Origin of the sequence: Riemerella columbipharyngis, assembly GCF_900101995.1 — a bacterium.
GTDB classification, from domain to species: domain Bacteria; phylum Bacteroidota; class Bacteroidia; order Flavobacteriales; family Weeksellaceae; genus Riemerella; species Riemerella columbipharyngis.
Window position 1 is genome coordinate 1 of the sequence record NZ_FNAS01000016.1, and the last position, 57,049, is coordinate 57,049.

The window sequence follows — 57,049 nt, forward strand, 5'->3', positions numbered from 1 at the left end:
CTACGAAAGTGGGAGAGTAGGTCGCCGCCAGTTTTTATTTTTGAAAAAGGTTGCATATATTTTGCAGCCTTTTTTTGTTTTTTATTTTTTGTATTTCTCAGGAAAGATGTATATTTACACCACTAAAATTTTATTGTTATGGATTATTCAAATAATTTAGTAGTAGCTTGTAATGATATTGAAAAAGGTATTTTCTATAGAAAAGTTTATTTTCATTTAGCTTTGGCTATTCTTGCTTTCATAGGGGTAGAATCTTTCTTATTGAATATTGTCCCTGATCAAATGATATTAGCAATGTTTCAGGGTAAGTTTATTTGGTTGTTTTTGATAGGGGCTTTTTGGTTAGGCTCTTTATTAGCAGATCGATGTACTTTTTCGGTGAATCGTTCAGTACAGTATTTAGGTCTCTTATTTTATGTCTTTTTAGAGGCTATCATCTTTTTGCCAATGATGTATATTGCCATGACATACTCAGATACTTCTGTTATTTATCAAGCGGCAATAATTACTTTAGCTCTTTTTGTAGGCCTTACAGGTGTGGCATTTACTTCTAAAGCAGATTTTTCCTTTTTAAGGAATATTCTTGTTATTGGTGGTTTTGTTGCTTTGGGAGTTATTGTAGCAGGGGCTTTATTTGGGTTTAATTTAGGCTTGTGGTTTTCTGTATTTATGATACTTTTAGCCGGAGGTTCTATTCTTTATCAAACACAAAAATTGAAATATACATTCACTAGTGGTCAGTATGTAGGGGCGTCTTTACAGTTATTTTCTTCGGTGATGCTATTGTATTGGTATGTATTAAAAATTTTACTTGATCGTAGAAAATAATTTTTGTATATTTATTAAACATAACCAAAATAAAAATGTTTCATTCTGAGGTATGACGATGTAACAAAATAGCCCATTAATTATTAGAAAACCTTGTTGTCACTATACTTTGAGTACAGAAGTTATGCAAATTTACGTATAATAAATAGAGATGAAAATTTGTATTTCTGTTTTCGTGTATAATTCGCAAAACGAAATGTGCAGTTTTTTAGAGGTATGGTTGTAATTTTTTTACACATTTAGTTCAAACTTTCTGCTATTTTTTTACAATACATAATATCTGTGTACTTTTGCTTATTTTCACATTCGGTAGGATTGCCTGTCATTTGTACAATTTGCCCTATGGAAAGGATTAACATTGCTTGCTATGCGTGTCTCCAGCCACTCACAAAGCTCCACGATATGTGACTTATTGCTTGTAAAATAATAAAACTTGAACCTTGTAGCATTTCCAACACTTCCAAATAATCCGTGAGCTTCCAATATTTATCGCTGGCATAAGTGGCATCGCTTGGAAAATCTTTCAAAGCCTCTCTAAAATGTTTCACAAAATTTCTCTTTTGTCCTTAAAATGGTAAGGGTGCTGTTTTAAATTCTATTCTTTTCATTGTTTATATTTAATTTTTCTTATCTTTGCGGAAAGCATTTTAGGTATGAAAAAATATATTTTTCTTATAGCTGTTTATTTAATTCTCTTATTTGTCTTTCCAGCTATAATAGGAGGAATTACCTTTGTCGCAATGGTCATTTTGATAGCTAATGTTTTCACTCGTTTCGTTACCAAACATTGTTTTTCTGACGATACAAATAACGATGAGAATTGGTATGATTTAGCTTCGGCTTACTTGCATTTCAAGAAAAAAGACTAACTCCCGAAGAGTTTTAAAAACATTTCGGCTTGGTTCTGCAAGCGCCAATGTTCCAACCATTGAGCTTGGGCATATAATTTATTCCACTCACTTACTTGCAGGCTCTCTGGGTTTATCCCAAAATTAGCCCTAATCAACGCATCGGCTTTCCACTTCTCTCTTTCCGTATATTGCGAGCCACAGAGCTCGCTTACAAGTTTTTTGCTTCGGCAGTGGTTTTCTGCATTCGCGCCATGAGCGCTTCCACCGCTTTGGCTTTGAGCATATCTCGTAGCTCTATTTCCTCGTCGGCTTTTACAATGTAATTGGCATAGGCAGACTGCACGGCTTTCATTTCGTTGGTCTTGCTAATTTTCGTTAGTGCTTCCAATTGCTGGGGTGTGTAATCGCCGAGCTTGGAGCCATCACAAAAGGCGGGCACATCCAATTCCAAAGCTTTCCACTCATCACCCGTTAAGGCTTTGTCGTAAGTGGTAGTTACTAAATTCTGACGCTCTACATAGGCCACGCTTTCGTGGACTTGGGCTTTGGATAACGCGCCCAAAATTGTCCCAATGCACGAGAGGGAGGGGTTGGTTTGGTGCAAAAAGTTTCCACGCCCTGCACCGTCTTGCCCAATGATAACGCTTACCTTGTCGCTTTCCATTGCGTGCAAATCTGGAAGAGAGGTCATCTCCGAAGTTTGAATTTTCAAGGAAAAAAGAATAGAAAGTGGCGTAATACGCTGGCTAAGTTCTTGGGCTATGGCTTGTAATTTCTTGACGCAAGTTTGCAGATTGGAGCTTGCCGTTTTAAAATCACAAACGGCCAATTGCCTAATTTTCCCTTGTGCGAAATTCTGTAATACTTTTACTTCGGTGTAGTTCTGGTCGGAAGTTGCTACCGCTTGCACATAAAGTTTTGCCCCTAAATTGATGCGAAAAAACTCGCTCACTTGATAGTGCAAAACAGGGTGCGAAGTGGCGGAAACCCCCAGTGCTTCCAATTCTTCCACCGATAAAATAAGGGCTTTTTCCACGGCTGTTTCGCCGTACACGATAAGTCCGGAGGTAGCGTCCTCACTGGCAAGGGTTCTGCCCAGCCCGCCGTTTTCTCTGATAAATTTAACGCCGTTCATTTATTTTTTCGTTTTGGTTTGTTTTTTATTAGGTTCTGCAACATCTTCGGTTGCTGTCTCCTCTACTTTTTCGGATTTATCCTCGCCACGCACTAATTTTTTAACCTTTTTATCCTCTAAATTTGAGGCGTAGTTTTTAGCGTCGTTTTCTGTATAAAAATATTTTCCGTCGGAAGTCTTATACACTACATCAAGCTGTGGGTTTTCTTTAAATATAGGTTCCATTTGATTGTTTTTAAATAATTGATAATTAAAGAAAAAGGGCTAAATAGGCTTAGCCCTTACATCCTTTTTAGATTAAAGCCGCACGCCATTTATCTTCCACAGGAGTAGCGATAAAATAATGACGATAACTGAGTAAATTGGCTTGGTTCTCCGGATCTTTCCCTGCCTCACTAAAATATTGTTTAGTGATACCGGTTTTCTTGGCAGTATTCTCCAATACAAAGGCTACCGATGCAGGTTTGTCGCCACTGCCAGCTACTTCGCCAAAGGCTTTTTTAGTCTTATCGGCTTTATAGTGTGGTGAGGCAATGTATTTTTTAATCTCAAAGCCTGCAATGACCGGAGAAACTTCTCCTGTTTTGTAATTGATAAGCTGGTCACCGAAGTTTTTGCGGTCCTTTAAAAGGGCGTTCCAGTGCTTGTTGCAAAGCACTAAACGGCGTCCCTCTTCTGGCCACTCGGCAGCATCGCATTTGTCTTTGAGGTTTACCAAATCCTCATAAGTACACCCCACAGAAGCATCGGCAATATCTAACACGATATTCCCTTTGGTAGGCTCGTCTTGTTGTGGTGCGATGGAGTGTAGGGCTTTTTTCATTTTCCTTGCTCCAATGGAGTTGGTTTGTGCTTTGGTAATGGCATCAATACGCTCGTAGCTCGCCCCTTGAATTTGGTCGTCGGTGAGTTTGGCGGGTTTGGTTTGGTATTTATCCAAGTTGATAACTACTTCGTCATCATCGTACTCTTGCACGGGAAGCGGATAAGTGTTGTTGTTAATCAACACCTCCGGTGCAAATTGTGTGGTGGGTACATGGATAATGTTTTTTTCACCCATTTGGGTAACATCGCCGTCAAGTTCTGCTACACCGTCAAGGAAATCGGCGTTGGCTCCTTTTTCGAGGGTTTGTCTTACTCGTCCCTCCCATATCTCTGGAAAATTCTTTGGCATAATTCTATTTTTTTTATTGGTTTTTAATTATTGTTTAAAGTGATTTTAAAATGGCTTTATAACCCTCTGGATTCGATTGTTTAAACGCCAATTGCTCCGTCAAACTCAATTTTTGAAACTCTTCCATGGTTTGGACCACTCCGCTTGGAGTTTTCACATCGGGCGAAAAGTTTTGTTTCGCTGGAATAGCCTCAAGCGCTGATTTGGCTAAATCAAAATTCTGATGAGCTAAGTCAATGAACGATTGCTGTTTGTCGGCGGTGATTTTGCCTTGTTTCACAGCAAGCGATACCATCTCGGTAATGGCTTTGTCTTTTTCTTCTTTTGCCTTTTTTTCATAGGCTTGTACTTTTTCCTCTGAAAGCTGGAGTTTTTGTTCTAAATCTTTCTTTTGCTTATCCAAGCTCAGCAATGCCTCATTGATTTGTTCGGCATCTAATTCCTGCGCTGTTGCAAATCCTAAGATGAGCAATGCAGCTGTGCTTAATTGTACTTTTTTCATATGTTCTGGTTTAAAATTTTCGTTATTTTCAATAGATAGGCACAGGTTCTGCACTTCATCGCCTGTTAAAAGTTTGTTGTCTACATATAAGCGCAAAGCATTGGCATTGCTGGGAATGGAAACGATACTTGCCTCTAAAAGCTCGCAAGCGGAGAGGATTAGCTCGCCATTTTCATAATGTAAATCCTGACGCTTAAAGGCAATACCCATACTTGCCCCTTTGATAACTCCACGCTCTACTTTGCCTGCAATTAAGGCGGCGTTTTGGTCCTCTGTATCAAAATCGGTATCGGCAGAGAGTTTGCCCTCTTCTGTCTGAATATCTTTCCATTTACCTATTACGGAAAGATTGGACGGATTATGCCCGTCGAGCATTACAGGATTTTGAGCAAAACGCTCCAAATTGATACCATCAGTTTTTATTTTAAAGCCGTACGAGTTGGCCTTTGTTTCATCGTTTAATATAAATCGTGGCATTTTCGTTGTTTTAATTTTGATTGAACACGGAGGTTGTCCGCTCTGTTTTACGGTGCAAATTTGGAATGTAAAAGACTGATATAAAAATAGTTGTTTGACTATTTGACAGGTTTGTATCAACATTCTACAATGTTGTCGCATGACGATACAATTCTTTTTTTTCAAGATATTTCTATTAGAATTTTGCCCATAAAAAGACAATGGCAAAGACTCAAACACGCCTCAAGGCAGAGGAATTTTATATTGAGAATTTAGAAATCACTTTAAAAGAAGTGGCCGGACATTTTAAGGTAACCGAAAAAACCATCGGCAACTGGGCAAAGGCGGACAACTGGGAACAAAAACGCCTCAATTTCCACGCATCGCCAACTGCTATAAAACAAAAGCTCCAGCAAGAGGCACTTCGTGTGGCCAATGGCGAACCCGCAACCTTTAACGCTGATGCTGTGAATAAACTCATGGCGGCCATTGATAGACTCAACAAACAAGCCGACCCCATTGTCATTCATAAAATTTTAAAGGAACTGGATTATTTCATTGCGGAGCAAGACCCGCAGTTTGCCAAAGAGTGCACCAAGTATCATAAACTTTTTTTACAATTAAAAATCAACAACATAGATAAGTAATGGGCAATAACAAATATTTAAAACTTTTACAGGATTACGACAAGCATTGCCAGCGTATTGCACAAGCAACTTCGGTTAAAGTAGGTGAAACCTCCAAAGAAAAAACCGAGCGTATAAGGCATTTAGAGGCGGATTATCTCCGCTGGTTTGCTTATTATTTTCCCAACTATGCCAAAAAACCCTCCGCGTGGTTCCACGCCAAGCTGGCGAGGCAAATTGTGAAACACAAGCGTTTAAGATTACTGGCAGAAATGTATCGCTCTGCCGGTAAATCCGTGCATATTGATATGGGTATTCCCTTGTATTTGTATTTGGCTAAAAATGATTTAAAGTTTATGCTTTTAGTGGGCGAGACCGAGCCTAAGGCAAAAAGGCTGCTTTCTTCTATACAGGCGCAATTGCAGTTTAATAATCGTATTAAAAACGATTACGGGCAGCGTTATTCTGCTGGGAATTGGGCGGATGGCGACTTTGCGACTTCCGACGGCGTGCGATTTATGTCGCTTGGCTTTGGGCAAAACCCACGAGGTGCCAGAGAGCAAGCCGAACGCCCCGATTACATTGTCGTTGATGATGTGGATAGTAAAAAATCCATCCACAACGACCGCATTATGCGCGAAGCAGTGGACTATATTACAGAGGATATTTGGGGCTGTTTTGACACCGACGAAGACGCTACCGAGCGTTTTGTTTTTGCCAATAACAACTTTCATAAAAACTCCATTACCAACCGCTTAAAAAGCTATTTCAAACAAGTAATTGCAGGGGAAGATAAAAAGGAAAAAAGCGCCCTGCATTTTGAAGTTTTAAGCGTTTGTGCCGTCAAGGATTTAATCAACTTTGAACCCGAATGGCCGGAGAAAACCAGTGCTGATTATTGGCGCAAAAAGTACGAAAAAACACCGCGCCGTTCTTTTATGCGTGAATATATGCACACCCACATTGAAGACGGTGCGATATTCAAGCACGAAAATATTTTGTATAAACCCGCCCTACCGCTTAAAAAATACGATGCGCTGTGCTTTTATGGCGCCCTTTCCTATAAGGCCAACGCTGATTACAAAGCGCTGGTTTTGGTAGGTATCACCGGCAAGGAATATCATATCATCACCGCCTATATGCAGCAAAAAAGCCGTGCCCATTGCGCCGAATGGCTTTATAATACCTACGAGGAGAACCATTTAGAAAAATTTAATATCCGCTATCTCATTGAGGGGCTTTTTGCAATGGACGATTTTGTTTCGGACTTTGACCGAGAGGGCGAAAAGCGTGGTTATTATATTCCAGTGGTAGCCGATAAGCGCCCCAAAACGGATAAGTTTGATAGGATAGAAAGTTTGTCGGGGTATTTTGAGCGTAAGAATGTGTTTTTTAACGCCAACTTAAAAGAAGACCCCGATATGCAAACACTCATTGACCAGTTCCTTGCTTTTGAGAAAGGAAGTGGGGCTCACGATGACGGGCCCGATGCTGTGCATGGTGCCTTTAACTACCTAAGCACGCGTACACGAAGAAATAAAAGCACCTACCGATTTGGCGCAAGAGTAAATAATAAATATTGAAAACTATGTTTCTACAAAAAGAAGATTTAAAAAACAACATTTACGGCTATCAAGTAGAGCAAATCACAGAGGGAGACGATAGCATTGTTTTACAGGCTATGGCAGCCGCAGAGCAAGAGCTAAAAAGTTACTTGCAAGGCAACAACAAACGCGAGTATCTGGACGGGCGCTTGCGTTATGATATAGATAAAATCTTTTCCGCACAAGGCGATGAGCGTAACGCGATGCTTTTAAACTGCGCTATCAATATTGCCAAGTGGAATATTATTGATTTATGTAATGCGGATATTCTTCACGAGCGAGCCAAAGAACGCTATGACCGCGCCACCCAATGGCTTAAACAACTCGCCAAAGGAGAGGTAAATTTACCAGACTTGCCCGTGCTTTCTGATGATGAAAACCAAAACCCAGACGGCACAGAAAAAATCGTTTTTGTATATGGCTCTCGACCTAAATTCAACCATAGTTTTGACCCTATAAATAAAATGAAAAATGAATGATATACAACTCACTGATGAGTACGATTTGGTGTTTAAAAAGGGGGATTTAGCCGTTTCTGAAAGCTCCGAGCGACACATAGAGCACTTGCTTATCGCCGCACAAGGAGAGTACAAAGAATCGCCCCTCACTGGCTCGGATATTCAAAAGGCAAAGCACGGCAAAATAGACCGAATGCTTGACCGCCATATACGCGTACAAATGGAAGCTGACGGCTTTCATTTGGAGCAATTGGCCATCACCGAAAAAGGAATACAAATCAAAGGCAAATACAATGAAAAAAACAAATAACAAAGCTACAAAACGAAGCAAAAATAACCCTGCACGCTATTTTAAAACCATTGAGCCAAAGGCTATGGCACAAACGCGCATTGATGTACAAATATGGAAACAAGCACAAGCACAAGCCTCTAATGTAGAACGCCCTAAAATGTTTCCATTCTACAATTTAATGCAAGAAATGATGCTTGATGCGCACGCTTATTCGCAACTGCAAAACCGCAAGCGCAAAACCCTTTCGGCTAACTTTTCACTCAAAAAACAAAACGGCGACACCCACGAGGAGCTTACGGATAAATTCCAGAAATCTAAACTCTCCAGCGATATTATTTCGGCAATTTTGGATGCGGAGTTTTACGGGCATTCTCTCATTGAATTTGCCTATAATACCGAAAGCCTCAACCTTGAAGCTCCGCTGGAAATGGCACTTATTCCACGCCAAAATGTAATTCCCCAAAAGGGCGAGCTTGTCAAAGACTACACCGACGATAGAGCGATAAAATACCGCGAGACGCCCGAGTTTGGCACTTGGCTGTTGGAGTTTTCTGGCAGTGAACCGCTGGGGCTTTTAAACAAGGCTGTGCCACATATTTTATTCTCTCGTTTCGCCCAATCCTGCTGGTCGGAACTGTGCGAGATTTACGGCATTCCACCGCGCGTGATGCACACCAATACGCAGGACCCGTATGCCTTGAAACGTGCCGAAAAAATGATGATGGATATGGGTGCCGCCGCGTGGTTTATCATTGACGACACCGAAAAATTTGAGTTCGCCAATACCGGCACACCCGCCAGTGGCGAAGTCTATAACGGACTCATTAAGCTCTGCCGTGATAATATTTCACTTTTGATTTCTGGGGCTATCATTGGGCAAGATACAAAATTTGGAAGCAAGGGCAAGGAGCAGAGCTCGCAGGAAATGTTGCAGGAGCTTATCAATGCCGACCAAACGATGGTAGAGTTTTATATGAACGATAGTGTTTTGCCCGCACTTGCACGCATTGGCTACTTGGAAGAGGGGCTAACCTTTGCCTTTGACCAAGTAGATGATTTGGCGGAGCTTTTCGACAGAACCATTAAACTTTTGCCCTATAAAAATATTCCAGATGATTGGATAAAAGAAAAATTTGGTGTGGAAGTCTCCGGTGAGCGGGTAGCACCGAACACAGGACAAAATTTAGCCTTAGATTTTTTCGACTAAGGGCTGAAAATACTCAACGCTATTTTTCAGCCCTGCACCAAAGTTTAGAGGAGCAATACCAGCCCTGCGATTGCCCCTCTTGCCAAGCGCAAAGGGAACACCTTAATTTAAATAAAAAGCCCGCCCATGCTATGGGCAAGTTTAAACAGGTTTTAAACTATGCTGAAAAGGCTTTTAAAACGCTTTACGAAAAGCAAGGTTACCACCCAGAGGATTTGGCACAGATTACCGAATATAAAGGCTTAATTAATAAAACGGCGGAGATTTTAAGCGAACAAATCCCCTATGAAACTCCTGCCGAAATGCGCCAATATCTGGAGCAGGATGTGTTTGTTTTCTCTGGATTAAAAACCCACGCCCAGCTAACAGAGGCACGCTCTTACCTCAAAGATGAACAGGGCAATTTAAGGGCTTACCACGATTTTGAACAAAAAGTTTTAAAACTCAATGAAAAATACAACCACCATTATTTGGAGGCAGAGTATGAATTTGCCGCGCATAGTGCTATAAGTGCCAGCCAATGGGCAAATTTAGAAAACGACACCGAGCGTTATTGGTTAGAATACCGCACCGCCGGCGATGAACGCGTAAGAGCCTCACACGATGCCTTGCGTGGGGTATGCTTGCCTAAAACCGACCCTTTTTGGGATAGTTTCTACCCACCCAATGGCTGGCGATGCCGTTGTGTAGCCGTAGAAGTTTTAGCAAGAGAAAAAACGCTTACCGATAGCCAAAAGGCACAAGAAATGGGAGAAAAAGCCACTACCCAAATAGGCAAAAATGGCAAAAATAAACTGGCAATGTTCCGTTTCAATGCAGGAAAAAATAAAAAGATTTTTCCGCCTGAAAATAGCTATACCAAGGTAGTTGGAGCCAAAGAAGCTAAAAAGGCAGTGGAGGACTTATTGAAAAAGGATTATGAAATACTACTGCACGAAGACACTGGTTTTAAAATAATCCTCTCCGATATTAAAAAGCGTTATATGGAGGTTTTTCCTAAAATAGATATTGAAAAGCGGGCTTCGGTAAGGATGTATACTACCTCTTTTTATGATGAACTGAATAAGTTTAACAGAAAGATAGGGCAAGGAAGCCCCGAGAGGAAAGACTTTTACCACGCCATTACCCGCACCATAAATAAAGCCTTAGACGAAATCCCCGACCGATTTACAGGTAAGGTGTATCGAGGCGTGGAATTTAGTAAAAGAAAGAATAATTTAGATGTTTTGGAGAGCTATAAAAAAGCCTTTGAAACAGGGGAGACTATCATAGAGAAAGCACATTTATCTACTTCCTATGATGAAAAATCAAAATTTAATGGAAATGTTATTTTTGAAATAGAAGCTAAAAATATCGCCATTATTGAAAAACTTTCGCGATTTGGTTCGGAAAAAGAAGCATTATTTAAAGCAGGTCAAGAGTTTAAGGTTACAGATGTAATAGATAAAGGAAATGATGAATATTTGATAAAAATGACACAAATTTAACTTACGGTAGATTGCATTTTATCAGCCCAACGGCGTTCTTCTTCCAAAACTTGCTTTAAGTCTTCAGAAGATAGTTCAGATTGTAGCTTTTCAATTTCTGCAGTATACCACTTGGCTCTATCAAACGCATCTAATTCTTGAGGAGCTTTTAGTTCTTCTACCGCTTTACGATACTCTTGCAGTGTCATAATACTAAATGTTTTTAGAGCACAAAGTTACAAAAAAATAAATATAAACTATGAAACCCGAAGACTTTTTAAAAACCACACTCACGGATATAAAGGTAAAGATCAGCGAGGAGTTTGATAGAAACTTTGAGCGCAAAGCCTTTTTTGATAAGAAATGGAAACAGCCTAAGCTCATCAACCGCCGTGGCTCTGTAATGATACGAACAGGGAAACTCCGCCGCTCTATCAGTTCAAAGCTCACCCCCAAAGGCATTGTTTTCACCAGTGCAATGCCTTACGCAGAGATGCTTAACAACGGCGGAGAAATCATCGTTACCGAGAAAATGAAACGCTTTTTTTGGGCAAAATATTACGAGAGTTCTGGGGCTATCAAAACCACAAAAACAGGTAAGGTTTCCTACTCCCAACGAAATAAAAAATTAAGACTTGAAGCCGAACAATGGAAAGCCCTTGCGCTTAAAAAAGTAGGCTCTAAAATGAAAATAGAACCACGCCAATTCATTGGGCATCACCCGCAAATTGATAACACCATTAGGGAAATTGTAAATAAAAACCTCAAAGAATTAGAAATAAAACCTTTTAAAAAATGAAAACACTTTTAGAAAACTTACAAGCCCGCCTTTCAGAAGTTACCGAACTAAAATATATTGATGAAAACTGGGGGCAGTTAGACTACTATTCGCCCAATATGCCTGTACAATGGCCGTGCTGCCTTATAGATATAGCACAGGCGGATTATTCCAATATGGGGAAAGATTTTAGTAAAAAGCCCAAAGACAGACAGAATGTCAGCCTTTCGGTGGAGTTTACCCTTGCTAATGTAAAGCTAACCAATACCAGCCTCAAAGCCCCACAAAACCAAAAAGACAACGCGTGGGCAATCTTTGAATGGGCGGAGAAAATTCACGAAAAACTGCACGGCTTTTCGCCTTTGGAAAACGCCTCCAAAATGCTCCGTTTTTCCTTTGGGAGAGTGCAAAGAGACGACGGCGTGCAGGAGTATAAAATCATCTATCATTTAGAGATGCACAATGTTTAGCAGACAGCATCCGTAGGCAATATTTTTCTGGTAAATAAACAAAAGGCAACGGAGGCTATTGCCACTTGCTTTTACAAGTCAAAGAGTGTGGGTTGTGTACGGTTGATTTCTTGCAATTCTTCCTCAATGGGTGTATTTAAAATGCGATACAGCGTGTGGCGGCTGATATGAAATTTAGGGTAAATAAACTCTCTGTGAATCACCGAAATGGGAATATAACGGCAATCGTGTTTGTTAAACTCGTCCATTACATCTTGGTATCTGCGGAGTAAGTTTCGTTTTCGTCCTATTTGCATTGATTTGGTTTGCATAACGCAAAGATAACAAACTAAAAAACACCTGAATATTCAAGTGGTTTAATGGAAAAAAATTAAACTTCATCTTCCAATTGCGGGTCTGGGTATCAATAAAATCTATAAGTATTGAATTATCAGTTTCTTAGTGATTTTTTCTTTTATCTAATTGTTCCCAATAATCCAAACTGATAGTCAATATTATCATTCAATTTATTTTTTCTGTAATCTTTTGGAAATACTCCTTTCATACGAGTAAAAAACTTTGTGAAAGCTGATTGATCCGAGAAATGAAACTCATCCGCTAATTGGGTTATTGTTAGATTTATAGTCTTTAATTTTATGGCTGTCTCAGAGGCAAGAGTTTGATGAGTAAAATCGACAACTGTATGTCCATTCATCTTTTTCACTATACGGGAGAGATAAGTAGTACTCATGTGAAGTTTATCTGCATAAAATAATAAATCATGATGTGCCTTATAATGTTGATGAACCAGTTGTAGAAATGCTGCAAATATACCACTACAATAAGGAACCATATCAATGTGCTGTTCTTGTATTTCTATCAGATTCAAACTTATAAGTTGCATAATAGCAATAATTGCTTCATTTTGTGTTTTAGACGGACGGTGAATACGTTTTCGCAACATATCCATGAGCTCTGAGAGTTCAAAAGTTTATTTTGAACTCAATGTTAGTTTAGGATAGCTCAATTCGGCAACCGGGAAAAAAAGCAACTCTTACCACATGATTTAATGTTGGTGTATCATAAATAAACTGTTTATCACAATGTAATAAACACGCTTCATAATCATCACTCACAGATATTACTTTTGTGGGAATTCCGGGGGCATAAGTATGTACCTCACCTGCTACTACTTCTATCTTCTTCTTTTTGTATTCAACAGATATGCAACCTTTTAACACCAACAAAAAAGAGAACACAGAGAAACCATCATAATCAATACCAGAGGGGATGAATTTCTCTTCTACAAACTGGCAGGCAATATGCCCCTCCCAAATATCTCCGGCATATTGTTCACCAGCATCTCTTATGATTTCTCTTAGTGTGTACATATCTGAATGCAAAGATATAAAAAACATCTGTTTCGATTTGAACATGTTTTGTTTCGATTCTGACTTCCTACATTTTATATCCCATATTACCTTTGCACCGTGATTTTTAAAGTTAGTAATATGAAAGAAAATATCTTAGTAACCGGCGCAACCGGAGGATACGGTAGCTTAGCAATTCAACACATTTTGTGACTCAATCCCGATGTTAACCTATTTGCTCTTGTACGAGATGCAGACAAGGGGAAAGGCTTGCAAGAGAAAGGTGTCGGAATACGAGTTGCCGATTATGCAGATGTAGATGCACTGACCAAAGCCTTTGAGGGGATTGACCGTCTGCTCTTCGTTTCTATCCCTACTCCTAATTTTCAACGAAATGTAGTTAAAAGCTGCCAAGTGCAGTGACATTGGTTATATCGTATATACCAGTATTCACGCCCCCGAACAGGGTAAGTTGGAATTAGAGATCAACCACCTTGCCACAGAAGCTCTCATCAAAAAATCAGGTATCCTCTATACTATTTTACGCAATGGGTGGTATATGGAGTTACACCTGTCTCTGCTTGTTATGTCTCGGGAATTAAAACATATATATTATGTATTTGGCAATGAGGTTGTGGCAGGTACTCTCAAAACCGAGTATGCTAAGACTGGAGCCAAAGTAATTCTAGAAGGTGTACCTCATAGCATCATTGAGCTGACCAGTTGCCTGTTCACCTATGGCGAATGAGCGGAAGCCATCTCAAAAGCACTTAATAAGGATATTAAGATTGAAGCAGTGAGCGTGGAAGAGTTGCATAAACAACTTCAACGTCTCAAAGATTTCCCTCAAGGTTGGAAGGCCTCAGTTCTGTCTTTCCAAGCCTATACCCAAGCCAGTAATAATGGAGAGGGATTATCCGACCCAACAGCCTTTGAGAACATTCTCGGACACAGACTTGCCACGTTGGAGGAAGCTATAGCAGCATTATCGGCATATTAACCCAATAAAAAGTTTAAATCAATTTGAAGTTATTTACAGTGGGGATGGAATTATGTCTTCTATTCCATCTCTACCGTATAATTTAATTGTCTTGTGGCTTAACAATCATATATAATAAAGATGACGCAAAATAGAAACTTTGTCATACATCCGTCTCAGCTTTTTCATTGGGTAAAGATGAAAAACGACAATATTTATACTAAAGATATTCACCAGCGCTGTCAAATAGACTATTTGAAGAAACAGCTAACGAGTGATGTACAGGAGGTAGTATCCATAGAGTTGAATGACACCGGAAAATATGTAGAACCCGGAATGATGTTAGGAATATTCAATCATTCTGAAGAAACCGATTTGCCGGCGTATTATCGTGTGATACTCAATTAGTGATATTACCGGTATATTCCGTTCGATGAGCAATAAAATATTTGATAAAATCATAGAACTTATTACAAAGAAAAATAAGAAATATTCACTACTTGAAAAAAGATGAAATAGAACTTAATAAGAGTTATTTTAGGACTAAAAAATGATCTTACTCCATTTTTATATTTGTAAAGACAAAAAAGCATCGAATATTCGATGCTTTTTTGCTATTATATAAAACTACGATTTTTATATGCTTTCGTAGTCTTTATTCATTTTAAAACCTTCCATAAATTTAGTGGTATAATTCCCCGCAATATAATCAGGATCGTCCATCAGCTGTCTATGGAAAGGAACAGTGGTTTTAACCCCATCTATGTAGAACTCTTCTAATGCTCTTTTCATTTTTGCAATGGCTTCTTCACGAGTTTGAGCCGTTGTTATCAATTTTGCAATCATAGAATCGTAGTTAGGCGGAATCACATATCCGCTATAGACATGTGTATCTACTCTTACACCGTGCCCACCCGGAATATTAAGCCCTTTGATAACCCCCGGAGACGGTCTGAAATCCGAAAAAGGATCTTCTGCATTTATCCTGCACTCTATAGAATGTAATTTTGGATAATAGTTTTTACCTGATATAGGTTCTCCTGCTGCTAAGAGAATTTGTTCTCTAATTAAATCATAATCCACTACTTGCTCGGTTATCGGATGTTCTACTTGGATACGGGTATTCATTTCCATAAAATAAAAATTTCTATGTTTGTCTACCAGAAATTCTATTGTTCCTACACCTTCGTAGCCTATATATTCAGCTGCTTTTACTGCGGCAGCTCCCATCTTTTCTCTTAATTCTTTTGTCATAAACGGAGATGGTGTCTCTTCTGTAAGCTTCTGATTTCGTCTCTGAACAGAGCAATCTCTTTCCGAAAGATGACAAGCTTTTCCAAATTGATCTCCGGCTATTTGGATTTCGATGTGGCGGGGCTCTTCTATCAGTTTTTCCATATACATCCCACCATTGCCAAATGCTGCCACAGCTTCCTGTATTGCAGAATCCCAATGATCTTTCAAATCTTCTGCTTTCCACACGGCACGCATTCCCTTGCCTCCTCCGCCGGCGGTAGCTTTTATCATCACGGGATAACCTATTTCTTCTGCAATGCGGGCTGCATCTTCATAAGAGTCTATAAGCCCGTCTGAACCGGGGACACATGGTATTCCTGCTTCTTTCATCGTGGCTTTAGCTGTAGCTTTATCTCCCATTCTCTCGATTTGCTCAGGGGTTGCACCAATGAATTTAATATTATTCTTAGCACAGATCCTAGAAAAATTTGCATTTTCAGAAAGAAAACCATACCCGGGGTGTATAGCATCTGCATTGGTTATCTCTGCAGCCGAAAGAATGTTAGGTATTCTAAGATAAGAATCTTTGCTGGGAGCAGGGCCTATACAAACGGCTTCATCTGCGAAACGGACATGTAGACTATCCTTATCCGCTGTGGAATAGACAGCTACTGTCTTGATACCCATTTCTTTGCAAGTACGAAGAATACGCATCGCAATCTCTCCGCGGTTTGCGATTAATATTTTCTTAAACATTTTTTACAATTTAATCATTAGACCGTATAAAAAACAGATCCTAAGATGGATCTACTAAAAATAATGGTTGGTCATATTCTACCGGTGTAGCATCATCAACCAAAATTTTCACTATTTTGCCGCTTACTTCACTTTCTATTTGGTTGAAAAGCTTCATTGCTTCTATCACACAAACCACTTTACCCTCGGATACAGAATCTCCTACACTTACAAAAGGGTCTTTGTCCGGAGATGGTTTTCTGTAGAAAGTCCCTATCATAGGGGATTTTATAGCAACAAACTTGCTTTCATCTACTGATGATTCCTCTGCACTTGGTGCTGGTGTACTTGCAGGTACCAGTGCTGGCGCAGATGCAGAATGAGCTACTGGTGCCTGAGCGGGCATCGGATAAGCCTGTGGCACGAATGTTACTGTCTCTTGAGCATTTGGATTTTTGATGTTAATTTCAAAATCTTTAGTCTTGTATTTTACCTCTGCCACTTCCGATTTAGAAACGAACTTAATGAGGTTTTGTAAGTCTTTTAAATCCATTATCGTAATAATTTTAATGTCCAAATATACTAAACTTTCATTTCAAAACAATAAAAAAACCACTCAAATTTAAATAAATAAGAGCGGTTTTTTGTGTTTTTGAATAAAAAAAGAGGCAACAGAGATTAGTTTTCTTCTGTAGATTCTACTTCTTTTTCTAATACTACTTTTCCTCTGTAGTAGAGTTTTCCTTCGTGCCAATGAGCTCTGTGGTAAAGGTGCATTTCTCCTGTAGTTGCATCTTTTGCCAACTGAGGAAGAACAGCTTTGTAGTGAGTTCTTCTTTTATCTCTTCTGGTAGACGATTGTCTTCTCTTAGGATGTGCCATTATTCTCTATATTTTAATTACTAATTATTTTTTAATCTTTTTATCTTTTAATTTTTTCAAAGCCGCCCATCTTGGGTCTATTTCTTCGTCCTCCTCTTCAGAAAATTGGTCTAAATCCAAATCTTCTTCAAAAACGGGACTGTATTTTTCCAAAAGCTCTTTATACTCGGGGTGGTTTTCCACTTCCGGAGAAATCTTTTTCATTGGGATAGAAAGCAATGTCGCTTCATAAATAAGCTGTGAGACATTGAATTCATAATCTGACATAGGAATGGTAATTACTTCATCATTGCTATCGTCATAGCTTTCTCCGAACTTCACCAAGACCTTTATTTCATTATCAATAGGATAAGTAAAAATACCACCACTGATATCACAATATAAATCTACGCTTCCTTCCACATCAATTGTAAAATCCAAAAATGTAGAATGCTTATCCAAAAGAATCTTAGCTAAAATCTTAGGGGTTTCAAACTCCACATCGGCCTCGAATAAATCAAAGAACTTCTTATCTATTTCAAATTCAAAACTATGCTTCCCATTTTTTAAACCTGAGAAAGCAATATCATATTTTCTTATCCGATTCATAAAATGGTCTGCAAAGATAAACTATTTTTTTTAGATAACAAAAATCATTTCAAAAAAACATCAAACGCTCTCAAGAAAAGTTTCGAAAGCGGGAAAAACAGAAACACTACCATCTGGATTTATTTGGTTAAGTTTCAAATATTCTATTTGATTTACAGAACTTTCATTAAAAGGCTTGCATACTCTCACATAATTATCGGTGAACCCGTACATCATTCCGTCTTTATTTTCGTGTTCCCAAAGCACGGGTTTTATTTTGCCCAGCTGCGAACGATAGAAACTCATTTTTTTCTTTTCAGATAAGATTCTCAACATCTTATTGCGTTTTTTTCTTACGGAATGCGGAACGGCATCAGGCATTGCCTCTGCCTCTGTGTTTTCTCTTTCGGAATAGGTAAATACATGCAAATAGGTAATAGGCAGATTTTGTATATAATGATAAGTTTCCATAAAGAGCTCTTCTGTTTCGCCTGGAAAACCTACGATTACATCTACGCCTATTGCTGCATCTGGGAGGGTTTGTCTTATCTTTTCAATACGATTTGTGTATAGCGAAGTAAGATATCTCCGCTTCATTTTTTTTAATATTTCATCACTACCCGACTGCAACGGAATGTGGAAATGAGGCACAAAACGCGAGCTATCCGCCACCAAGTCTATACTTGCATCTTTGAGAAGATTAGGTTCAATGGAAGATATCCTGATTCGCTCTATCCCTTCTACTTTATCTAATTCTGATACTAAATCCAAGAAAGTATGCTGATGTCTCTTGTTTCCAAATTCCCCTTTACCATAGTCCCCAATATTTACTCCGGTGAGGACTATTTCTTTAATTCCTTTGAGGGCTATTTCTTTGGCATTTTTAGTAATGTTCTCTATGGTGTCTGAACGCGAAATCCCTCTTGCCAAAGGAATCGTGCAATAGGTACATTTGTAATCGCAGCCGTCTTGAACTTTAAGGAATGCCCTTGTCCTATCTCCAATGGAATAAGAACCTATAAAGAAATCTACCTTTTCTATATCGCAAGAGTGCACTAATCCTTCTTGTTCGGATTTGTGTAAGTCTTCTAAATAACTCAACACACTAAACTTTTCACTTGCCCCCAATACCAAATCTACACCTTCTATCTGTGCAATTTCGTCTGGTTTTAGCTGGGCGTAGCAACCGATTACGACAACTAATCCATCAGGATTAGCTTTCATTGCTTTTTTTACGATTTGCTTACACTCTCTGTCTGCATTTTCTGTAACGGAGCAAGTGTTGATGACATAGACATTGGCTTTGTCGGAGAAATCTACTTTTCGGTATCCGGCATCAGTAAGCTGCCTTGCGATAGTAGAAGTTTCAGCAAAGTTCAGTTTGCAGCCCAAAGTGTGGAATGCAACGGTTTTGTCAATAGATGTTATCATAAATAAAGCAAATTACAAAAAAGATAAAATAATATCCTCTTTACTTATTCATAGACAATAGAAACTCATTATTATCTATAGTTCCTTTTATGTTTTTTTGTATAAATTCCATAGCTTCTACAGGATTCATATCAGAAAGGTATTTTCTAAGAATCCACATACGCTGTTGGGTGTTTTCATCGTGGAGCAAGTCGTCTCTTCTCGTGCTGGAAGCAATAAGGTCTATTGCCGGGAAAATTCTTCTATTGGCAATTTTCCTATCTAATTGCAGCTCCATATTTCCTGTTCCTTTAAACTCTTCAAATATCACCTCATCCATTTTGGAGCCCGTATCTATAAGTGCGGTGGCAATAATCGTTAAAGAACCTCCTCCTTCGATTTTTCTTGCGGCACCAAAGAATCTTTTTGGTTTGTGTAGTGCATTGGCATCTACCCCTCCGGATAGTATTTTACCTGAAGCCGGCGTTACAGTATTATAAGCTCTCGCCAGTCTTGTGATAGAATCCAAAAGAATTACCACATCGTGCCCGCATTCTACCATTCTTTGCGCTTTAGAAAGAACCAAATTGGCTACTTTCACATGCTTCTCTGCCGCCTCATCAAAGGTGGAAGCTATCACTTCCGCATTTACGCTCCGCTGCATATCTGTTACTTCTTCCGGTCTTTCATCTATGAGAAGAATCATCATATACGCTTCAGGGTGATTAGCCGAAATAGAGTTCGCTATGTCTTTAAGCAACATGGTTTTACCCGTTTTAGGCTGAGCTACAATCATTGCTCTTTGTCCCTTACCAATAGGGGCAAACAAGTCTACTATTCTTGTAGAGATGGTCGCATTTTTACCGGTTAGGTTAAATTTCTCTTGAGGGAATAATGGCGTAAGGTATTCAAACGCTACACGATCTTTGATGAAGCTTAGGTCTCTACCGTTCACTTCTATAGGTTTTTGCAAAGAGAAATACTTTTCACCTTCTTTTGGCAATCTCACATAGCCTTTTACCGTATCTCCTGTTTTTAGCCCATAGTTTCTAATTTGGTTTGTAGAAACATAGACATCATCCGGAGAAGAAATATAATTGAAGTCTGGCGAACGCAAAAATCCGTAGTTATCCGGTAGAATTTCCAGCACCCCTTCTACGATGACGATGTTATCAAAGTTAAATTCTCTTTCTTGAACCTTTTCTTCGTGGTGATTTTTGTTATTCCTATTATGGTTGTTGTTTTTATGTTCGCTGCGATGCTCGCTTCCTGCTGGTTTATCCGTTTTGTTTTGAACAGGTTTAGAAGATTCTGTTTCTATCTCTTTTTTTATGCCTCTTCTGCGTGTTTTTTTCTGTGGTGTATGTTCTTTGTCTGCCGTTGCAGCTGCCTCTACCTCTTTGTCTTTTTGAGGTTCCTTGGAGGTTGCTGCATCTACAGCAGCCTCATCGGTGCTTTGTTTTGCTTCCGCAGGAGCTTCGTCTGTATTTTTTTTAGGTTTTCTGCCTCTTTTTTTAGGAGCCGGCTTTTCGTTTGTCTTTACGATAGGCTCTTCAGCTGTTTTTCCATCTTTATTTTTATTATTTGTCCCAAAATATTCTTTCATTATTTTAGGGTTCGAGGCTTGGAAATCCAAGATGTTATATATCTTTTCATCGTCAGTACTTCCTCTTTTGGTTTTTATACCCAAATCTTTCGTAATTTTAGTTAATTCCGCTGTGGATTTTAACTTTAGACTTTCAATGTCAAACATAAACGTTTTTGTGTTGTTGATTATGATTTTGATTTTGTTTTTTATCCTGATTAAAAGGCTTATCGAAGAAATGATTGCCTATTGAAATTCGTAGTTGAAAGTGCAAATTTACAATATTTTTGACAAATACAAAAAAATATTGTTATTTTTGCAAACCAAATTAAGTCTAAAATGTAACTTTATGCTACAGAGAATACAAACCATCTGGATGTTTTTAGCCGTGTTAGGAACTTTTTTTCTGTATCTTAGCAGTCAAGATGTAGAGGCTTTTGGCAGTACGATGCTTTTGCCTATTGCCTGTTGTGTTTTGATTGTTTTGGAGACTTGGACTATTTTTTCTTATAAAAACCGAAAAAATCAAATGATGCTGAATAGTATCAGTATCTTTATAAACGCTTTGTTGATAGGTGTATTGGCGTACTGGCTGCTAAACTTACCTGGAGGAATGCAATTTCCGGAGAAAGGTATTGAGCCGCTGTTTCCGTTTTTGAGTACTGTATGTTTGCTTATCGCAAATGTATTCATAAAAAGGGACGAAAGGCTTGTAAAATCTGTGGACAGACTTCGGTAAACTCACAACGATTTATTTTGAGTGAAACCGGCTTCCTTGTGGAGCTGGTTTTTTTATTTGTAAGTCAATGATTATTTTTCCGTACTTTTGTGGTTCAATTTCTCTTTGAATGAAACCATTAAATAGAATTTTATATTTTGCAAAACCCCACCAAAGGTTTTTATTTCTGAGTATTTTTTTCAATATCTTGTATTCATTATTGAATATATTTTCCGTAGCGACTATGCTCCCTATTTTAGGGTTGATGTTCGGCACAATAGATAAAGTGGATACTTCCAGCCCTCCTGTTTATAGTGGCGGCATCGGGAAACTGTTCTCGTACGGAAAAGAATGGGCATATTACAAAATACAGCTCAATATAGACCATTATGGGGTTATCAATGTTTTGGCGGTACTATGCATTACTACGGCATTTGCTTTTTTGGTTCGTAATTTTTTTCGTTATTTAGGAGCCTTTTTTTTGGTGAATTATCGCGTGGATATTACCAGAGACTTGAGAACGGCTATGTATCATAAATTTCTAAAACTACCGGTGTCTTTCTTTACGGAACAAAGAAAGGGAGATATGATGTCTCGGATTTCTAATGATATAGGTGTGGTAGAAGGCTCTATAATGGGTTCTTTGGTGGATATCATCAATGCTCCTTTTATGATTTTGGCATCGTTGTTTACCTTGTTTTTAATGGATGCTAAGCTCACATTGTTTTCGTTGATTGTTTTTCCTATAATGGGATGGTTGATTTCTATAGTCGGAAAAAGCCTGAAAAAACAAGCCCATTATGCCCAAGTAGAATTAGGAAATTTGTTTTCTTTAATCGATGAAACTTTGAAATCATCTAAAATCATCAAAATTTTTAATGCTGATAAAATTTTAGAAAAAAGATTTCAAAACACTAATAACAATTGGCAAAAACACACCATCGCAATGAGCCGAAGACGAGAGTTGGCTTCTCCTATAAGTGAGTTTTTGGGCTCGGTAACCATCTTGCTGATTACCTGGTTTGCGGGGGTGCAGATTATAGAAAATCATACGATGAACCCCGAGACTTTTTTGGTTTTCATTGGTATGTTTTTCCAGATTTTAGACCCTGCCAAAAAACTATCTTCCGCTGTTTCTTCCATACAAGGCGGGACAGCAAGTCTGGAGCGTATATCAGAAGTTTTAGACTACGATTTGAAAGTAGAAGAAGTTAGCAATCCTATTCCTATCAAAACCCTCAAAGATCATATTTCCTTTGAGAATGTGAGTTTTTTCTATGATAAAGATAATGTTATTCTCAAGAACTTCACGATGAACATTCCAAAAGGAAAAACGGTGGCTCTGGTAGGTCAATCCGGAAGTGGAAAAACCACAGTAGCAAACCTTTTGGCAAGATTTTACGATGTAAATGAAGGTGCTATAAAAGTAGACGGAGAGGATATCCGTAATCTCAATCTTAAAGATTTTAGGGAGCTTCAGGGTATGGTTACCCAGGAATCAGTACTGTTCAATGACACTGTTTTCAACAATATCCTAATGGGAAAACCAGAGGCGACGAGAGAAGAAGTCTATCAAGCTGCGAAAATAGCCAATGCACACCGATTTATAGAAGGGCTTCCTGAAGGCTATGATACGAATATAGGTGACGATGGCAATAAGCTATCGGGAGGGCAGAAACAGAGAATATCTATTGCAAGAGCTGTTCTTAAAAATCCGCCTATTATGATTTTAGACGAAGCCACTTCGGCTTTGGATACAGAAAGTGAACGCTTTGTGCAAGATGCTCTTGATCGAATGATGGAAAATAGAACCTCCCTCATCATTGCCCATAGGCTTTCTACAATACAAAAAGCCGACCTCATCATCGTAATGGAGCGTGGTAAAATAGTAGAGCAGGGAACCCATCCTGAACTTATTGCAAGAAATGGTATCTATAAAAAACTTGTAGAATTGCAGAATTTTGAGTAACCCCTCCCTAACTATGCCAAAAATAATGAAAACAATCGTTATAAATATTGGAAATACCAATATTCGTTTCGGGTTTTTCCATAAGGATGAATGCCAGGTATCTTGGGTTATCAATACCAAGCCTTACCGCACGAGAGACGAAATGTTCGTACAGTTTCTAATGCTCTACAAATCCTACGAAATAGACACAGAGAATATTGATAAAATTATTATAGGCTCCGTAGTCCCACAGATTACCCAAGATGTACTAAGTGCCATTTCCAAAATCCATCACAGGACACCTATTTTGGTGGATAGAAATACTCCGTCGGGGGTTTTGCCAAAATCAAAGCAAATGGGAACAGATATCTATGCAAATTTAGTAGCCGCTCACTATCTTTACCCTAAAGGAACAAAATTGATTTTTGATTTTGGAACCGCTCTTACAGCAAGTTGCATTTCCGAAAGCGGCGAGACCATAGGCGTTATCATAGCACCGGGAATCATCACTGCGCTCAACAGCCTTATTCACGATACGGCTCAGCTTCCGGAAATAGAACTGAAAAAGCCCAAAAGCATACTCGGCTTAGATACAGTCACTTGTATGCAAAGCGGTATGGTCTATGGCTATCTCGGTATGGTAGAGGGCTTTATAGAGCGTATCAATCGCGAGCTGGAGACGGAGTGTTTTGTAATTGCTACGGGTGGTGTGTCTCATGTGTATAAACCTCTAACGGATAAAATACATGTTGCGGACCGTCTGCACACCCTGAAAGGGCTTTATTTTTTAGACGGAAAAGAAATCATTAAAGAAGCTTAATTCAGAGTTTAATCGGCCGAAAAGTTTCTGCCGGATTTTCCACCCACGGAAAGTGACCGGCTCTATCTATTATCGCAAACTTTGAATGGGGTAATATTTTGTGTAATTTTTCTGCATATTTCGGAGGATTATTGGTATCGTATTTTCCGTTAATGATAAGAACGGGAACCTTAATCTCTCTAAATCTTTTTTGATAATTCAAATATTTCTGCCTTTCTTTTGTGGTTTCTATCGGATATTGATTATTAACAAGTTTTTTCCTGCCCGCTTTAGTAATTTCTTTTACTATCGGTATCACTTTCTAAGAGGTTGCCTCGTTGTAGCACCACCATTTAATTTTTGCATACAAAAGATTTCTTCCCGTGCTATCCGTATCGGTTTTATGAGCGTCCATATAATCCCAATCTTTAATAACCTGCCGGAACCAGAACCATCGGGACTCCTTCATTCTTTTGTTTTCAGATGCTTTACGCTTTTCAATATCCTCTTGCTGAGTACCCGCAAAACTTGTCCCCGTCAAAATCAATCCAAGAGTGTGCTTGGGAAACCTCAATGCGTATTCTAATGCGATAGAACTTTGCTCAGAATGCCCAAAGAGATAAATTTGCTCTACTTTTAGCTTTTTCCTAAGACCTTCGATTTCATTGACAATACAATCTTGATTATAATCTTCAATCGTTCTGGGAACTTCCGATTTACCCGTTCCTCTCGGATCGTAATAAACCATTGTAAAGTATTTTTCCAGCTCTTTAAGTGTCAATTCATAGCCTATTTTTCCGGAAGACAAATGTCCGACTATCATTACAGGTCCTTTTCCTCGAATGGTATAGCTTAATTTTAAGTTTTCTACTTTTTTTTGTAATGAGTCTCTTATCTCAAATCTTAAGACTCCACCAAACTACAGCAAGTACACAACCATATAAATAATATTAATCGGATATGTGGTTTCCTTTTGCTTCTCCTCTTTTCTCGTGAACTCCGTTTGGCTCCGAAATAACTCTCGTCAAGTTCTATTTCCCCTTTATCTTTCTCGCATTCTTCTGCAATTCGCTCTCTTATTTTTCAAATATTTTATTGATTATCAGTTGTGAACATCACAAAAATACCACTTATTTTGGGCTTTAATATTAATACAAAATAGATCTAAAATTTCTCTAAATTTTGCCTCGGAAATTCTTGAATGGGCAATATATTTATTTTTCATTGATTAAGAATGATTTACAAAACTATAAATCTTCTTAAGTTATCTTGAACTTAATTTTATTATGTCTAAACTCTCTTTTATAGAAAATTTTGGTTTTAGAATTGGTTTAAATTTTTGGAGCAATAAAAGAAACTGGCTTTTAATAAAATAAAATATAGTAAATTTGCACTTATATAAAATAATAAGAATATGAGTTGTGGATGTAAATCATCCGGAAGCTCTCAACATAATTGCGGTACTAAAAGTGTCACAGGATGTGCAAGCGTGGACACTTGTGGTAATAGCTATAAATTAAGTGTATTTGATTGGCTTTCAAACATATCGTCTGCACCATCTGCGTCATCAGAGTTTGTAGAGGTAAGGTTTAAAAATGAAAGGAAATGTTTTTTTAGAAATGTTTATCATCTACCTGTTTCTGTAGGTAGCGTAGTTACAGTTGAGGGAAATCCGGGACACGATATAGGCGTGGTAAGCCTTACGGGAGAACTGGTAAAAATCCAAATGAAAAAGAAAAATGCAAAGGAGGAGGATTGCCTGAAAATATATAGAATAGCGAACCAAAAAGATATCGATACATGGAAGCAAAGCCGCTCCAAAGAAGAGGATGTCAAAGTTTTGGCGAGAAAAATAGCCCAAAGTCTTAGGCTTGAAATGAAAATTTCAGATGTAGAGTTCCAAGGAGATGGAACCAAGGTAACTTTCTACTATACAGCAAAAGGGAGGGTGGATTTTAGGCAGCTGATAAAGGAGTATGCTGCCGCTTTTCGTACGCGGATTGATATGAAACAGATTGGTTTCCGTCAAGAGGCCGCTAAGATAGGAGGTATAGGCTCTTGTGGTAGGGAGCTTTGCTGTTCTACTTGGCTCACAGATTTTCGTTCGGTCAATACCAATGCTGCCCGTTACCAGCAATTGAGTATAAATCCTCAGAAATTGGCAGGGCAGTGTGGTAAGCTGAAGTGTTGTCTTAATTTTGAATTGGAAAGCTACCTCGATGCATTAGATCATTTCCCTTCTACCAATACCACTTTACAGACCGAAAAAGGAGAAGCGTTTTGTATAAAAATAGATGTATTTAAGCAAAAAATGTGGTTTACCTATGTGGGAAACTCTATGCTGTGGTACGATTTGGATATAGATGAGGTAAAAAGATTGGTTGGGTTGAATAAAAAAGGGGAAAAACTGCCGCCTTTGGAAGAACTTAGAGCTCCGTCTTCAAATGAATTCAAGTCTGTAGATTTGATACAAGAGAATAGTGTAGATCGTTTCGAAAAACCTCAAAAAAATAAAAGAAAAAATAATAAGAGACCTGATAAAAACGGAAAACCTCAAGAAAAAAGAGAAAATACGAAACTTCTTCTGTCAGAATCTAATCTTTCCCCCAAAAATGCCAAAAAGAGGAGAAGTGATTTCAGTAGGAATAATCAAGGAAATCAAAGGAATTTTGGTTCAAAAAAATAGCAATGTGATATGTTAATCCGCAGTTTATATTTCTGTATATTTTTGATTGTTTTATTTTCTTGTAAACAAGATGAAAACGACTTTGTGCAAGTGAATGCTGTAAATGGGAAATGGAATAAAAATAAAGTAGAAAAATTTGACATAGAAATAAAAAATGCTCAAATACCCAAAAATATTATATTTGTAGTGAGGAATAATAACAATTATCCTTACAATAATATTTTTTTAATCAGCCAGATAATGTTTAACGATAAATTTGTCGGAAAAGCAGATACGCTAAATTATATATTGGCAGAACCTAACGGGCAATGGCTGGGCAGTGGTTTTGGAGATACTAAAGAAATATTATTCCAGTATAAAACTAATTATAAATTCCCGAAAAATGGGCATTATACGATAAGCGTAAAACAAGCAATGAGAGCGGATACCCTGAAGGGTATTGAGGATTTTGGTATTAAAATACAATCAGCAAAATAATATGAAATCAAAAAAGCAACAACATAAATCATCATCTTTCCCACTCCCTAAAAAGAAAAAAAGCTCGGGGATCGGGAAGTGGATCGCTATAGTTTGGATTGGATTCACCGCTACAATTCTGGGTATTGCAGCACTTTTTTTTGCTACTTCTCAGGGGTTACTCGGTGAGATGCCTGATGTGAAGCAGCTTGAGAATCCGGATATTTACTCTGCTTCGGAGATTATATCCTCAGACGGTGTTGTCTTAGGGAAATTTGAATTGGAGAAAACAGACCCCGTTACCTTCAGTCAATTGCCACCTTATTTAGTTTACGCTCTTCAGGCTAAGGAAGATGAACGATTTAGAGAGCATTCGGGAATAGATTTAAGGTCTATTCTAAGGGCAGTAAGGTTCGGAGGAGATAGAGGCGGTGGTTCTACGATTTCCCAGCAATTGGCTAAGCTATTATTTACTAAGACACCCTCTCAAAATAAAATAAAAAGGGTGATACAAAAACTAAAAGAATGGGTAGTAGCAGTGAGCCTTGAGAAACGCTATACCAAAGAGGAACTCATTACGATGTATTTCAATAAGTTTGATTTTACTCATAATGCACATGGGGTTGAAATGGCCTCTAAGGTTTATTTTAATAAACATACCAACGAACTTACTCTGCCGGAGGCGGCAATGTTTGTGGCAATGCTGGAAGCACCGGTAGCAAACAATCCTCTCAGAAATAAAGAACGAGCCAAGAGAAGAAGAGATGTAGTCCTGAAAAAAATGTATGATGACGGCTATATAGACAAATCTGTCTATCAGAATGCAATAGATACCCCCATAATTACAGATTACCATCCTATAAAAAAAATAGTACAAGGAAATTCGGAATATTATAAATACTTCTTGAGAAAACAAGTAGATGAGTACTTGAAGGAATATGAAAAGGAAACAGGGCGTACTTTGGACTTGTTCCGAGATGGTCTTAAAATATATGTAACACTGAATTCACATATGCAAAAGTATGCAGAAGAAGCTATGAAAGAGCATCTCACGCACTTACAAAGATCTTTTGATGCAGAGCAGAAAAGAAATCCTAACTATCCTTTTTACAGAATATCCAAGTCTCAAGCAGATAAAATTATTCTAATGGCACTTAAACGGAGTGGAAGGTATCAACAGCTGAAAGATGCAGGCATATCCGAAGATTCCATAGTGGCAGAACTCAAAAGACCAATCAAAATGTCTATATTTTCTTGGAACGGAGAAAAAGAAGTTATGATGTCTCCATGGGATTCTATACGCTATCATAAGCAAATTGCGCAGTCTGGACTGATGTCTATGGAACCATTGACCGGAGATATAAAAGCTTGGGTAGGAGGAATCGATTGGTCTCACTTCAAATACGACCATGTAAAACAGGGTAAAAGACAGGTGGGTTCTACATTTAAGCCCTTTGTATATGCCGCTTCTATTATTGACTTAAATTATACGCCGTGTACTACAATATCCAATGCCAGCTATAGTTTAGGTAACTGGCATGTAAAAGGGAGAGGCGGTATGCTGCCTCTAAAAGACGCTTTAGCATACTCTCAAAATGCTGTAGCGGCAAGGCTTATCCAAAATGTGGGCGTAGACAGAGTGATTGCTCTGGCACGGGATATGGGGGTAACCAGCGATATCCCACGGAATAATACGATAGCTTTAGGTTCTTCAGATATTTCCATTTACGAAATGGTGGGGGCATATAGCACATTTGCAAACTTTGGTAATTACATCAAACCTCATATGATTTGGAGGATAGAAGATGCTAATGGCAGAGTCATAAAAGAAGTGAAAGATGATTTGGTAGAGGTAATGGATGAGAAATATGCCTATACAATGATTACCCTGATGGAAGGCGTGGCAAGCTATGGAACTGCCTCTGGAGAGCTTAGAAGGAGAGGAATAAGCGGAGTCGATATAGCAGGTAAAACGGGAACTACCAATAATAATTCCGACGGTTGGTTCATCGGAATAGTACCGCAGCTGTCCACCGGCGTATGGGTAGGATGGGAAAGTAGAGCTACTCACTTCCTAAGTACGGGAGAAGGACAAGGTGCCAAAATGGCCTTGCCTATATGGGCTATCTTTATGAAAAAAGTATGGGCAGATAAAGAACTGAACATATCCCCCAATGAAAAATTTGCGAAGCCAACGGGTTGGACAAACAGTTGTGACAACTTACACGGCGGAGGAAACTATGGCTACGGCGGAGGACTTCGTACTATAGATGAAATAAGAAGCTCCGACAGCGTACGGCAAGAAGCTCCTAAAAGAGAAAATATTAACGAAAATATAAATACCTCCGACGAGGTTGATTTTAATCAGTAATATTTTTGGAGCAAAGAAAAAGACAGTTCAGTAGAATATTATAGAGCGTTGTAGGCTTTATTAAATTTATATAAAGTTTTGATTTAACGAAAATAGGCGGATGTCCGAAAAGCCTTCGACAGAGTAGGAATAAAAAAATAAAAATGTTTTCAGTTAGTTTTATTACTTCGTATTTAACTTTTTATTTAAGATCTAAGATTCTTATAGAAGGAGAGTTTTTCAAGATATATAATCCTAAAACTTTTCTAAAAACCATTCCTTTGGGAAGAAATAAGAGTACGATATCTGTCAATAAAATCTCGTCTGTCAATACAAGTTTTGGCTTAGATTTTCTGGCTTTGCTTTGGGGGCTTGCAATTGGGGCGGGAGTTTATTTGTACATAAAAAATTACGATGCCGATTGTACACTGTGGAAATGGGAGCTGGTTTTTTGGGTCTATGCTCTATTGACGATGCTAAGCTCTTTTCAGATTAAACTAAAAATGCACACCCTGTCGGGAGAGGTTTTCTCTGTTAATGCCATTATATTTAGCAAAGCAAAAGTAGAAAACTTACTATCCACCATACAAAGCCTTATTAAAAGAAATACAGACGACAAAAATACCGATGTTGCCGAAAAGATTGACAACCCTGATACGACAGCAGCAGAGCCAAATCAGGATATTTCTTAGTATTTGGGATAGTGATTTTATCAGAAATTCATTACCTTTGTAGGTATGGCAACAAAGATGCTTTTCAATACGGTGGTCAATTGGTTTATTCGCCAGAGAATAGACCAGATACAGAACTTTATAAAACATCCTATTGAGACACAGAAAGGCGTCTTGTTTTCGCAATTGTATAAAGCAGAGAATACGATCTATGGAAAAAAATATGGTTTCCGAGATATCAATAATTACCAAGATTTCAGCCGCCAGGTACCGATTGTTTCTTACGAAGATTTTGAACCTTATATAGAACGAGCAAGACGGGGAGAGAAAGATGTGATATGGGACGGCAGTATCCGTATGTTTGCAAAATCTTCGGGAACTACTAATGCCAAGAGTAAGTTTATTCCAATTTCTCAAGATTCTTTGGAAAATTGCCATTTCAAAGCAGGTAAAGATCTTGTAGCTATTTATGCTAATAATCATCCTGATAATACTTTATTTCAATATAAAAATTTAAGATTAGGAGGCAGTTCAGAGCTTTATGAGGATTTTAACACGAAATTCGGAGACCTTTCTGCAATCTTAATTGAAAATCTTCCTTTTTGGGTAGAAATCACGACGACGCCGAGCAAGAAAACTTCTCTAATGTCAGAATGGGAAACCAAGCTGAAAGCTATAGTAGAAGAGGTTTCAAAAGCCGATGTAAGCAGCCTTACGGGAGTGCCAAGCTGGATGATGGTTTTACTGAAAAAAGTTTTAGAAGAAACCAAGATGACGACCATTTCGGAGCTTTGGCCAAATTTGGAGGTGTTCTTCCACGGCGGAATCAGCTTTGTGCCGTACAGAGAGCAATACAAACAGATTATAGGGAAATCTATTAACTATTACGAGATATACAACGCTTCAGAGGGTTTCTTTGGCATACAAGACCAGTCTGAAAGTGATGAAATGCTCTTGATGCTCGACTATGGTATCTTCTATGAATTTATACCGATGGATAAGTTCTGTTCCGAAAATCATCAAGCCATACCTTTGGAGGAGGTAGAAGTAGGAAAAAACTATGCGATGGTAATTACCACCAATGGAGGTCTTTGGCGTTATCTCATCGGCGATACGGTCGTCTTTACGAATAAAGAGCCTTACCGAATAAAAATTTCGGGGCGTACGAAACATTATATCAATGTTTTTGGAGAAGAACTAATGATAAATAATGTTGAGACTGCTCTTAGCAAGGCTTGCGAAAAAACGGGAGCCGAAATAACGGACTACACCGGAGCACCGGTATTTATGTCTGAGAGCCAAGGCGGTGCCCACGAATGGATTATAGAATTCAGCCAAAAACCTAATGAGATGTCCTTGTTTGCTCAAGTTTTTGACGACACACTGAAACAGCTAAACTCGGACTACGAAGCAAAGCGGTACAATAATATGACGCTAAATCCACCTATTATTCATTGTGCCAAACCCAATCTTTTCTACGATTGGATGGCACATCGGGGGAAACTCGGCGGACAGAACAAAGTGCCCCGCCTGAGCAACGATAGAAGCTATATAGACCCTTTGCTTAAAATGAATGGATAGAATTTTAATTACGCCTATTCAACAATTATTCTAAGTCTATATGAAAAAGTTACTCTTTATACTTCTTAATTTTGATGATGGCTCTTGGTTGCTTTTTTTTAAGAGAAGCTAAAATGCTTAAAATAGAGGAAAAATATACTTTAGTAAATGAAAATAGAGATAAAATTCCGGTAACTATATATTCCATATATATGCGAGGCGATGAGAAAGGAAATATATACAAAATCTTGATTTTTTTGATAAAGAACTTAAAATGGGATGCAGTTTCATTGTTGTTATTCCTAAATATAAGGTAATTAGTATTATTGAGGGAGGCAAAATAAAATTTGTGAAACATGAAAATAAAGTTATTTAATTATCAAAAAGCTCAAATAGGTTTACTATGCTGAATAATTACGCCTTTTTTGATAATCCCAATATGAAAAATAAGCTTAAAATTAATTATATTTAATAGTTTTGGAGAGCTTAAAATCATTGTGCTCGAAAAATAGGCGGATTTGTTTATAGTCTATTTGAAATGAGAAAGTTTTTCTATTAGTATAACTTGGATTAGAATTACAATTCGGAAATAACAAATCACTTTCAAAAAATAATTTCTACTTTTGCAAAAAAAAATAAATATGTCTAAGAGTTTAGTCATAGTAGAGTCGCCGGCAAAGGCTAAAACAATCCAAAAATACTTAGGTAAAGATTTTGAAGTGAAATCGAGTTTTGGCCATATCCGAGATTTACCCAAAAAGGGAATGGGTATAAATTTAGACGATTTTACGCCTGATTATGAAGTTCCCGAGGATAAAAAAAAATTGGTTTCTGAGCTTAAGTCTGCTGCCAAAAAAGCAGATGTAGTATGGCTGGCATCGGATGAGGACCGAGAGGGAGAAGCGATTGCATGGCATCTTGCCCAAGAGCTTAAACTTAAAGATGATAATACGAAGCGTATTGTTTTCCATGAGATTACCAAAAATGCTATTCTAAAAGCCATCGAAAATCCAAGAAAAATAGATCAAAATTTGGTCAACGCACAGCAGGCAAGGCGTATCTTAGATAGAATTGTGGGGTTCGAAATGTCGCCCGTTCTTTGGAGGAAAGTACGCACAGGGTTATCTGCGGGGCGTGTACAGTCTGTAGCGGTAAGGCTTATTGTGGAAAGAGAAAAAGAAATCCAAAATTTTAAATCAAAATCTGTATTTAAGGTAAATGGAACTTTTCTCAACAAAGAAAAGCAGGTACTTTCTGCAAAACTTAAAGCAACTTTTAATAATGAAAAAGAGGCAGAGTTCTTTTTAGAAAAAATTAAACCAGCCGAGTTTAAGGTTCTCAATGTAGAGATGAAACCCGGCTACCGTTCGCCATCGGCACCTTTTACCACTTCTACACTTCAGCAGGAGGCGAGTAGTAGGCTGGGGTATAATGTAACGACAACAATGCGTGTGGCACAAAGGCTCTACGAAGAGGGGTATATTACCTATATGAGAACAGACTCTGTAAACCTTTCTCAGGAGGCGATAGAAGGAGCGAAGCAACAGATTGTAAGAGAGTTTGGAGAACGCTATTCCAAACCTAAGAAATATACGACCAAATCTTCTTCTGCACAGGAGGCCCACGAAGCCATCCGTCCCACGGATTTTAAACTAAAGAGAATAGCAGACGAACAGCTTAACAAGCTCTATCAGCTTATTTATAAAAGGACTCTAGCAAGCCAGATGGCTAATGCGGAGATAGAAAAAACCGTAATAGAAATAGGTGCTAAGGAATCTGATTATCCTTTTGAAGCACAAGGCGAGGTGATTGCATTTGATGGTTTCTTGCGTGTATATGGTATCTTGAAATCAGAAGATGTAGAAGATGATGACGAGAATACTCTTTTGCCGAAAGTAAAAACAGGGGAAGTTTTGGAGCGTAAATCTGTTACCGCAAAAGAAAAGTTCTCCAGACCGGCATCCAGATATACCGAAGCAGGATTGGTGAAAAAATTGGAGGAGCTTGGGATAGGGCGTCCATCTACTTATGCCCCGACGATACAGACGATACAGAATAGAGAGTATGTAGAGAAAAAAGAGATTCTGCCGCAAAAAAGAGAGGTGATAGAAATTACTTTGGAAAAAGAAGAATTAAACAGAAAGGTACTGGTAGAAAACTTCGGAGGAGACCGAAACAAATTTACGCCTACGGATATCGGTGTAGTGGTTAATGACTTCTTAATCCAAAATTTCGAGGAAATACTTGATTATGGTTTTACGGCGAAAGTGGAGCAGGATTTTGATGATATTGCTAACGGTGATGAGAAATGGAAAAGTATGCTGAAAAACTTCTATAATGATTTTCATCCTAAAATAGAAGATGTAGCAGAGAATGCAGACCGTGCGACAGGAGAAAGATTATTAGGAAAAGACCCAAAATCCGGCAAAAATGTATATGCCAGAATAGGGAGATTTGGTCCAATGATACAAATAGGAGATTCTGATGATGAAGAAAAGCCAATTTTTGCATCACTAATGAACAGTCAAAATATTGCTACTATCTCTTTGGAGGAAGCTTTGGAGTTGTTTAAAATTCCTTTCGAGCTTAATGATTACGAGGGGAAACCTGTTTCCGTAGGTGTGGGCAGATATGGGCCATATGTGAAATGGGGAGATACATTCATCAGTATTCCAAGGAAAGAAGACCCACTATCAATAGATAACCAAAGAGCAATAGAGATTATCGAAGAGAAAAAAGAAACAGATGCTCCTATTGCATCATATAAAGGTGAAGCAGTAACTAAAGGAGTGGGAAGATTCGGTCCATTTTTGAAGTACAAAAATTTATATGTGAATGTGCCTAAAAAGTATGATTTTGACCATCTGTCTCAGAAGGAAGTTAATGAGTTGATAGACGCGAAGCTAGAGAAAGAAGCAAACCGATATATACAAGAATGGAAAGACGAAAAAATATCAATAGAAAACGGAAGATGGGGACCATTTATTAAGTATAAAAAATCCAACTTTAAGATTCCGCCTAAGAAAGGAAGTGAAAAATATACCGTAGAGGAATTAAAAGAAGTGTCTTTGGAACAAGTGAAAAAATGGATTACGATACAAGATAAAAATGCCTTTGCAGAGAGCAAGCCGACAGCTAAAAAGAAAACTACAGCCAAGAAAAAATAATTACAGGATATGAATATTGAGGATCTCTTTGCACCTTTTGAAAAACCGAAAGTAAAGGACTGGCAGATGGGGAATTTGGTAAGTCCTGAGATGTTAAAAGACAGTATTGCACTGATTTTTTGCTCTGATGATAGGGGGGCTAACGGTAAGCCAGAGGCTAAAGATTTCTCACTATTCAGAGAGGTGTTTTACAAGCTTTCAAAATCTGATTTTGAAATACCTGTCTCCGATTTAGGCGATCTCATCTCTGGGAAAAACAATGAGGATACTCACTATGTCATTAAAGAATTGGTACACAAATGTCTTCAAGATAATATTCTGCCTATCATTATTGGAGGGAGTTTAGATTTGTCCTATGCATTGGCAGAGGGAATTTCTCTCCACAAGAAAAGTATTCAATATACCCAGATAAATCCATTTATTGATTTAGAAAATGAAGGAGGCAGGCTTTCGGAAAAGAATTATCTTTACCGATTGCTAAGTGAGGATAAGATATCTATTTCTAAGTACAACCATATTGGTTATCAAACACATTTAGTGTCCAGAGCTGCCATAAAATTATTGAAAGAGGTAGATTTTAATGCTATGAGGTTGGGAGAAATAATGGGAGATGTTACTAGCGTAGAGCCTTTTTTCAGGCGTTCGGATCTTACGACAGTCAGCTGCGATGCAGTGGAGAGTTTTGGAATTCCGTTTTCTTTTAATCCTAATGTAAATGGCTTAAACAATAGAGAAATCTGTGCTATAATGAAAGAGGTAGGAATGGGGGAAAGATTGTCCGGTGTGGGAATTTTTAATTTTAATTATTATTCATGCAATAAGCTCAATATCCAGCTTTTAGCACAGATGCTTTGGTATCTTGTGGAGGGGATAAATATACAGAGACTACACCCTAAGGAAAGAAATTATGAAACATTTTTCGTTATGATAAATGATACGGAATATTGTTTCAAAAGAGACAGCTTCAGTGGGCTTTGGTATTTTGGAAATTCGGAAAATATTGAGCAATGCATTCCTTGCACCGAAAATGATTATCACTTGGCTAAAAAAGGAATCTTAAATATTCGGTTACAATGATAAAAGTTTCTGTAATAGTACCGGTATATAATGTGGAGAGATATTTGGATAAATGTCTTTCTTCGCTTGTGAATCAGACACTGGAAGAGATTGAGATTATTGTTGTGAACGACGGTAGCACCGATACTTCGCAGAGTATTATAGATGAATTTTATCATCAATATCCGGCTAAAATAAAACCTTATACCAAAGAGAACGGGGGGCTGAGTGATGCGAGGAATTTTGGTATTGATAGGGCTTCGGGGCGGTATATTGCTTTTGTGGATAGCGATGATTATGTGTCTGAAACGATGATGGAAGACTTGTACAATTTGGGCGAAAAACATAATGCAGATATCACAATTTGCAATATTCAGAAAGTAGATGAAAATGGGACGGTAACACAGAAGCTTACACAAATACCTAATATGCCTGAAAAAATAATTTTGAGAGAACATTTTTCGGTGTTTTCGGATTTAAGCTATTTTGCCTGTAACAAAATTTTTAGAAAAGAATTGTTTGAAGGCAACAGGTTTAAAAAAGGGGCACATTTTGAAGATATACAGCTTATTCCTCAGCTTTTACTGAAGAGTACAGTGGTAGCACAAACACAGAAGTTTCATTATCAATATCTTGAAAGACAAGACTCCATTACCAAAACCCATACGGAAAGAGGGCTAGATATTCTTAAGGCTGTGGAAGATGTGGAAAAAGCTTTTGCAAAATCACAATATAAATATGATAAGAAAGCTTTGGAAAACTTTTGTATTTTAGAAGGAGTATATACATTCTTAGCCTATTTAGCTTTTGTGAGAGATGATAAAATTTATCGAGAAATGTCTTCTCAGCTACGCCGTTTTAGGGATGATAGAAATTTAAATTTGAAAAAAATATTGTTTTATAAGAGATTTGGTAAAAATTATCTCGTATCTTTGTATTACAAAAAAAAGATTTATTATTTATTATATTTTTTTCATCAGTATTGGATTTTGAGAAAGATATTAAAATAAACGCAGATGCATATTGTATTTCTACATCCTGTATTTACGGTAGTTACATTGATTCTTATAGGGTACAACTTTTTAGAAGTTTACAACTATAAGAATTATAAATCTTTGTGGATTGTATGTGGAGTGATGATTTTGTTAATAGGGCTTAGATCTTGGATAGGAGCAGATTATGGAGAGTATGTGAAAATGTATAATTATTTTGGTTTGAATTATCTATTTTCTGATATATTTAAAGGCTGGGCTTTCAAAGATACGGGACTTGGGGTAGAGTGGCTTTATGTTTTATTTGGCAAAATATTTTTTTTATTTGGACTACCTTTTTTTATATTTACATTGTTTGTAAGTGTTATTTCATTGGTTCCCAAATTTTATTTTTTTGAGAAAGTATCTGTCTATCCGGCGTTGAGTATCTTGCTGTATATGTATCCGTCTTATTTTTCGGCTGATGGAGGGCATATGAGGCAGGCAATAGCAATGGGCTTGGTCATGATTTCTTTTCTTTTTATTCAGAGAAGGAATCTATTAATGTTTTTGTTTATATTGTACATAGCGGTAGGTTTCCATAAATCAACGGTTATTTTTCTTCCCGCATATTGGCTTGCTATTATACCTATGAATTCAAAAAAAATAGTAGCGGTAGTTCTTTTCAGTATGCTATTATCACCATTGCACATATATGATTATTTTTCAGTATTTAATGCCATAGCACCATCGGAGATATATCAAGGATTTTCAGATTATAGTGATATAACAGCAGATACAAATAGGATAGGGTTTATGGATACTATTAGTATGTTTTACCTTTATTTTATAGTAACATTTGACAAAGCTGCGTGTAGAAAGATTCCGTATTATGAGTATATGAGAAATATAAGTGTGGTAGGAGTCTGTTTATTTTATATTTTTAGGGGGAGTCCTATCTTTTCTACTAGGCTTACGGCTATTTATTTTATTTTTATGATTATAACAATTCCTAATATATTAGCATCTGTTGGAAATAAAAACTTGCAAAAGTATTTGCATATTATATTGATTTTATACATAATATTTTATTATTTTGTATATACTTCTTTTCAAGCAAGAGCAGGATATATAATGGGAGTTTATAGAAATTATTTATGGTAATGGAGTATCAAAATACAATAGAGTTTTTTTTTAGAGATATAGGAGTTCCTTTTTTTACCTTAAAGGTAATTTTAGGCTTTATTGTACCTATTATTCTTTGCAATATTTGTATTCCGACTATACTTAAAATTTCTAAAAGAAAAAATCTTATGGATGAACCGGGAATAAGGAGTTCTCATAATAGAAAGATTCCCAATTTGGGGGGGATAGCCATATTTTATGGAATAAGTATATGTGTCCCTTTATTTGCTTATCAGCTTTTCGAAACTTATAAGTTTCTTTTTCCTGCATTAGTAATTTTACTGTATATAGGCGTGATGGATGATATTGTCGTTACCAGGGCTCTGAAAAAATTGATTGTTCAGCTTATAGTCGCAACATTAATCGTGGTAGGCTCTGATGTTAGAATAAAAAGTCTTTTTGGGCTTTTTGGAATTCACGAATTAAACTATGTATTCAGCGTATTATTCAGTATAGTTACATTTATTATTATTATCAATTCTTTTAATTTAATAGATGGGATAGATGGCTTGTCGGCTTCTTTTGCAATAGTATGTTATATAGTGTATGCAATTAGCTATTATCGATTGGGAAGTCACAACTATCCAATGGTGATATTCTGTATTATTATAATAGGTGCTTTGGTAGGTTTTCTGAGGTTTAATTTGTCTAAAGGGAGAAAGAAAATATTTATGGGAGATACTGGCTCTCTAATTATTGGTTTTTTACTGGCTTTTACTTCTATATATTTTATTAATATATTTGTCGTAGGTAAAGGAACGGGAGATATTCTGACATATCATTTATCTACGGCTCCGGTAATTGCGTTTTCTCTATTGATTTTACCAATGATAGATACCCTTAATGTGATTATTATTCGTATTCTAAAAAAGCGATCTCCCTTTGAAGCAGATAAAAATCATATTCATCATAAGTGGTTGAAATTAGGTATGAGTCATATAAATACAACATTTTGTATGGTTTTCTATTACTTATTTATTATTTTTGTCGCCTATAAGTTTAGACACATAGACATAAATTTATTATTTATTTTAATTTTATCATTAGGTTTTTTGGGGGCTTATATACCCGACATTATCTATTGGCATAAAAAAAGAAGACGTATGAAAAATACTAAAATATTAGCCTTGTTATTCTTGATTTCTCTTATTTCTAAATCTTGTATTACAACAAAAGAAGTAAGATATCTTCAGCCTAACGAACATTTAACTTTAAACGAAAAAGGTTTAATACCTTATTCTTATGAAGAATATAAAGTTACTAAAAATGATATATTCAGGCTCAATGTTATTACCACGCCGGAAGGGGATGCCGCACAGTTCTATTCTGCTTATAATACTTCTGGTGTGGCCGGTGTCGGAAATGTTGTCTCAAACAGAGGAGGACAAAGTGGTACTGTCAATGGAGGGAATGCCAGTTTTTATTTTGATGGAATAAAAGTGAATGAAGATGGAAATATTTATGTTTTTGGAATAGGAAATATAGCTGCAGAGGGGCGTAAAGTATCGGATATTCAGAAAGATATACAAGAAAAAGTGGATGAGAATTTTCTTGAAGGAAAATCAGAAGTGAGACTAAATTTAGATGGAATTACATACTATATCTTAGGCGATTTAGAAACCGTAGGAATGGCGGGAGAAAAAAAATATTATAAACAGCATCTCAGTATCATAGAGGCTTTGGCGGCTAATGGAGGACTTAATAGAACGGTAGATAAAAGAAATATAATTTTAGAAAGACATTATCCTGAAGGCATAAAGAGGGTAAAGTTAGATTTAACAAGAGAAGATATAATGAATTCCCCATATTATTGGGTACAAAATGGTGATGTTATTTTGCTGAATACTCGTGAGAAAAGTTTGTATGGATTCGGAAAAGAGCCGCTTCAAACGCTTACAACGGGGGTTTCTCTTGTTACAACGGCCTTGTCCATATATTTACTAATTTCAAGATTTTAAACTATGATTCCGGAAAAAAATATCTCTGAAAAGCATATACATACAGAAGAAAAAGAAAAAATAGGAACTTTTGAATTTTTTGATATAGAGCATTTTTTGAGGAGAGTTCTCAAAAATTGGTATTGGTTTCTTATTCTTGCTTTTATTGGATATTTAGGAGCATTTATTTATAAAAGATATTTTGTACAATATTTCTATGCTTCTAAAATATCTCTTAATGTATCAAAAAATACATCTAGCTATACTGGAGCTAACTCTATTAATTTCATTTGGGGACAAAGTTCAAATTCTGAAGGACTTCTCTTAGAGCGTCTTTTAAAATCGAGAACTCATAATGAAGAGCTTATTAAGAGTTTAGATCTTTTTATTAATTATACAACAAAGGGAAATATAAAGACTACTTATTTAAGTAAGAGCGATTCTCCTTTTTTTTTAGAAGTAGATAAGTCTCATCCCCAAATAGTGAATATTCCGATTACTTTTATTCGAAAAAATGGAGGATATGAGGTTAATTTACCAGAAAAATTACCGAGTACTGCATATATTTATAATACAGAATCTTTCGTTCAAGTTAAAGCAGTTCATCCTAAACCACAATTTATAAAATTTAATGAATGGTATGAGATGCCGTACCTTAAGTTTAAAATTGTAAAAAACCCGATTACTCCTGCCAAAAAACTAGATAATATTATTATAAATTTGAGAACGATAGAACAAACTATACAGAGTATTTTAGGATCTATAAATGTGCAGTTTGATAAGGAATTACCAAGTATAATGTATATTACTAAAAAAGGTTATAATGTAAATTCAACAGTAGATTTCTTAAACAATACGGTAAAAGTTCTTATTAAGAAAAGGATGGAGGAACGTCAAAAGATAGACAAAAATACATTGGCTTTTATTAAAAAAAATCTTTCTGATATTAAAAAAAGATTAGATTCTAGTACTCAGGCTCTCAATAAAATTAAAATAAATGAGAAAGTAACTAAAAATACTAGTATAGATTCTACACTATCGGCACTTAAATCTCTTGATGAAGAAAAACAATTATTACTTACAAAGATAGAAACACTGAATAAAGCAAAAAATGCATTAAATAAAAATATAGATGAAATGCTTTCCTTGCCTTACGATATCTCTGAAGAGGGGTTTTCTACATCTGTAAATGACTTAAAAGAATTGTATAACAAAAGAGAGCTAATGAGTAAAATTTATACTCCTAACTCTGAACCTATGCTTGAAATTAATAGATTGATAGAACAGGCAAGAAAAAAATCTATTATACCTTTACAAAATTATTATGAAAAATATCAGCAAAAACTTAATAAAATCAATGAAACAATCTTTACTAAAGAGCAAGATTTAGAAATATTACCAAGTAAAGAAAGACGATTCATAGATGCAAAAAGGAGAAATAGTATAAATAATTTTACATATAATAACCTGCTAGAAGCTCAAATAAAAACAGAAATGAGATTGGCGGTTGCTAGCTCAAATATAGAGATAATAGATCCGGCAAAGAATTATGGACAAGGGCCAATAGGGCCTAATACTTCGTTATTAGGAGTAGGAGTTATTTCTGTGCTGCTTGTTATACCATTATTGTTAATATTTATTTCAGAAATATTAAATAATAAAATAAGAAAAGTAAGCGAAGTGGTAAGAGCCACAAAAATACCACTTTTGGGAATTATTGGCGAGAGCTCAGAAGAAGGAAACCTTACAGTGTTGGATAAACCAAAATCTTCTGTAGCAGAGTCTTTTAGAGGAGTTAGGGCTAATCTTAAGTTTTTATACGACGAAACTAAACCTGGAGGTAAAGTGATACTAATGACGTCTTCAATAAGTGGAGAAGGAAAAACATATGTATCCATTAACATAGCTTCTGTACTGGCTCTCAGCGGTAAAAAAGTTATTCTCTTGGGAATGGACCTTAGAAAACCTAAAATATTTGGAGATTTCAATATCAATAATAAGTATGGGATGTCAAATTACCTTACTGGCGAAATTTCTATGAAGGATATTATCAATAAAACTAAAATTTCAACTTTAGATGTGGTTACCTCTGGACCTATTCCGCCAAATCCTTCGGAATTACTGATGAGTGATAGGAATCTTCATCTTATAGAGGAGCTTAAAAAGAGTTACGATTTTGTGATTATAGATACGCCTCCAATCGGTTTGGTAGCAGACTCTTTTGAACTTATGAAGTATAGTGATGCCAATATTTATGTAGTAAGACATGACTATACCGAAAAATATATGCTGAAAATGATTATTGAGAAATACCACAATAAGGAGGTGAAACATTTAGGATTGGTGTATAACGGGTTCTTTAATAAACAAGGTTATGGCTACGGTTATGGTTATGGTTATGGTTATGGTTATGGTTATTTTGAGGAAGATGTTAATTATCAGGAACCAGTAATCATACGGTTGAGGAATAAGATTCGTAAAGTTTTTAATAAAATTTAAGATTTTATACTCCTCGTAATTTCGATTTATTATTTTATTTATGCTAAAAGAGAAAATAAATCATATATTTTTTGATTTAGATAATACCCTTTGGGATCACCGTAAGAACGCGAGGCTTGCACTAAAAAAGCTTTTTGATAACCATTCTTTGGCAGATAAGCTGAATGTGGATTTTCAAGGTTTTTACAAATGTTACTATAATAGTAACGAAAGCCTTTGGGATAAACTGAGAGACGGTAAAATAGACAAAACATATCTGAGAAAACATAGATTCTACGATGTCTTCATAGATTTTGGATTTAATGATTTTGAGCTTAGCCAAACTTTTGAAGAACAATTCTTGGAAACCATCATTGAATTTAATGAACTCATTCCGGATGCTCGGGAAATACTTCAATACCTTAGCGAAAAGGATTATGTTATTCATATTGTATCAAATGGTTTTCAGGAGGTTACCTATCGTAAGATAGAGGGAGGGGCACTCGGGGCATATTTTACAACTGTTACCAGTGCCGATGAAGTAGGGGTAAGAAAGCCGAATCCTGAAATTTTCCAATATGCCGTAGATATAGCAGATGCAAAGGTGGAAGAATCTATTTTTATCGGAGATGATTGGATTGCCGATGCGTTAGGAGCACGGGATTTTGGGATGAAATCCGTATTCTTGGATTTATTTAACCAAAACCCTTATGCAGAGGGTGTTTTAACCATCAAAGAACTTAAAGAGATTAAACAAATTCTTTGATTAAAAACTTATCTGACTGGATTTCGGAGTTCGCCATATCCGATTAGTGCATCATAGTTTTGTCCGAAAGGATGATAGTAGATAAATGCTTGGTAAAGATTTTCGGTTTCCCAGAAATTCCCATTGATTTCATTATAGTTGAGAGGAGAGTTTCCTTCTTTTGTCACCAATAGATAGCTGTAAAACCCTTGTTTTAGATAGATTTTGGCAATGTATTGATGGCGGTCTTCATCGTAATGCATTTGGTTGCGTTTATCAGCAGTATAGTTGTTAAATCCGCCTAAAACATAAATGTCTTTATCCATTTTTTCAGAGTCCAAAGAAAAATAAACCCACGAGTAATCTCCCTCGGTATCGGCATTCCGCTCCTGTCCCAAATCATTCCGCCGGAAGTAGAACGCTCCGTCTGTATCCGGCTGATATTGATAATTTAGAGGATATGCCGAAACAGGGTAGAGGTAGGTGTAATTTACATTGTCAATCGTTTCGGCTTTTGCCACCATATCAAACGGCTGGGTTATATTTTTATTGTCAAAATAATAAAACTCGTTATTTCCAGGGAAGGCTAAAGAAAACTGTTGAAAAACAATTTTATTCCCCATATTGCCGCTTGGCTTTTGCCCAAAAATACCCAGGTTCCAATTATTATTTTGGATAACACTGAGGGTGATAGAATTGAGATTATTGTCAATATTACCAATCGCTTGAACTTGTATTCTTTGGTTTAGATTCGGCTGTTTGGAAGAGCTGTATCGGCTTATATTCAGAGCGACCTGAGCATTGTTTTCTGTAATGCAAAACCGTCTTGTAAATATTGGTCTGGAAGGAGAATCTTTATAGACAATAATTTCGTAATTACCGGAAATTTTTGGCATCATATCTTTGTTTGGAAAAGACAGGGTGTAGTGGGTGTACTTCTGTAATGTGTTGAAAGAGTATTGGTAATTATTTATAAGTGCATTAAGGTTGCCGCTGGCATATTCCGTAAAAAAAAGTTCATCATCCTGCCAGTTTCTATCAAAGTGTTTTATCGTGTACCGGTAAGAAGTGTTGCCATTGTCAAAGTCGTCGAAACTTAAAATTAAATTGTCATTAAAGCCTATTATAGGGGTTTCGTCATTTGTTTTAGGGTTGAATAATTGTATGCTGTGGATGTTTTGTCCAAATAAAAAACAACCGATGAGTAGTGATAGCAAATGTAATCTTTTCATAGATACGAAGATAAACATTTTTTTTGATTGATGATAATTCACTAAAAAAACATAATTTTGCATCAAATGAAAATTTCAGATTACATTATAGAAGTATTGAAAGAGAAAGGAGAGGTTTTTGTCCCTCGTTTCGGTGTATTTTCTTTAGTGCGTTCGGCAGCGGTGGTTAATCAGGAGGATAATAGTATTTTGCCCCCAGCCTACCAGATTACATTCTCATTTGATAAAACATTGGAGAAAGACAGTATCTTAGACTTTTATATGAGGAATAAGCATATTCCTCGTGAGCAGGCTCTTTTTGAGCTTAATACACAGGTAGAATACTGGAATAAAAAGCTGGATGCCGGAGAAAGCTTTTTATTAGAACCTTTGGGAGAATTTGTGATAAGCGATAGCATTGTCCGTTTTTTAGGAAAAAGGATAAAAACAGATAACCCTGATTTTTTTGGATTAGAAGAAATCAACCTTTCCGAGATTAAATCCAAAAACCATTTCCAAAGAAATAATCCAAAAGTTAAAGAAGGCAGTACACAATGGATATTGTGGTTGTTTTTAATCATTTTCCCGCTGACCGGGATTGCCTATGTGGCGGCTACCAAATGGAATGTGCTTGTGGGGGAAAAGTCTATAGATACCTTTAGCACCAAAACTTCTATGCACCGCATTACTTCTGATGAAAAAATTACCAAAGAGGTTCCGAAACAAGATTCTGCCCTCGTGAAAGACTCTTTAGCAAAGGATCCTGCAAATATAGAAATACAGGAATCTTTATCTAACCCAAAATAAATAATTATGAATAAAATAAAAAAGCCAAGTGATTCGCTCACTATTATGACTAATATTGTTTTACCTAATGAAACCAATTCTCTGGGGAATTTATTCGGAGGCGAGCTTTTAGCAAAGATGGATAGATGTGCTTCTATTTCTGCGGCAAGACATTGCCACAGACGGGTAGTAACGGCTTCCGTAAACCATGTCTCGTTTGACTTTCCTATTCCAGAGGGAGGAGTCGTGGTATTGGAATCTAAAGTATCTCGTGCATTCTCTACCTCTATGGAGGTCTATGTGGATGTTTGGCTGGACGATCCTATAGAGAAAAAGAGAATTCACACCAATACCGGTATTTATACTTTTGTCGCAGTAGATGAGTTCAATAAGCCATTACCAATACCCGGGCTGGAGCCTGAAACAGAAGAAGAAAAAAGACGCTACGATGAAGCACTCAGAAGAAAAGAGCTGTCCCTTATTTTCTCGGGAAGAATGGCACTTGAAGATTCTGTAGAATTGAAAAAATTATTTGATATCTAAAAAAGCAGTATTTATAATGAATAACGATACCTACCAAGCGATCAATACTTTTCAGCAGTCTTTAGACAGGCACTATGAGAATTTTATAGATATGCTGCCGCGTATTATTTTAGGCTTGGCTGTTATTATTGTAGGAGTTCTTATTTCTAAAGTTATTACGAATATCTACGAGAACAAAATCAAGAGAAAAGCCACAGACCCTCTTATGGCTAAGTTTCTGTCACGGCTTATACAGTTGATATTCGTGGTAATAGTGTCAATGCTTGCTTTGGAGGTAGCAGGGCTTAGTCAGATAGCAGGAGGGATTTTAGCCGCGGCAGGAGGGGTTGCCATTGTTGCTGGATTTGCATTTCAAGATATTGGAAAAAACTTTTTAGCAGGAATTATTTTAGCATTCAACAGACCATTTAATGTTGATGATTTTATAAAAGTAGGCGAACATTTCGGGAAGGTAAAGGCAATGAACTTCCGATACACGCAAGTGAAAACTGTAGATGGAAGAGATATCTATATCCCCAACAGTGATGTCCTTACCAAGCCTGTAGAAAACTATACCCGAGACGGCTTTTATAGAATGGATTTTTTTGTGCATATCGGCTACGAAAATAATATAGAACAAGCCAAGGGGATTATTCAAAAAATATTAAACGACCATCCGGATATTATAGAGGATTCCGAGCATAGGAACTTCGTAATGGAAGATGAATTAACGAATAATGCGGTAAAACTAAAGGTCTTATTTTGGATAGATACCAAAGATTATAAGGTAAAAGCCAATGAGGTGAGGGGCGGCATCATAAGACAAGTAAAAGAAACTCTTATAAAGAACGGTGTCAATATGAATGTGTGAAAATATTTTAGTTAAGTTCAATATGGTTTGATAATAATTTAAGCAGGTTGTTTTGTATCAATTTACTACATAGTCAAAACTCTCTATTCCATTGAATAGATGCCTATCTAAAGTAAATTCATTTTATTATTTTAAACAACAAAAGAATATCTTATGGAAGGTCAAAACATCATTTGGAGATTAAAAAATCAAGACAATCATTCTTTCGGATTATTGTATGAAAATTATTTTGATATGGTAAATCGTTTTGTAACCAAAAATAGCGGCCGCACGAGTGATGCAGAAGATATATTTCAAGACACAATGGTCGTCCTTATATCGAAATTAAACCGTGATGATTTCCAATTAACGGCTTCTATCAAAACCTATATTATGGCCATTGCCAAAAATTTGTGGTTGAAAAAGTTAAGAAAAACATATAGAGAAGTAGAATTTACAGAAAATTACACTGATGCCTTTTTTGAAGAAATCACAGAATCTATAGAACAAGAAAAAAGTTATCGGGAGAAACTTCGCAGTTATATGGGCAAGATTACCGCCCATTGCAGAAAACTTATTTATGAAATATTTTTCAAAGAAAAAAGCACACAGCAAATACAACAAGAGTACGGCTATTCCAGCAGACATAATGTTAATAACCAAAAGTATAAATGCATAGAACAAATTCGAAGAGCTAAAATAAAATTAGAAAAGTAAAAAAATCGGGTGATATTTTGAATCTAATGGTATCAATCTATGAGTCGTTAATATTGACGATTGTAACTTATAAATTTTTAACTAATGATTTTAAAATTAACCCCAAAAAAAGATTCGGGCTTGTTTAGAGGATGGACATTACCCTCTGTGCATACAGCCGAAAAAGCAAAATGTTTAGAACAGAACTATCTAAACGAGAAGACAAAACTCTCCGCAAGAAAAGACAAAAAGCTCAATGTCTTTGATACGATGGTGAAATTAAAAAATAGTATTTCTTTTAACCCTAATATATAATTTTACCATGAACTCAAGAATTCAAAGAATAATTTTATCCGGAATTATAGGAACAGCCGCAATGACTGTTTTCGCAACTATTGCCCCAATGATGGGGATGCCGGAAATGTCGCCTGCGAAAAAAATTTCAGCAATGCTGAAATTGCCTCTTTTTATAGGTTGGGTAATGCATTTTATGATGGGAATTATTTTCACTTTCTTATATGTAATCCTATGGGCGGATCATTGTAAAATTAAATACAAGTGGCTCAAAGGAGGAATATTCGGTGTTATGATTTTTTTGATTGCACAAATACTAATGCTTATTACTCAACCAATGAATAATTTTGATATTATGACAGTAGCAACAATGATGGGAAGTCTGGTGGGGCATATTGTTTTTGGTATTGTCGTAGCTATGATAATGGGAAATTCTTGTCGTACAAACAAATATTGTAATTAAATCAATAATGAAATATTTAACTGGTAATTGCACACAAAAGAAACGAAAGCCAAGTCTTACTCTTTGTGATATTAAATCAATAGTAATATTTGCATTGATAATAGTTTTGCTTGTCATGGAATTTACGAAATAATCAAATTCCAACTTTATTCCATCCCCTTTTAGGGGATTTTTATGTTTAAAAACTTAATAGCCTGACTACCTTAATATTAGAAATTTCATTCAAATTTAAACGATTAATTATCCTGTAGCTGTCGAAAAACTCTAATGAACACATTGCTTTTTATTTCATAAATAATAAAATTTGCACATTTAATTTTTTATACATATCTTTGCCCCCTTTCATTTTTACTTTTTATTAGATTTATTTTAATGTCGGCATTTTTGTTCTCTGCGAACTTAGATGCCGTATTTTTTATTATTTTTGTCTAATTGATTTAATAATGAAAAAAGCTGGATTATTTTTTGGCTCTTTCAATCCTATCCACATAGGGCATTTGATTTTAGCCAATTATATTTTAGAAAATTCTGATATGAATGAATTGTGGTTTGTGGTAAGCCCTCAGAACCCTTTTAAGGAGAAAAAATCTCTACTAAGAGACCACAACCGCCTCGATATGGTACAACTTGCTATAAAAAACTATCCGAGAATGAAAGCCTCTAATGTGGAATTTTCATTGCCCCAGCCCAATTATACGATAGACACACTGGCTTACCTTAAAGAAAAATACCCTAATTACGCTTTCAGCCTTATTATGGGGGAAGACAATCTAGCTTCTTTGCACAAATGGAAAAATGCCTATCTCTTAGTTGATGAACATCAAATCATTGTTTATCCAAGGTTATCTGACGAACCTCTTCCTGAAAGCAAATTTGAGCAACATCCTAATATCTGCAGAATAAATGCTCCCATCATTGAAATCTCTGCAACAGAAATCCGCAGAATGATAAAGCTCAATAAAAATGTACGTCCTATGCTTCCTCCAGAAGTGTTTGAGTACCTTGATGGAAGCAGTTTCTACAAGTAGAAAAAAAGAAAACTCTTTATTCATCAGGCAAATCCTCATCTATACCGTCTGCATTATACCTTTTATCCTTTATTACAAGTTTGTTTTTAACAAGTTCTTGGTATTCTTTTCTGTTTTGAAATATTTTAATTCCCGTAAAAATAGCTTCTTCAAAAGACTGCTCATCTGCCATATTTTTCCCTGCAATATCATAGGCGGTTCCATGATCCGGCGAAGTCCTTACGAAAGGAAGTCCCGCTGTATAGTTCACGCCATCTTCGTAAGCAATCGTTTTGAATGGTGCTAAACCTTGGTCGTGGTACATAGCCAACACCGCATCAAAGGCTTTGTATTTATCGGGCTGAAAAAAGCTGTCCGCAGGATAAGGACCAAAAGCCATAATTCCTTCATCAAAAGACTCTTTAATTGCCGGCGATATAATCTCTATTTCCTCCTTGCCAATCGTACCGCCGTCTCCCGCGTGAGGATTGAGTCCCAGTACTGCTATTTTAGGTTTTTCAATACAAAAATCTTCTTTCAGACAAGCATTAAGAAGTTTCAGCTGTGACTTTATTTTATCCTTACTTATCGAGGAAGCCACCTCTGCCAAAGGGATATGATGGGTAGAAACCGCTACTTTAAGACTATCCGTAACCAAAAACATCAATCCTCTTTTACCAAATTTCTCCTCCAAATACCCTGTATGCCCTGTATGTTTAAAGCCATATTTCATCATCTCATCTTTGTTGATAGGGGCTGTTACCAGAATATCTACTTCTCCGTTTTTAAGTGCCTCCACCGCTGCCTCCAGAGAGTCTTTTGCCATACGGGTAGATTCCTCCGTAGGGGTTCCCAGCTCTACGGCTACATTATCTTTCCAAAGATTGACAACATTGATTTTCCCCGCTGTAGCTTCCGTTGCTTTACTTATATAATTAAAGTTCATCTGCAGTTTGAAGATATTTTTTTGGTAAGAGAGCAATTTACCCGAGCCAAAAATAATCGGCGTAAAAAAATCTGTAATGGACTTATCTTTAAGGGATTTCAAAATAATCTCGGGACCGATGCCGTTAAAATCACCTACAGAAATTCCCACCCTTACTTTATAATGATGTTTAGTACTCATTTTTGCTTATCTTTGTTAAATAATTAAAATACAAATTTAGGAATTTATTAGTTATGTTTACAGGAATAGTAGAAAGTACAGGAATCATTAGGAATATTGAAGCGGTAGAAGGAAATATCCATTTCACGCTAAGCTGCCCTTTTACAAGAAAATTAAAGATAGACCAAAGTCTTGCCCACGACGGATGCTGCCTTACCGTAGTGGACATAAAAAACGATGAATACCGCGTAACGGCTATCCGAGAAACCTTAGAGAAAACAGCACTCGGAAATTGGAAAACGGGAGACCGTGTGAATTTGGAGCGTTGTATGGTACTTAATGAAAGATTAGACGGACATATCGTACAAGGGCATATTGACGGCACAGGGATTGTGAAAAAAATAGAGAATCTCGGAGGTAGCCACAAAATCACCATCTCCTATGACTCAAATTTCGTTACCGTACCACAAGGATCCATTACCGTAAACGGCATAAGCCTTACGGTAGCAGAGAGCCAAGACAACTGCTTCTCCATCGCTATTATTCCTTACACTTGGGAACACACCAATATGAAATATCTGAAAGTAAACCAGAAGGTAAATTTAGAGTTTGATATTATCGGAAAGTATATAGCACGGCTTATGAAAAAATAGAAAAAAAGACATTAAGATGAACATTAGGGATAAACTTTTTTTTTGTATCTTTTCGGTCTCCATAGTCTGCATCGTTGCTTCTATGGCTATTTCTTATGTGGTTTTCACAAGAAGCAATGGCATAGAAAACCAGCAAAAAATCCGGAATAAAACCAAGGCCATTACCACAGCCCTAAATTACGCCGTAAGCAAAGAAAACCTTACCCAAGACAACATCAAAGCCAAACTTGAAAACAAAATAAAGGAGATTGCAGATATCAATAATCAAAACATCGAAGTCTATAGCCTGCAAGGGCAGTATCTTTTTTCTAATCAAGAAAAAAAAGGGAACGAAAAAAAAAGAATCCCTCCTTATAATTTGAAGAATCTAGAGAAAACAGACATCAACATAAAATCTACCGATCCAGTATCTAAAAGAAAATATATCTGTTCTTTCATTCTGCTCAGGAACAATGTTTTTGAGCCTATTGCCATTGTACACTACGACAGCTCTATCGGAAAAAATATTTATTGGGAAACATTCTATCAATATGAGCGTGAAATTTTGGTAGGCATATTATGCATTATTATCATATGTTTCATTTCCAGCCGTATTATCGCCAATGGCTTAACCAGAAGACTTAATGATATAGCTAAAACCATTAAAGAGACTGATATCACTAACAAAGACTTTAAGCACATTAAGTATTATAAAGACAATGAACTGGGGACACTCATTAACGCCTACAATAGTATGATTACCCAAATAGAGGACCAAAAGGAACAAATCTCCTACCGAGAGAAAAATGAAGCGTGGAAAGAGATGGCAAAGCAAGTTGCCCACGAAGTAAAAAATCCTCTCACTCCGATGCGTTTGCTTGTACAAAATTTTGAAAGAAAATTTGATGTAAAAGATCCCAATATAGAGACAAAAGTAAAACAACTTACCACTTCCCTCGTTGATCAAATAGATGCAATATCAAGCGTAGCTACGGCATTTTCCGAATACACCAAATTACCAGAAAAAAAAGACCAAAAATTAAATATCCACCAAGAGACCAAGGACATCATAAGACTTTGGAATGACCAAAAAGAGATATCCCTCCACAGCAATAAGGGAAACATCATAATAAATATGGATAAATCTTATTTTACAAGAATAATGAACAATCTGCTAAAAAACGCCATCCAAGCAAAAGATGACAATAGGAAACTCTCTATAAAGGTTTCTCTGGAACAAATCCATCACAAAGTAAACATACGAGTAGAAGACAATGGTATAGGGATACCCGAAAACCGCATCAATAGAATCTTCGAGCCAAATTTTACTTCTAAAAACAGTGGTATGGGGCTCGGGCTTACAATGGTAAAAAAACTTATAGAGGAATACAAAGGGGAAATAAGCGTAACCTCCGAAGAAGGTATAGGCACTACTTTTCTTATCCAGCTCCCTATGGGTAATATTTCGTAATTCCTCTGTAGCTATCAAAAAGAATTAACTAAAAAACTTCATCTATAACACTGTTCTTATAAAAGAAATTATAGGAGGTAAAAAATATTTCAAAAACTTTTTGATTATATTTTTGCAGATGAGATAAATTTGTATATCTTTGCGATCTGAAAAAGTAACAATTACGGATTATATAATATAAACGCAATGAAAAGAACATTCCAACCATCAGAAAGAAAGAAAAGAAATAAGCACGGCTTCCGCGAAAGAATGTCTACTCCTAATGGTAGAAGAGTTTTGGCAGCCAGAAGAGCAAAAGGCAGAAAAAGACTAACTGTGAGTGTTTCTCGTGCTAAAAGATAAGATTTAAACCAAAATCTTTTATAGTAATAAAAATGCTTGGATATATCGTCCAAGCATTTTTTATAACCAGCTGTTAAATTTTAATAAATTTCACCTACTTTCCGAAAGAATTCCTTAATTTTGGAGGGTATAAAATTAAACTCTTTTTTAGTATGCTACATACAAACGAAAGCGGAAGCGATATCATTATCCTAAAGAATGCCAAGATAGTTCAGAAAAATTTTACTGTTTTAGATCATGTAAATCTCAATATTAAAAAAGGAAGATTTTGCTACTTAATTGGTAAAACAGGGTCTGGTAAAAGTTCCCTGCTAAAAACATTGTATGGACATCTTCCTCTAAAAAGTGGTTCTGGAATGGTCGCAGGATACGATCTTTCTAAACTTAGGACTTCGGATATTCCAAACCTTAGAAGAAACTTAGGCATCGTATTTCAGGATTTTCAGTTGCTTACAGATAGATCTGTTGAAAAAAACTTACACTTCGTATTGAGAGCTACCGGCTGGAAAGACAAACACAAGATAGAACAAAGAATAGACGAAGTGCTGGAAAGCGTAGGAATGAAAACTAAAAAACACAAAAACCCTCACCAGCTGTCCGGAGGTGAACAACAGCGTATCGCCATTGCCAGAGCTTTGCTTAATAAACCGAAACTTATACTGGCAGACGAGCCTACCGGAAATTTAGATCCAGAAACCTCCAATGATATTATGACCCTGCTAAAGCGTGTAGCCCAAGAAAATCACTCTGCCGTAGTGATGGCTACCCACGATTATCATATGATACAAAACTTCCCAGGAGAAGCTATACGCTGTAATAATGGAATGGTAACCGTACTAAACACTGTGGAACTTTTTGAGTAACCCAAAAGGCTACTTTATCCTATTGGGGTTCTGCTTGATGAAACTTGCCCAGTTAGAGTAAGATTTTTCATTGGTGCTCTTTCCCGAATTAAAATGATGGCAAACCGCTACAGCAAGGCCGTCAGAGGCATCTAAATAACGGGTGGGAAATTCCGTCATTTTGAAAAGATTTTTCAGCATACCTGCCACTTGCTCTTTACTGGCATTTCCATTTCCCGTAATAGCCATTTTTATCTTTTTGGGAGAATATTCCGTAATTGGGATATCTCTATAGAGACTTGCCGCCATAGCGACACCTTGGGCTCTGCCAAGTTTGAGCATACTTTGCACATTTTTACCATAAAACGGAGCTTCCAGTGCAACTTCATCTGGATAGTATTCGTCGATTAACACTAAGGTTTTCTCAAAAATATACTTTAATTTTTCAGCGTGGTCAGAATATTTTTTAAGGATAAGCTCCGTAATGGCAACCAGTCTCATCTCATTTCCTATAACAGAAATAACCCCAAACCCCATTATCGTAGTTCCGGGGTCTATCCCTAAGATAATTTTCTCTGATTTCATCTTATCTTAGTTGCCCTCCTTATCAAAATCTTTCGGAGCAATAGACGAAAACCCCGATAGCTTATCTTTCTCGTTTTTTTCATCCAAAAGAGCTGCTTTTCTAAAGAGCTGCTGTGCTTTCGGATTTTCATCCGTTAAAATGTGAACATCTCCCAAAAGATAATAAAGCTCCGACCTATTAAACATCTCTATCGCTTTCGTAAGAACCTCTTTTGCTTTTTGATATTGGGATAGAATCACCAATATCTCAGCATAAGCATACCAATTGTAGAATTGATTGGGCTCACGAGAAACAATATCTTCTAATAAAGGAATAGATTCCTCGTAATCAAAGTTTAATGCATATAGTAGAGCCAGCCTTTTTTTGAAATAAAGATTATCCGGATCCATAGAAACAGCTTGTTCTGTAAAGTAGAGAGCTTCTTTCATCATCCCCATCTCCTCATATACACAAGACTTTTCTATCATTGCCAAGTAAAACTGAGGATCTTCCACCAATGCTTTCTGAAAAGCTCTAAGTGCTTTTTCAAACTCTTTCTTTTCCCGATAACAAATCCCTATTTTATAATGCGTACTAGCATTAAAGCTATCTTTCTGAATCATAGCTTTGTAAACAGCTATTGCATTATCCCACTCTTTCAGCCCCTCGTAGCAAGCCGCTTTATAGGAATTAACACTTATAGAATCTGGATTTATGGCAAGAATATAATCAAAGCCGTTGAGTGCTTCTTCATAATTCTTACGGCTCATATAGAATTTTCCATATTCCAGCCAGGCTATCTCCGAGAAAGGATGGTTTTTAAGATAATTCTTAAGAAAAGCTATAGAGTCCTCCGCCTTTCCTAAACGGTTGAAACAATTCATTATATTCCCTAATGCATACTCATCTTCATCATCTTCCAGCAAGGCTTTTTTGTAATATTTCAGAGCACTAAGCGGGTCATCCATATTGATATATTCATCTGCGATAAAATCATACAAAAAATTCTCCTCATCGGAATTTTCCAAAGCCTTTTTACAATATTCTATAGCCTTTTGGGAGTTACCGAGATTGGAATAAAACTTGGCACAACACACCAAAAAATCAGAAGATTCCGAAGCATAATCTTTCAGCTCTTCTATGAGTTTCTTAGCTTCAAGATTTCTATTCATTTCAAGAAGAACTTCCAAATATTTTACTTTGATATCATAAGAACCGGGATGCAGCTCCATAGCATACTCTACAGCAAGTTCTGCATAGGAAATATCTCCCATCTCGAGATAATGAATGACAATCTGCTCCATTTCGTCCGAATCAAAATAGAGTTTTTCGTGGTCTTCCACCATCTGCTCAAACTTATCTACAAGCTCGTTATTAAAAAAGTTTTCCAAATAAATATTCTTTTTATAAAATGCCAACTACCAAATCAATACCAAACTCATCGCTGGATATAAGATTTTATTTTAGCGATTATTCTATCTGCCAAACGATCCGCCTCCTCTTGAGACTTCGCCTCTGTATAGATACGGATAATAGGCTCTGTATTGGATTTTCTTAGGTGTACCCAGTTTACCGAGAAGTCTATTTTCACACCGTCTATCGTTGATATTTCCTCATCTTTATATTCCTCTTTCATTTTCTCCAAAAGGCTGTCCACATCTATATCCGGGGTAAGCTCTATTTTCTTTTTGCCCATAAAGTATGCAGGGTAAGTCGCTCTAAGCTCAGAAACGGTTTTATTTTCTTTCGCTAAATGGCTCAAAAACAAAGCTATTCCCACTAAAGAATCTCTTCCGTAGTGCAAGTCCGGATAGATAATACCACCATTCCCTTCACCTCCTATTACTGCGTTTTCTGCTTTCATCAGCGTAACCACATTTACTTCGCCTACGGCACTAGCTTTATACTCGGAGCCTAATGATTTGGCTACATCCCTCAATGCACGGCTTGAAGAGAGATTGGATACAGCCATTCCCTTCTTATGTCTTAGCAGATAATCTGCCACAGCGACTAAGGTATATTCCTCGCCGAACATTTCTCCGTTTTCGTCTATCAGTGCCAGCCTATCCACATCAGGATCTACCACGATGCCTAAGTCTGCGTTTTCCTCTTTCACCAATGCACAAATATCCATAAGATGCTCTTTCAGAGGTTCCGGATTATGGGGGAAATGTCCGTTTGGCTCGCAGTAGAGTTTTACCACCGCGCAGCCAAGTTGTTCCAAAAGAATAGGCAACACTATCCCCCCCGTAGAATTAACGGCATCTAAAACCACTTTGAATTTCTTAGCTCTAATAGTCTCTGAATCTACCATTGGCAATGCCAAAATTTGCTTGATATGGATATCAAAAGCATCCGTACGGGTCTCGTAGCCTCCTAAGTCATCTACTTCTGCATAATTAAAATCTTCATTTTGAGCTAATGCCAAAACTTCCACACCATCTTCAGCACTAATGAATTCTCCTTTATCATTCAGAAGTTTCAGAGCATTCCATTGTTTAGGATTGTGAGATGCTGTGAGGATAATTCCCCCATCGGCATCCAGCTCTGGTACCATAACCTCCACTGTAGGCGTCGTAGAAAGTCCTAAATCCACGACATTTATCCCCTGTCCCTGAAGCGTAGCAGAAACCAAAGAGGACATCATCTGTCCTGATATACGAGCATCTCTTCCAATTACGATTTTCAGATTTTTTTTATTCTTGGTATTTTGGAGCCAAGTTCCGAATGCTGAAGTAAATTTCACTACATCCAGCGGTGTAAGGTTATCGTCTACTCTGCCGCCTATGGTTCCTCTAATCCCCGAAATAGATTTTATAAGTGCCATTGTTATTTTGTTTCTCGTTCGCCATGCAAATATAACTAATTTTTAAGAGTTTGTTTCAATTTTATGTTCCAATTTCATAATGGCACATTCAACCAACCAATGTGACAATTGATAAAAAA

The 57,049-nt window shown here is 36.8% G+C and carries 61 protein-coding genes and 1 pseudogene; 40 read left to right on the forward strand and 22 right to left on the reverse strand.

The window, feature by feature from the left end:
- The first annotated feature begins 138 nt into the window (after nt 1-138).
- Nucleotides 139-828, forward strand: coding sequence for a Bax inhibitor-1/YccA family protein (locus BLS89_RS08270; protein WP_092737404.1), 690 nt, complete (start codon nt 139-141; stop codon nt 826-828).
- A gap of 365 nt (nt 829-1,193) precedes the next feature.
- Here the strand turns inward: BLS89_RS08270 and BLS89_RS10685 are convergent, their stop codons facing one another.
- The gene (locus tag BLS89_RS10685; protein WP_176763279.1) at nt 1,194-1,376 is read right to left on the reverse strand and encodes a hypothetical protein; all 183 of its coding nucleotides are present in this window, start codon (nt 1,374-1,376) and stop codon (nt 1,194-1,196) included.
- A 192-nt stretch (nt 1,377-1,568) separates the two neighbouring features.
- Between BLS89_RS10685 and BLS89_RS11235 the strand changes: the two genes are divergently transcribed.
- Nucleotides 1,569-1,697 (forward strand): hypothetical protein, encoded by a 129-nt coding sequence (locus BLS89_RS11235; protein WP_262501488.1) that lies wholly within the window; start codon nt 1,569-1,571, stop codon nt 1,695-1,697.
- 190 nt (nt 1,698-1,887) lie between these two features.
- Here the strand turns inward: BLS89_RS11235 and BLS89_RS08280 are convergent, their stop codons facing one another.
- The 4 genes from BLS89_RS08280 to BLS89_RS08295 form a co-directional block, all read right to left on the reverse strand.
- The gene (locus BLS89_RS08280) at nt 1,888-2,814 is read right to left on the reverse strand and encodes a DUF2586 family protein (protein WP_092737408.1); all 927 of its coding nucleotides are present in this window, start codon (nt 2,812-2,814) and stop codon (nt 1,888-1,890) included.
- Nucleotides 2,815-3,039, reverse strand: coding sequence for a hypothetical protein (locus BLS89_RS08285; protein ID WP_092737410.1), 225 nt, complete (start codon nt 3,037-3,039; stop codon nt 2,815-2,817).
- A 67-nt stretch (nt 3,040-3,106) separates the two neighbouring features.
- On the reverse strand, nt 3,107-3,988 hold the full coding sequence (locus tag BLS89_RS08290) for a phage major capsid protein (protein WP_092737412.1): 882 nt from the start codon (nt 3,986-3,988) through the stop codon (nt 3,107-3,109).
- A 34-nt stretch (nt 3,989-4,022) separates the two neighbouring features.
- Nucleotides 4,023-4,967, reverse strand: a complete 945-nt coding sequence (locus BLS89_RS08295; protein WP_092737504.1) for an HK97 family phage prohead protease — start codon at nt 4,965-4,967, stop codon at nt 4,023-4,025.
- A gap of 200 nt (nt 4,968-5,167) precedes the next feature.
- Between BLS89_RS08295 and BLS89_RS08300 the strand changes: the two genes are divergently transcribed.
- From BLS89_RS08300 to BLS89_RS08325, 6 genes are all read left to right on the forward strand, one after another.
- On the forward strand, nt 5,168-5,593 hold the full coding sequence (locus tag BLS89_RS08300) for a hypothetical protein (protein ID WP_092737414.1): 426 nt from the start codon (nt 5,168-5,170) through the stop codon (nt 5,591-5,593).
- Nucleotides 5,593-7,155 carry a phage terminase large subunit gene (terL, locus tag BLS89_RS08305; RefSeq protein ID WP_092737416.1) on the forward strand — a complete coding sequence of 521 codons (1,563 nt, stop codon included), beginning with the start codon at nt 5,593-5,595 and terminating at the stop codon, nt 7,153-7,155. The genes BLS89_RS08300 and terL overlap by 1 nt, the downstream gene beginning before the upstream one ends.
- A 5-nt stretch (nt 7,156-7,160) precedes the next feature.
- The gene (locus BLS89_RS08310; RefSeq protein WP_092737418.1) at nt 7,161-7,655 is read left to right on the forward strand and encodes a phage protein Gp36 family protein; all 495 of its coding nucleotides are present in this window, start codon (nt 7,161-7,163) and stop codon (nt 7,653-7,655) included.
- Nucleotides 7,648-7,944 (forward strand): hypothetical protein, encoded by a 297-nt coding sequence (locus BLS89_RS08315; RefSeq protein ID WP_092737420.1) that lies wholly within the window; start codon nt 7,648-7,650, stop codon nt 7,942-7,944. Before BLS89_RS08310 ends, BLS89_RS08315 begins: the two co-directional genes overlap by 8 nt.
- Entirely contained in the window at nt 7,928-9,133 is a 1,206-nt protein-coding gene (locus BLS89_RS08320; RefSeq protein ID WP_092737422.1) for a phage portal protein family protein, read from the forward strand. The genes BLS89_RS08315 and BLS89_RS08320 overlap by 17 nt, the downstream gene beginning before the upstream one ends.
- 131 nt (nt 9,134-9,264) lie before the next feature.
- Nucleotides 9,265-10,620: a phage minor head protein gene (locus tag BLS89_RS08325; protein ID WP_092737423.1), complete on the forward strand. Its 1,356-nt coding sequence runs from the start codon at nt 9,265-9,267 to the stop codon at nt 10,618-10,620.
- Here BLS89_RS08325 and BLS89_RS08330 read toward each other — a convergent pair.
- On the reverse strand, nt 10,617-10,808 hold the full coding sequence (locus BLS89_RS08330; RefSeq protein ID WP_092737425.1) for a hypothetical protein: 192 nt from the start codon (nt 10,806-10,808) through the stop codon (nt 10,617-10,619). The two genes, BLS89_RS08325 and BLS89_RS08330, sit on opposite strands and share 4 nt — an antisense overlap.
- A gap of 50 nt (nt 10,809-10,858) precedes the next feature.
- On the opposite strand from BLS89_RS08330, the gene BLS89_RS08335 reads away from it, so the two are divergent.
- Together BLS89_RS08335 and BLS89_RS08340 are read left to right on the forward strand one after the other, a co-directional pair.
- Nucleotides 10,859-11,398 (forward strand): hypothetical protein, encoded by a 540-nt coding sequence (locus BLS89_RS08335; RefSeq protein ID WP_092737427.1) that lies wholly within the window; start codon nt 10,859-10,861, stop codon nt 11,396-11,398.
- Nucleotides 11,395-11,847, forward strand: a complete 453-nt coding sequence (locus tag BLS89_RS08340; RefSeq protein WP_092737429.1) for a hypothetical protein — start codon at nt 11,395-11,397, stop codon at nt 11,845-11,847. The genes BLS89_RS08335 and BLS89_RS08340 overlap by 4 nt, the downstream gene beginning before the upstream one ends.
- Nucleotides 11,848-11,918: 71 nt before the next feature.
- Here BLS89_RS08340 and BLS89_RS08345 read toward each other — a convergent pair whose 3' ends face one another.
- The 3 genes from BLS89_RS08345 to BLS89_RS08355 form a co-directional block, all read right to left on the reverse strand.
- The gene (locus BLS89_RS08345; protein WP_092737431.1) at nt 11,919-12,158 is read right to left on the reverse strand and encodes a hypothetical protein; all 240 of its coding nucleotides are present in this window, start codon (nt 12,156-12,158) and stop codon (nt 11,919-11,921) included.
- A 143-nt stretch (nt 12,159-12,301) separates the two neighbouring features.
- Entirely contained in the window at nt 12,302-12,790 is a 489-nt protein-coding gene (locus tag BLS89_RS08350; protein ID WP_176763280.1) for a helix-turn-helix domain-containing protein, read from the reverse strand.
- A 49-nt stretch (nt 12,791-12,839) separates the two neighbouring features.
- Nucleotides 12,840-13,217, reverse strand: coding sequence for a cupin domain-containing protein (locus BLS89_RS08355; protein WP_092737435.1), 378 nt, complete (start codon nt 13,215-13,217; stop codon nt 12,840-12,842).
- A gap of 249 nt (nt 13,218-13,466) precedes the next feature.
- On the opposite strand from BLS89_RS08355, the gene BLS89_RS10695 reads away from it, so the two are divergent.
- The 3 genes from BLS89_RS10695 (at nt 13,467) to BLS89_RS08370 (ending at nt 14,583) form a co-directional block, all read left to right on the forward strand.
- Nucleotides 13,467-13,619: a hypothetical protein gene (locus tag BLS89_RS10695; RefSeq protein WP_176763281.1), complete on the forward strand. Its 153-nt coding sequence runs from the start codon at nt 13,467-13,469 to the stop codon at nt 13,617-13,619.
- Between the two features lie 49 nt (nt 13,620-13,668).
- Entirely contained in the window at nt 13,669-13,944 is a 276-nt protein-coding gene (locus BLS89_RS08360) for a Rossmann-fold NAD(P)-binding domain-containing protein (protein WP_092737437.1), read from the forward strand.
- Between the two features lie 372 nt (nt 13,945-14,316).
- Nucleotides 14,317-14,583 carry a hypothetical protein gene (locus BLS89_RS08370; protein WP_143017752.1) on the forward strand — a complete coding sequence of 89 codons (267 nt, stop codon included), beginning with the start codon at nt 14,317-14,319 and terminating at the stop codon, nt 14,581-14,583.
- Between the two features lie 228 nt (nt 14,584-14,811).
- Here the strand turns inward: BLS89_RS08370 and accC are convergent, their stop codons facing one another.
- From accC to rho, 6 genes are all read right to left on the reverse strand, one after another.
- Nucleotides 14,812-16,167, reverse strand: coding sequence for an acetyl-CoA carboxylase biotin carboxylase subunit (accC, locus tag BLS89_RS08375; protein WP_092737442.1), 1,356 nt, complete (start codon nt 16,165-16,167; stop codon nt 14,812-14,814).
- Nucleotides 16,168-16,207: 40 nt separating this feature from the next.
- Entirely contained in the window at nt 16,208-16,699 is a 492-nt protein-coding gene (gene accB, locus BLS89_RS08380) for an acetyl-CoA carboxylase biotin carboxyl carrier protein (RefSeq protein WP_092737444.1), read from the reverse strand.
- A gap of 125 nt (nt 16,700-16,824) precedes the next feature.
- A complete protein-coding gene (gene rpmF, locus BLS89_RS08385; protein WP_092737446.1) occupies nt 16,825-17,028 on the reverse strand; it encodes a 50S ribosomal protein L32 in 204 nt (67 codons plus the stop codon).
- Nucleotides 17,029-17,052: 24 nt separating this feature from the next.
- A complete protein-coding gene (locus BLS89_RS08390) occupies nt 17,053-17,616 on the reverse strand; it encodes a YceD family protein (protein WP_092737448.1) in 564 nt (187 codons plus the stop codon).
- 60 nt (nt 17,617-17,676) lie between these two features.
- Nucleotides 17,677-19,026 carry a tRNA (N(6)-L-threonylcarbamoyladenosine(37)-C(2))-methylthiotransferase MtaB gene (gene mtaB, locus BLS89_RS08395; protein ID WP_394330519.1) on the reverse strand — a complete coding sequence of 450 codons (1,350 nt, stop codon included), beginning with the start codon at nt 19,024-19,026 and terminating at the stop codon, nt 17,677-17,679.
- Between the two features lie 40 nt (nt 19,027-19,066).
- Nucleotides 19,067-20,758 (reverse strand): transcription termination factor Rho, encoded by a 1,692-nt coding sequence (gene rho / locus BLS89_RS08400; RefSeq protein WP_092737450.1) that lies wholly within the window; start codon nt 20,756-20,758, stop codon nt 19,067-19,069.
- Between the two features lie 181 nt (nt 20,759-20,939).
- On the opposite strand from rho, the gene BLS89_RS08405 reads away from it, so the two are divergent.
- The 3 genes from BLS89_RS08405 (at nt 20,940) to BLS89_RS08415 (ending at nt 24,076) form a co-directional block, all read left to right on the forward strand.
- Nucleotides 20,940-21,329: a DUF4293 family protein gene (locus BLS89_RS08405; RefSeq protein ID WP_092737452.1), complete on the forward strand. Its 390-nt coding sequence runs from the start codon at nt 20,940-20,942 to the stop codon at nt 21,327-21,329.
- Nucleotides 21,330-21,438: 109 nt separating this feature from the next.
- Nucleotides 21,439-23,277: an ABC transporter ATP-binding protein gene (locus BLS89_RS08410; RefSeq protein WP_092737454.1), complete on the forward strand. Its 1,839-nt coding sequence runs from the start codon at nt 21,439-21,441 to the stop codon at nt 23,275-23,277.
- Nucleotides 23,278-23,302: 25 nt separating this feature from the next.
- Nucleotides 23,303-24,076 (forward strand): type III pantothenate kinase, encoded by a 774-nt coding sequence (locus tag BLS89_RS08415; protein WP_092737508.1) that lies wholly within the window; start codon nt 23,303-23,305, stop codon nt 24,074-24,076.
- Nucleotide 24,077: 1 nt separating this feature from the next.
- On the opposite strand, the gene BLS89_RS08420 is transcribed toward BLS89_RS08415, so the two are convergent.
- Together BLS89_RS08420 and BLS89_RS08425 are read right to left on the reverse strand one after the other, a co-directional pair.
- Nucleotides 24,078-24,374: an alpha/beta fold hydrolase gene (locus tag BLS89_RS08420; protein ID WP_092737456.1), complete on the reverse strand. Its 297-nt coding sequence runs from the start codon at nt 24,372-24,374 to the stop codon at nt 24,078-24,080.
- A 3-nt stretch (nt 24,375-24,377) separates the two neighbouring features.
- On the reverse strand, nt 24,378-24,878 hold the full coding sequence (locus BLS89_RS08425) for an alpha/beta fold hydrolase (RefSeq protein WP_092737458.1): 501 nt from the start codon (nt 24,876-24,878) through the stop codon (nt 24,378-24,380).
- A gap of 591 nt (nt 24,879-25,469) precedes the next feature.
- Here BLS89_RS08425 and BLS89_RS08430 point away from each other — a divergent pair.
- The 13 genes and pseudogenes from BLS89_RS08430 to BLS89_RS08490 all read left to right on the forward strand — a co-directional run bounded on the left by BLS89_RS08430 (nt 25,470) and on the right by BLS89_RS08490 (nt 43,338).
- Entirely contained in the window at nt 25,470-26,741 is a 1,272-nt protein-coding gene (locus BLS89_RS08430) for a PSP1 domain-containing protein (protein WP_092737460.1), read from the forward strand.
- A gap of 9 nt (nt 26,742-26,750) precedes the next feature.
- Nucleotides 26,751-27,218 carry a gliding motility lipoprotein GldH gene (locus tag BLS89_RS08435; RefSeq protein ID WP_092737462.1) on the forward strand — a complete coding sequence of 156 codons (468 nt, stop codon included), beginning with the start codon at nt 26,751-26,753 and terminating at the stop codon, nt 27,216-27,218.
- 1 nt (nt 27,219) lies between these two features.
- Nucleotides 27,220-29,568, forward strand: a complete 2,349-nt coding sequence (locus BLS89_RS08440) for a penicillin-binding protein 1A (protein WP_092737464.1) — start codon at nt 27,220-27,222, stop codon at nt 29,566-29,568.
- 143 nt (nt 29,569-29,711) lie between these two features.
- A complete protein-coding gene (locus BLS89_RS10700; protein WP_176763282.1) occupies nt 29,712-30,239 on the forward strand; it encodes a hypothetical protein in 528 nt (175 codons plus the stop codon).
- A 45-nt stretch (nt 30,240-30,284) separates the two neighbouring features.
- Nucleotides 30,285-31,799: a GH3 auxin-responsive promoter family protein gene (locus tag BLS89_RS08450; protein WP_092737466.1), complete on the forward strand. Its 1,515-nt coding sequence runs from the start codon at nt 30,285-30,287 to the stop codon at nt 31,797-31,799.
- A 620-nt stretch (nt 31,800-32,419) separates the two neighbouring features.
- The gene (topA, locus tag BLS89_RS08460) at nt 32,420-34,945 is read left to right on the forward strand and encodes a type I DNA topoisomerase (RefSeq protein ID WP_092737470.1); all 2,526 of its coding nucleotides are present in this window, start codon (nt 32,420-32,422) and stop codon (nt 34,943-34,945) included.
- A gap of 9 nt (nt 34,946-34,954) precedes the next feature.
- Nucleotides 34,955-36,022, forward strand: coding sequence for a formimidoylglutamase (locus BLS89_RS08465; protein WP_092737472.1), 1,068 nt, complete (start codon nt 34,955-34,957; stop codon nt 36,020-36,022).
- A complete protein-coding gene (locus BLS89_RS08470; protein ID WP_092737474.1) occupies nt 36,019-37,011 on the forward strand; it encodes a glycosyltransferase family 2 protein in 993 nt (330 codons plus the stop codon). Before BLS89_RS08465 ends, BLS89_RS08470 begins: the two co-directional genes overlap by 4 nt.
- 6 nt (nt 37,012-37,017) lie before the next feature.
- Nucleotides 37,018-38,136 carry an EpsG family protein gene (locus tag BLS89_RS08475; RefSeq protein WP_092737476.1) on the forward strand — a complete coding sequence of 373 codons (1,119 nt, stop codon included), beginning with the start codon at nt 37,018-37,020 and terminating at the stop codon, nt 38,134-38,136.
- A gap of 149 nt (nt 38,137-38,285) precedes the next feature.
- A pseudogene (locus tag BLS89_RS11240) lies at nt 38,286-38,876 on the forward strand (MraY family glycosyltransferase); the annotation flags it as partial.
- 384 nt (nt 38,877-39,260) lie between these two features.
- The gene (locus BLS89_RS10710; RefSeq protein WP_176763283.1) at nt 39,261-40,115 is read left to right on the forward strand and encodes a polysaccharide biosynthesis/export family protein; all 855 of its coding nucleotides are present in this window, start codon (nt 39,261-39,263) and stop codon (nt 40,113-40,115) included.
- 3 nt (nt 40,116-40,118) lie between these two features.
- Nucleotides 40,119-42,593, forward strand: coding sequence for an exopolysaccharide transport family protein (locus tag BLS89_RS08485; protein ID WP_092737480.1), 2,475 nt, complete (start codon nt 40,119-40,121; stop codon nt 42,591-42,593).
- A gap of 40 nt (nt 42,594-42,633) precedes the next feature.
- Nucleotides 42,634-43,338: a YjjG family noncanonical pyrimidine nucleotidase gene (locus BLS89_RS08490; protein WP_092737481.1), complete on the forward strand. Its 705-nt coding sequence runs from the start codon at nt 42,634-42,636 to the stop codon at nt 43,336-43,338.
- An 8-nt stretch (nt 43,339-43,346) separates the two neighbouring features.
- On the opposite strand, the gene BLS89_RS08495 is transcribed toward BLS89_RS08490, so the two are convergent.
- The gene (locus BLS89_RS08495) at nt 43,347-44,549 is read right to left on the reverse strand and encodes a type IX secretion system plug protein (RefSeq protein ID WP_245688953.1); all 1,203 of its coding nucleotides are present in this window, start codon (nt 44,547-44,549) and stop codon (nt 43,347-43,349) included.
- Between the two features lie 66 nt (nt 44,550-44,615).
- Here BLS89_RS08495 and BLS89_RS08500 point away from each other — a divergent pair, with 66 nt between their 5' ends.
- The 7 genes from BLS89_RS08500 (at nt 44,616) to nadD (ending at nt 49,167) form a co-directional block, all read left to right on the forward strand.
- On the forward strand, nt 44,616-45,335 hold the full coding sequence (locus tag BLS89_RS08500) for an HU domain-containing protein (protein ID WP_092737483.1): 720 nt from the start codon (nt 44,616-44,618) through the stop codon (nt 45,333-45,335).
- A gap of 6 nt (nt 45,336-45,341) precedes the next feature.
- Nucleotides 45,342-45,857, forward strand: a complete 516-nt coding sequence (locus BLS89_RS08505) for an acyl-CoA thioesterase (protein WP_092737485.1) — start codon at nt 45,342-45,344, stop codon at nt 45,855-45,857.
- A 16-nt stretch (nt 45,858-45,873) separates the two neighbouring features.
- Entirely contained in the window at nt 45,874-46,707 is an 834-nt protein-coding gene (locus BLS89_RS08510; RefSeq protein ID WP_092737512.1) for a mechanosensitive ion channel family protein, read from the forward strand.
- Between the two features lie 153 nt (nt 46,708-46,860).
- On the forward strand, nt 46,861-47,403 hold the full coding sequence (locus BLS89_RS08515; protein WP_092737487.1) for an RNA polymerase sigma factor: 543 nt from the start codon (nt 46,861-46,863) through the stop codon (nt 47,401-47,403).
- 84 nt (nt 47,404-47,487) lie between these two features.
- Complete coding sequence (locus BLS89_RS08520) at nt 47,488-47,697, forward strand: hypothetical protein (protein WP_092737489.1); 210 nt, start codon at nt 47,488-47,490, stop codon at nt 47,695-47,697.
- A 7-nt stretch (nt 47,698-47,704) separates the two neighbouring features.
- A complete protein-coding gene (locus BLS89_RS08525) occupies nt 47,705-48,139 on the forward strand; it encodes a DUF6789 family protein (protein WP_092737491.1) in 435 nt (144 codons plus the stop codon).
- A 443-nt stretch (nt 48,140-48,582) separates the two neighbouring features.
- The gene (nadD, locus tag BLS89_RS08530) at nt 48,583-49,167 is read left to right on the forward strand and encodes a nicotinate (nicotinamide) nucleotide adenylyltransferase (protein ID WP_092737493.1); all 585 of its coding nucleotides are present in this window, start codon (nt 48,583-48,585) and stop codon (nt 49,165-49,167) included.
- 16 nt (nt 49,168-49,183) lie between these two features.
- Here nadD and pdxA read toward each other — a convergent pair whose 3' ends face one another.
- Nucleotides 49,184-50,272 (reverse strand): 4-hydroxythreonine-4-phosphate dehydrogenase PdxA, encoded by a 1,089-nt coding sequence (gene pdxA, locus BLS89_RS08535; protein ID WP_092737494.1) that lies wholly within the window; start codon nt 50,270-50,272, stop codon nt 49,184-49,186.
- A 53-nt stretch (nt 50,273-50,325) separates the two neighbouring features.
- On the opposite strand from pdxA, the gene BLS89_RS08540 reads away from it, so the two are divergent.
- From BLS89_RS08540 to BLS89_RS08555, 4 genes are all read left to right on the forward strand, one after another.
- On the forward strand, nt 50,326-50,904 hold the full coding sequence (locus tag BLS89_RS08540; protein WP_092737496.1) for a riboflavin synthase: 579 nt from the start codon (nt 50,326-50,328) through the stop codon (nt 50,902-50,904).
- A gap of 16 nt (nt 50,905-50,920) precedes the next feature.
- Nucleotides 50,921-52,354, forward strand: a complete 1,434-nt coding sequence (locus BLS89_RS08545) for a sensor histidine kinase (protein ID WP_245688954.1) — start codon at nt 50,921-50,923, stop codon at nt 52,352-52,354.
- A gap of 186 nt (nt 52,355-52,540) precedes the next feature.
- Entirely contained in the window at nt 52,541-52,696 is a 156-nt protein-coding gene (gene rpmH / locus BLS89_RS08550; RefSeq protein WP_004917131.1) for a 50S ribosomal protein L34, read from the forward strand.
- A gap of 152 nt (nt 52,697-52,848) precedes the next feature.
- Nucleotides 52,849-53,559 carry a cell division ATP-binding protein FtsE gene (locus BLS89_RS08555; protein WP_092737498.1) on the forward strand — a complete coding sequence of 237 codons (711 nt, stop codon included), beginning with the start codon at nt 52,849-52,851 and terminating at the stop codon, nt 53,557-53,559.
- Between the two features lie 9 nt (nt 53,560-53,568).
- On the opposite strand, the gene ruvC is transcribed toward BLS89_RS08555, so the two are convergent.
- From ruvC to glmM, 3 genes are read right to left on the reverse strand one after another with little or no spacing between them, the layout of a single operon-like run.
- Complete coding sequence (ruvC, locus tag BLS89_RS08560; RefSeq protein WP_092737500.1) at nt 53,569-54,123, reverse strand: crossover junction endodeoxyribonuclease RuvC; 555 nt, start codon at nt 54,121-54,123, stop codon at nt 53,569-53,571.
- 6 nt (nt 54,124-54,129) lie between these two features.
- Nucleotides 54,130-55,494: a tetratricopeptide repeat protein gene (locus BLS89_RS08565; protein ID WP_245688955.1), complete on the reverse strand. Its 1,365-nt coding sequence runs from the start codon at nt 55,492-55,494 to the stop codon at nt 54,130-54,132.
- Nucleotides 55,495-55,541: 47 nt separating this feature from the next.
- Nucleotides 55,542-56,930, reverse strand: a complete 1,389-nt coding sequence (gene glmM / locus BLS89_RS08570) for a phosphoglucosamine mutase (RefSeq protein ID WP_092737502.1) — start codon at nt 56,928-56,930, stop codon at nt 55,542-55,544.
- Between the last annotated feature and the right edge of the window lie 119 nt (nt 56,931-57,049).

Bases quoted from the DNA above. Each gene is read 5' to 3' on its own strand.
- BLS89_RS08270 (WP_092737404.1), top strand. From the start codon at position 139: ATGGATTATTCAAATAATTTAGTAGTAGCTTGTAATGATATTGAAAAA.
- BLS89_RS10710 (WP_176763283.1), top strand. From the start codon at position 39,261: ATGAAAAATACTAAAATATTAGCCTTGTTATTCTTGATTTCTCTTATT.
- BLS89_RS08410 (WP_092737454.1), top strand. From the start codon at position 21,439: ATGAAACCATTAAATAGAATTTTATATTTTGCAAAACCCCACCAAAGG.
- BLS89_RS08295 (WP_092737504.1), bottom strand. From the start codon at position 4,967: ATGCCACGATTTATATTAAACGATGAAACAAAGGCCAACTCGTACGGC.
- BLS89_RS08430 (WP_092737460.1), top strand. From the start codon at position 25,470: ATGAGTTGTGGATGTAAATCATCCGGAAGCTCTCAACATAATTGCGGT.
- rpmF (WP_092737446.1), bottom strand. From the start codon at position 17,028: ATGGCACATCCTAAGAGAAGACAATCGTCTACCAGAAGAGATAAAAGA.
- BLS89_RS08340 (WP_092737429.1), top strand. From the start codon at position 11,395: ATGAAAACACTTTTAGAAAACTTACAAGCCCGCCTTTCAGAAGTTACC.
- topA (WP_092737470.1), top strand. From the start codon at position 32,420: ATGTCTAAGAGTTTAGTCATAGTAGAGTCGCCGGCAAAGGCTAAAACA.
- BLS89_RS08540 (WP_092737496.1), top strand. From the start codon at position 50,326: ATGTTTACAGGAATAGTAGAAAGTACAGGAATCATTAGGAATATTGAA.
- BLS89_RS08450 (WP_092737466.1), top strand. From the start codon at position 30,285: ATGGCAACAAAGATGCTTTTCAATACGGTGGTCAATTGGTTTATTCGC.
- BLS89_RS08345 (WP_092737431.1), bottom strand. From the start codon at position 12,158: ATGCAAACCAAATCAATGCAAATAGGACGAAAACGAAACTTACTCCGC.
- BLS89_RS08350 (WP_176763280.1), bottom strand. From the start codon at position 12,790: ATGTTGCGAAAACGTATTCACCGTCCGTCTAAAACACAAAATGAAGCA.
- BLS89_RS08355 (WP_092737435.1), bottom strand. From the start codon at position 13,217: ATGTACACACTAAGAGAAATCATAAGAGATGCTGGTGAACAATATGCC.
- BLS89_RS08490 (WP_092737481.1), top strand. From the start codon at position 42,634: ATGCTAAAAGAGAAAATAAATCATATATTTTTTGATTTAGATAATACC.
- BLS89_RS08475 (WP_092737476.1), top strand. From the start codon at position 37,018: ATGCATATTGTATTTCTACATCCTGTATTTACGGTAGTTACATTGATT.
- BLS89_RS10700 (WP_176763282.1), top strand. From the start codon at position 29,712: ATGTTTTCAGTTAGTTTTATTACTTCGTATTTAACTTTTTATTTAAGA.
- BLS89_RS08335 (WP_092737427.1), top strand. From the start codon at position 10,859: ATGAAACCCGAAGACTTTTTAAAAACCACACTCACGGATATAAAGGTA.
- BLS89_RS11235 (WP_262501488.1), top strand. From the start codon at position 1,569: ATGGTCATTTTGATAGCTAATGTTTTCACTCGTTTCGTTACCAAACAT.
- BLS89_RS08425 (WP_092737458.1), bottom strand. From the start codon at position 24,878: ATGATAGTCGGACATTTGTCTTCCGGAAAAATAGGCTATGAATTGACA.
- BLS89_RS08470 (WP_092737474.1), top strand. From the start codon at position 36,019: ATGATAAAAGTTTCTGTAATAGTACCGGTATATAATGTGGAGAGATAT.
- rho (WP_092737450.1), bottom strand. From the start codon at position 20,758: ATGTTTGACATTGAAAGTCTAAAGTTAAAATCCACAGCGGAATTAACT.
- BLS89_RS08500 (WP_092737483.1), top strand. From the start codon at position 44,616: ATGAAAATTTCAGATTACATTATAGAAGTATTGAAAGAGAAAGGAGAG.
- BLS89_RS08495 (WP_245688953.1), bottom strand. From the start codon at position 44,549: ATGAAAAGATTACATTTGCTATCACTACTCATCGGTTGTTTTTTATTT.
- accB (WP_092737444.1), bottom strand. From the start codon at position 16,699: ATGGATTTAAAAGACTTACAAAACCTCATTAAGTTCGTTTCTAAATCG.
- BLS89_RS08440 (WP_092737464.1), top strand. From the start codon at position 27,220: ATGAAATCAAAAAAGCAACAACATAAATCATCATCTTTCCCACTCCCT.
- nadD (WP_092737493.1), top strand. From the start codon at position 48,583: ATGAAAAAAGCTGGATTATTTTTTGGCTCTTTCAATCCTATCCACATA.
- BLS89_RS08285 (WP_092737410.1), bottom strand. From the start codon at position 3,039: ATGGAACCTATATTTAAAGAAAACCCACAGCTTGATGTAGTGTATAAG.
- BLS89_RS08315 (WP_092737420.1), top strand. From the start codon at position 7,648: ATGAATGATATACAACTCACTGATGAGTACGATTTGGTGTTTAAAAAG.
- BLS89_RS08310 (WP_092737418.1), top strand. From the start codon at position 7,161: ATGTTTCTACAAAAAGAAGATTTAAAAAACAACATTTACGGCTATCAA.
- rpmH (WP_004917131.1), top strand. From the start codon at position 52,541: ATGAAAAGAACATTCCAACCATCAGAAAGAAAGAAAAGAAATAAGCAC.
- BLS89_RS08555 (WP_092737498.1), top strand. From the start codon at position 52,849: ATGCTACATACAAACGAAAGCGGAAGCGATATCATTATCCTAAAGAAT.
- BLS89_RS08545 (WP_245688954.1), top strand. From the start codon at position 50,921: ATGAACATTAGGGATAAACTTTTTTTTTGTATCTTTTCGGTCTCCATA.
- BLS89_RS08290 (WP_092737412.1), bottom strand. From the start codon at position 3,988: ATGCCAAAGAATTTTCCAGAGATATGGGAGGGACGAGTAAGACAAACC.
- BLS89_RS08505 (WP_092737485.1), top strand. From the start codon at position 45,342: ATGAATAAAATAAAAAAGCCAAGTGATTCGCTCACTATTATGACTAAT.
- mtaB (WP_394330519.1), bottom strand. From the start codon at position 19,026: ATGATAACATCTATTGACAAAACCGTTGCATTCCACACTTTGGGCTGC.
- BLS89_RS08390 (WP_092737448.1), bottom strand. From the start codon at position 17,616: ATGAATCGGATAAGAAAATATGATATTGCTTTCTCAGGTTTAAAAAAT.
- BLS89_RS08415 (WP_092737508.1), top strand. From the start codon at position 23,303: ATGAAAACAATCGTTATAAATATTGGAAATACCAATATTCGTTTCGGG.
- ruvC (WP_092737500.1), bottom strand. From the start codon at position 54,123: ATGAAATCAGAGAAAATTATCTTAGGGATAGACCCCGGAACTACGATA.
- terL (WP_092737416.1), top strand. From the start codon at position 5,593: ATGGGCAATAACAAATATTTAAAACTTTTACAGGATTACGACAAGCAT.
- accC (WP_092737442.1), bottom strand. From the start codon at position 16,167: ATGTTTAAGAAAATATTAATCGCAAACCGCGGAGAGATTGCGATGCGT.
- BLS89_RS08370 (WP_143017752.1), top strand. From the start codon at position 14,317: ATGACGCAAAATAGAAACTTTGTCATACATCCGTCTCAGCTTTTTCAT.
- BLS89_RS08300 (WP_092737414.1), top strand. From the start codon at position 5,168: ATGGCAAAGACTCAAACACGCCTCAAGGCAGAGGAATTTTATATTGAG.
- glmM (WP_092737502.1), bottom strand. From the start codon at position 56,930: ATGGCACTTATAAAATCTATTTCGGGGATTAGAGGAACCATAGGCGGC.
- BLS89_RS08280 (WP_092737408.1), bottom strand. From the start codon at position 2,814: ATGAACGGCGTTAAATTTATCAGAGAAAACGGCGGGCTGGGCAGAACC.
- BLS89_RS08515 (WP_092737487.1), top strand. From the start codon at position 46,861: ATGGAAGGTCAAAACATCATTTGGAGATTAAAAAATCAAGACAATCAT.
- BLS89_RS08320 (WP_092737422.1), top strand. From the start codon at position 7,928: ATGAAAAAAACAAATAACAAAGCTACAAAACGAAGCAAAAATAACCCT.
- BLS89_RS08405 (WP_092737452.1), top strand. From the start codon at position 20,940: ATGCTACAGAGAATACAAACCATCTGGATGTTTTTAGCCGTGTTAGGA.
- BLS89_RS08435 (WP_092737462.1), top strand. From the start codon at position 26,751: ATGTTAATCCGCAGTTTATATTTCTGTATATTTTTGATTGTTTTATTT.
- BLS89_RS08510 (WP_092737512.1), top strand. From the start codon at position 45,874: ATGAATAACGATACCTACCAAGCGATCAATACTTTTCAGCAGTCTTTA.
- BLS89_RS08485 (WP_092737480.1), top strand. From the start codon at position 40,119: ATGATTCCGGAAAAAAATATCTCTGAAAAGCATATACATACAGAAGAA.
- pdxA (WP_092737494.1), bottom strand. From the start codon at position 50,272: ATGAGTACTAAACATCATTATAAAGTAAGGGTGGGAATTTCTGTAGGT.
- BLS89_RS08465 (WP_092737472.1), top strand. From the start codon at position 34,955: ATGAATATTGAGGATCTCTTTGCACCTTTTGAAAAACCGAAAGTAAAG.
- BLS89_RS08325 (WP_092737423.1), top strand. From the start codon at position 9,265: ATGGGCAAGTTTAAACAGGTTTTAAACTATGCTGAAAAGGCTTTTAAA.
- BLS89_RS08525 (WP_092737491.1), top strand. From the start codon at position 47,705: ATGAACTCAAGAATTCAAAGAATAATTTTATCCGGAATTATAGGAACA.
- BLS89_RS08330 (WP_092737425.1), bottom strand. From the start codon at position 10,808: ATGACACTGCAAGAGTATCGTAAAGCGGTAGAAGAACTAAAAGCTCCT.
- BLS89_RS08520 (WP_092737489.1), top strand. From the start codon at position 47,488: ATGATTTTAAAATTAACCCCAAAAAAAGATTCGGGCTTGTTTAGAGGA.